At 65.6% G+C, this 57,671-nt stretch carries 48 protein-coding genes and 1 pseudogene (2 of these 49 running past the window's edge); 22 read left to right on the top strand and 27 right to left on the bottom strand.

From position 1 onward, the window contains the following. On the bottom strand, nucleotides 1–2,718 hold the 5' portion of the coding sequence (gene gyrA, locus CCOS865_RS08470; RefSeq protein WP_119139733.1) for a DNA gyrase subunit A. Its footprint begins 48 nt before the window's first position; only the first 2,718 of its 2,766 coding nucleotides appear in the window; its start codon is at nucleotides 2,716–2,718; the stop codon falls past the left edge of the window. Between the two features lie 352 nt (nucleotides 2,719–3,070). Then, nucleotides 3,071–4,144, bottom strand: coding sequence for an S-methyl-5-thioribose-1-phosphate isomerase (mtnA, locus tag CCOS865_RS08465; RefSeq protein WP_119139731.1), 1,074 nt, complete (start codon nucleotides 4,142–4,144; stop codon nucleotides 3,071–3,073). Nucleotides 4,145–4,253: 109 nt separating this feature from the next. Between mtnA and CCOS865_RS08460 the strand changes: the two genes are divergently transcribed. From CCOS865_RS08460 to CCOS865_RS08445, 4 genes are all read left to right on the top strand, one after another. After that, entirely contained in the window at nucleotides 4,254–5,576 is a 1,323-nt protein-coding gene (locus tag CCOS865_RS08460; protein WP_119139729.1) for a TRZ/ATZ family hydrolase, read from the top strand. Between the two features lie 68 nt (nucleotides 5,577–5,644). Beyond that, the gene (gene ubiG, locus CCOS865_RS08455; protein ID WP_119139727.1) at nucleotides 5,645–6,343 is read left to right on the top strand and encodes a bifunctional 2-polyprenyl-6-hydroxyphenol methylase/3-demethylubiquinol 3-O-methyltransferase UbiG; all 699 of its coding nucleotides are present in this window, start codon (nucleotides 5,645–5,647) and stop codon (nucleotides 6,341–6,343) included. Nucleotides 6,344–6,345: 2 nt separating this feature from the next. Then, entirely contained in the window at nucleotides 6,346–7,017 is a 672-nt protein-coding gene (gene mupP, locus CCOS865_RS08450; protein WP_119139725.1) for an N-acetylmuramic acid 6-phosphate phosphatase MupP, read from the top strand. A 37-nt stretch (nucleotides 7,018–7,054) separates the two neighbouring features. Then, nucleotides 7,055–7,795 (top strand): YciK family oxidoreductase, encoded by a 741-nt coding sequence (locus CCOS865_RS08445; protein WP_119139723.1) that lies wholly within the window; start codon nucleotides 7,055–7,057, stop codon nucleotides 7,793–7,795. A gap of 129 nt (nucleotides 7,796–7,924) precedes the next feature. Here the strand turns inward: CCOS865_RS08445 and CCOS865_RS08440 are convergent, their stop codons facing one another. The 7 genes and pseudogenes from CCOS865_RS08440 to CCOS865_RS08410 form a co-directional block, all read right to left on the bottom strand. After that, nucleotides 7,925–8,710: an iron-containing redox enzyme family protein gene (locus CCOS865_RS08440; RefSeq protein ID WP_119139721.1), complete on the bottom strand. Its 786-nt coding sequence runs from the start codon at nucleotides 8,708–8,710 to the stop codon at nucleotides 7,925–7,927. A 38-nt stretch (nucleotides 8,711–8,748) separates the two neighbouring features. Further along, nucleotides 8,749–11,203: pseudogene (locus CCOS865_RS08435) on the bottom strand (EAL domain-containing protein). Nucleotides 11,204–11,426: 223 nt separating this feature from the next. Next, on the bottom strand, nucleotides 11,427–13,259 hold the full coding sequence (locus tag CCOS865_RS08430) for an ABC transporter ATP-binding protein (RefSeq protein WP_119139719.1): 1,833 nt from the start codon (nucleotides 13,257–13,259) through the stop codon (nucleotides 11,427–11,429). Beyond that, the gene (locus CCOS865_RS08425) at nucleotides 13,252–13,884 is read right to left on the bottom strand and encodes a DsbA family protein (protein ID WP_119139717.1); all 633 of its coding nucleotides are present in this window, start codon (nucleotides 13,882–13,884) and stop codon (nucleotides 13,252–13,254) included. The genes CCOS865_RS08430 and CCOS865_RS08425 overlap by 8 nt, the downstream gene beginning before the upstream one ends. Before the next feature lie 3 nt (nucleotides 13,885–13,887). Then, nucleotides 13,888–14,820, bottom strand: coding sequence for an oxygen-dependent tRNA uridine(34) hydroxylase TrhO (gene trhO / locus CCOS865_RS08420; protein ID WP_119139715.1), 933 nt, complete (start codon nucleotides 14,818–14,820; stop codon nucleotides 13,888–13,890). A gap of 109 nt (nucleotides 14,821–14,929) precedes the next feature. Continuing rightward, nucleotides 14,930–15,226: a BolA family protein gene (locus CCOS865_RS08415; protein ID WP_119139713.1), complete on the bottom strand. Its 297-nt coding sequence runs from the start codon at nucleotides 15,224–15,226 to the stop codon at nucleotides 14,930–14,932. Nucleotides 15,227–15,236: 10 nt separating this feature from the next. Continuing rightward, entirely contained in the window at nucleotides 15,237–15,758 is a 522-nt protein-coding gene (locus tag CCOS865_RS08410) for a DUF2059 domain-containing protein (protein WP_119139711.1), read from the bottom strand. Nucleotides 15,759–15,912: 154 nt separating this feature from the next. Here CCOS865_RS08410 and CCOS865_RS08405 point away from each other — a divergent pair, with 154 nt between their 5' ends. Then, nucleotides 15,913–17,307 carry a class II fumarate hydratase gene (locus CCOS865_RS08405; RefSeq protein ID WP_119139709.1) on the top strand — a complete coding sequence of 465 codons (1,395 nt, stop codon included), beginning with the start codon at nucleotides 15,913–15,915 and terminating at the stop codon, nucleotides 17,305–17,307. 127 nt (nucleotides 17,308–17,434) lie between these two features. Here the strand turns inward: CCOS865_RS08405 and CCOS865_RS08400 are convergent, their stop codons facing one another. Both CCOS865_RS08400 and pap read right to left on the bottom strand, forming a co-directional pair. Further along, complete coding sequence (locus CCOS865_RS08400) at nucleotides 17,435–18,397, bottom strand: DMT family transporter (protein WP_119139707.1); 963 nt, start codon at nucleotides 18,395–18,397, stop codon at nucleotides 17,435–17,437. 236 nt (nucleotides 18,398–18,633) lie between these two features. After that, nucleotides 18,634–20,127 (bottom strand): polyphosphate:AMP phosphotransferase, encoded by a 1,494-nt coding sequence (pap, locus tag CCOS865_RS08395; RefSeq protein WP_119139705.1) that lies wholly within the window; start codon nucleotides 20,125–20,127, stop codon nucleotides 18,634–18,636. Between the two features lie 143 nt (nucleotides 20,128–20,270). On the opposite strand from pap, the gene mnmC reads away from it, so the two are divergent. The 5 genes from mnmC (at nucleotide 20,271) to CCOS865_RS08365 (ending at nucleotide 27,644) form a co-directional block, all read left to right on the top strand. After that, nucleotides 20,271–22,247 carry a bifunctional tRNA (5-methylaminomethyl-2-thiouridine)(34)-methyltransferase MnmC2/FAD-dependent 5-carboxymethylaminomethyl-2-thiouridine(34) oxidoreductase MnmC1 gene (gene mnmC, locus CCOS865_RS08390; RefSeq protein WP_119139703.1) on the top strand — a complete coding sequence of 659 codons (1,977 nt, stop codon included), beginning with the start codon at nucleotides 20,271–20,273 and terminating at the stop codon, nucleotides 22,245–22,247. A 243-nt stretch (nucleotides 22,248–22,490) separates the two neighbouring features. After that, nucleotides 22,491–24,278 (top strand): N-acetylglutaminylglutamine amidotransferase, encoded by a 1,788-nt coding sequence (locus tag CCOS865_RS08380; protein WP_119139700.1) that lies wholly within the window; start codon nucleotides 22,491–22,493, stop codon nucleotides 24,276–24,278. Between the two features lie 3 nt (nucleotides 24,279–24,281). After that, entirely contained in the window at nucleotides 24,282–26,027 is a 1,746-nt protein-coding gene (ngg, locus tag CCOS865_RS08375; protein ID WP_119139698.1) for an N-acetylglutaminylglutamine synthetase, read from the top strand. Between the two features lie 137 nt (nucleotides 26,028–26,164). Then, nucleotides 26,165–27,349 (top strand): osmoprotectant NAGGN system M42 family peptidase, encoded by a 1,185-nt coding sequence (locus tag CCOS865_RS08370; RefSeq protein WP_119139696.1) that lies wholly within the window; start codon nucleotides 26,165–26,167, stop codon nucleotides 27,347–27,349. A gap of 67 nt (nucleotides 27,350–27,416) precedes the next feature. After that, on the top strand, nucleotides 27,417–27,644 hold the full coding sequence (locus CCOS865_RS08365; protein ID WP_119139694.1) for a YheU family protein: 228 nt from the start codon (nucleotides 27,417–27,419) through the stop codon (nucleotides 27,642–27,644). Nucleotides 27,645–27,674: 30 nt separating this feature from the next. Here the strand turns inward: CCOS865_RS08365 and csrA are convergent, their stop codons facing one another. The 3 genes from csrA to CCOS865_RS08350 all read right to left on the bottom strand — a co-directional run bounded on the left by csrA (nucleotide 27,675) and on the right by CCOS865_RS08350 (nucleotide 29,386). Beyond that, a complete protein-coding gene (csrA, locus tag CCOS865_RS08360; RefSeq protein WP_119139692.1) occupies nucleotides 27,675–27,860 on the bottom strand; it encodes a carbon storage regulator CsrA in 186 nt (61 codons plus the stop codon). A gap of 126 nt (nucleotides 27,861–27,986) precedes the next feature. Continuing rightward, complete coding sequence (locus CCOS865_RS08355; RefSeq protein WP_119139690.1) at nucleotides 27,987–28,319, bottom strand: YnfA family protein; 333 nt, start codon at nucleotides 28,317–28,319, stop codon at nucleotides 27,987–27,989. 254 nt (nucleotides 28,320–28,573) lie between these two features. After that, complete coding sequence (locus tag CCOS865_RS08350; protein ID WP_119139688.1) at nucleotides 28,574–29,386, bottom strand: SDR family oxidoreductase; 813 nt, start codon at nucleotides 29,384–29,386, stop codon at nucleotides 28,574–28,576. Between the two features lie 182 nt (nucleotides 29,387–29,568). On the opposite strand from CCOS865_RS08350, the gene CCOS865_RS08345 reads away from it, so the two are divergent. Continuing rightward, a complete protein-coding gene (locus CCOS865_RS08345) occupies nucleotides 29,569–29,727 on the top strand; it encodes a DUF3309 family protein (RefSeq protein ID WP_186554816.1) in 159 nt (52 codons plus the stop codon). A 20-nt stretch (nucleotides 29,728–29,747) separates the two neighbouring features. Here the strand turns inward: CCOS865_RS08345 and CCOS865_RS08340 are convergent, their stop codons facing one another. The 9 genes from CCOS865_RS08340 to CCOS865_RS08300 form a co-directional block, all read right to left on the bottom strand. Continuing rightward, the gene (locus tag CCOS865_RS08340) at nucleotides 29,748–32,945 is read right to left on the bottom strand and encodes a transporter substrate-binding domain-containing protein (protein WP_119139686.1); all 3,198 of its coding nucleotides are present in this window, start codon (nucleotides 32,943–32,945) and stop codon (nucleotides 29,748–29,750) included. Nucleotides 32,946–32,954: 9 nt separating this feature from the next. Continuing rightward, the gene (locus tag CCOS865_RS08335; RefSeq protein ID WP_119139684.1) at nucleotides 32,955–33,581 is read right to left on the bottom strand and encodes a response regulator transcription factor; all 627 of its coding nucleotides are present in this window, start codon (nucleotides 33,579–33,581) and stop codon (nucleotides 32,955–32,957) included. Between the two features lie 30 nt (nucleotides 33,582–33,611). After that, nucleotides 33,612–34,670: a hypothetical protein gene (locus CCOS865_RS28295; protein WP_244216072.1), complete on the bottom strand. Its 1,059-nt coding sequence runs from the start codon at nucleotides 34,668–34,670 to the stop codon at nucleotides 33,612–33,614. Between the two features lie 128 nt (nucleotides 34,671–34,798). After that, nucleotides 34,799–35,533 carry a fimbrial biogenesis chaperone gene (locus CCOS865_RS08325; protein WP_119139682.1) on the bottom strand — a complete coding sequence of 245 codons (735 nt, stop codon included), beginning with the start codon at nucleotides 35,531–35,533 and terminating at the stop codon, nucleotides 34,799–34,801. A gap of 141 nt (nucleotides 35,534–35,674) precedes the next feature. Continuing rightward, nucleotides 35,675–38,170, bottom strand: a complete 2,496-nt coding sequence (locus CCOS865_RS08320) for a CS1-pili formation C-terminal domain-containing protein (RefSeq protein WP_119139680.1) — start codon at nucleotides 38,168–38,170, stop codon at nucleotides 35,675–35,677. Nucleotides 38,171–38,263: 93 nt separating this feature from the next. Beyond that, on the bottom strand, nucleotides 38,264–38,743 hold the full coding sequence (locus tag CCOS865_RS08315) for a CS1 type fimbrial major subunit (protein WP_119139678.1): 480 nt from the start codon (nucleotides 38,741–38,743) through the stop codon (nucleotides 38,264–38,266). 195 nt (nucleotides 38,744–38,938) lie between these two features. Then, complete coding sequence (locus CCOS865_RS08310) at nucleotides 38,939–40,603, bottom strand: cation acetate symporter (protein WP_119139676.1); 1,665 nt, start codon at nucleotides 40,601–40,603, stop codon at nucleotides 38,939–38,941. Continuing rightward, a complete protein-coding gene (locus tag CCOS865_RS08305; protein WP_119139674.1) occupies nucleotides 40,600–40,911 on the bottom strand; it encodes a DUF485 domain-containing protein in 312 nt (103 codons plus the stop codon). Before CCOS865_RS08305 ends, CCOS865_RS08310 begins: the two co-directional genes overlap by 4 nt. A 236-nt stretch (nucleotides 40,912–41,147) precedes the next feature. Beyond that, nucleotides 41,148–41,996, bottom strand: coding sequence for a glycine betaine ABC transporter substrate-binding protein (locus CCOS865_RS08300; protein WP_119139672.1), 849 nt, complete (start codon nucleotides 41,994–41,996; stop codon nucleotides 41,148–41,150). A gap of 206 nt (nucleotides 41,997–42,202) precedes the next feature. Here CCOS865_RS08300 and CCOS865_RS08295 point away from each other — a divergent pair, with 206 nt between their 5' ends. Beyond that, entirely contained in the window at nucleotides 42,203–43,762 is a 1,560-nt protein-coding gene (locus CCOS865_RS08295; protein WP_119139670.1) for a glycoside hydrolase family 17 protein, read from the top strand. 124 nt (nucleotides 43,763–43,886) lie between these two features. Here CCOS865_RS08295 and CCOS865_RS08290 read toward each other — a convergent pair whose 3' ends face one another. Beyond that, nucleotides 43,887–44,264 (bottom strand): hypothetical protein, encoded by a 378-nt coding sequence (locus CCOS865_RS08290; RefSeq protein WP_119140955.1) that lies wholly within the window; start codon nucleotides 44,262–44,264, stop codon nucleotides 43,887–43,889. 235 nt (nucleotides 44,265–44,499) lie between these two features. On the opposite strand from CCOS865_RS08290, the gene CCOS865_RS08285 reads away from it, so the two are divergent. After that, on the top strand, nucleotides 44,500–45,798 hold the full coding sequence (locus CCOS865_RS08285) for a serine/threonine protein kinase (RefSeq protein WP_119139668.1): 1,299 nt from the start codon (nucleotides 44,500–44,502) through the stop codon (nucleotides 45,796–45,798). Next, nucleotides 45,791–46,606 (top strand): MlaA family lipoprotein, encoded by an 816-nt coding sequence (locus CCOS865_RS08280; RefSeq protein WP_119139666.1) that lies wholly within the window; start codon nucleotides 45,791–45,793, stop codon nucleotides 46,604–46,606. The genes CCOS865_RS08285 and CCOS865_RS08280 overlap by 8 nt, the downstream gene beginning before the upstream one ends. Nucleotides 46,607–46,714: 108 nt before the next feature. On the opposite strand, the gene CCOS865_RS08275 is transcribed toward CCOS865_RS08280, so the two are convergent. After that, a complete protein-coding gene (locus CCOS865_RS08275; protein ID WP_119139664.1) occupies nucleotides 46,715–47,857 on the bottom strand; it encodes a patatin-like phospholipase family protein in 1,143 nt (380 codons plus the stop codon). Between the two features lie 25 nt (nucleotides 47,858–47,882). Beyond that, nucleotides 47,883–48,818, bottom strand: a complete 936-nt coding sequence (locus CCOS865_RS08270) for a lipid A biosynthesis lauroyl acyltransferase (RefSeq protein WP_119139662.1) — start codon at nucleotides 48,816–48,818, stop codon at nucleotides 47,883–47,885. Nucleotides 48,819–48,930: 112 nt separating this feature from the next. Between CCOS865_RS08270 and minC the strand changes: the two genes are divergently transcribed. The 8 genes from minC (at nucleotide 48,931) to CCOS865_RS08230 (ending at nucleotide 56,956) form a co-directional block, all read left to right on the top strand. Next, nucleotides 48,931–49,683 carry a septum site-determining protein MinC gene (gene minC, locus CCOS865_RS08265; protein WP_119139661.1) on the top strand — a complete coding sequence of 251 codons (753 nt, stop codon included), beginning with the start codon at nucleotides 48,931–48,933 and terminating at the stop codon, nucleotides 49,681–49,683. A gap of 99 nt (nucleotides 49,684–49,782) precedes the next feature. Then, nucleotides 49,783–50,595 carry a septum site-determining protein MinD gene (gene minD, locus CCOS865_RS08260; RefSeq protein WP_119139659.1) on the top strand — a complete coding sequence of 271 codons (813 nt, stop codon included), beginning with the start codon at nucleotides 49,783–49,785 and terminating at the stop codon, nucleotides 50,593–50,595. 3 nt (nucleotides 50,596–50,598) lie between these two features. Continuing rightward, nucleotides 50,599–50,853, top strand: coding sequence for a cell division topological specificity factor MinE (gene minE / locus CCOS865_RS08255; RefSeq protein ID WP_119139657.1), 255 nt, complete (start codon nucleotides 50,599–50,601; stop codon nucleotides 50,851–50,853). 186 nt (nucleotides 50,854–51,039) lie between these two features. Then, nucleotides 51,040–51,675, top strand: coding sequence for an RluA family pseudouridine synthase (locus CCOS865_RS08250; protein WP_119139654.1), 636 nt, complete (start codon nucleotides 51,040–51,042; stop codon nucleotides 51,673–51,675). Nucleotides 51,676–51,808: 133 nt separating this feature from the next. After that, nucleotides 51,809–53,098 carry a M18 family aminopeptidase gene (locus CCOS865_RS08245; RefSeq protein WP_119139652.1) on the top strand — a complete coding sequence of 430 codons (1,290 nt, stop codon included), beginning with the start codon at nucleotides 51,809–51,811 and terminating at the stop codon, nucleotides 53,096–53,098. 187 nt (nucleotides 53,099–53,285) lie between these two features. Further along, nucleotides 53,286–53,453: a hypothetical protein gene (locus CCOS865_RS28165; protein WP_167469033.1), complete on the top strand. Its 168-nt coding sequence runs from the start codon at nucleotides 53,286–53,288 to the stop codon at nucleotides 53,451–53,453. Between the two features lie 44 nt (nucleotides 53,454–53,497). Next, a complete protein-coding gene (locus tag CCOS865_RS08235) occupies nucleotides 53,498–55,651 on the top strand; it encodes a mechanosensitive ion channel family protein (RefSeq protein ID WP_119139650.1) in 2,154 nt (717 codons plus the stop codon). 147 nt (nucleotides 55,652–55,798) lie between these two features. Next, the gene (locus CCOS865_RS08230) at nucleotides 55,799–56,956 is read left to right on the top strand and encodes an ATP-binding protein (protein WP_119139648.1); all 1,158 of its coding nucleotides are present in this window, start codon (nucleotides 55,799–55,801) and stop codon (nucleotides 56,954–56,956) included. 16 nt (nucleotides 56,957–56,972) lie between these two features. Here the strand turns inward: CCOS865_RS08230 and CCOS865_RS08225 are convergent, their stop codons facing one another. Continuing rightward, a protein-coding gene (locus CCOS865_RS08225) for a UTRA domain-containing protein (protein ID WP_119139646.1) crosses the window boundary here: on the bottom strand, nucleotides 56,973–57,671 show its 3' portion. It continues 15 nt past the right edge of the window; 699 of the gene's 714 nt are visible here — the last part of the coding sequence; the start codon falls outside the window, past its right edge — the gene reads right to left on this strand; it ends in the stop codon at nucleotides 56,973–56,975.

Raw genomic sequence — 57,671 nt, 5'->3', positions numbered from 1 at the left:
GTCCAGCGCGTCGAGCTCGACGCCCTCCTCGCCCTCGATCAGTTCATCGAGGTCTTCGGACGGCTCCTGAATCCGCTCCAGGCCTACCAGGGTCTCGTCGCTCGCCAGCTTGATGAGGGTCACGCCCTGCGTGTTACGGCCCAGGCTGGAGACCTCACCGACGCGGGTGCGGACCAAGGTGCCCTGGTCGGAGATGAGCATGATCTCTTCGCCTTCCTGAACCTGGATCGCGCCGACCAACAGGCCGTTACGGCCCTTGGTACCCATGGCGATGACGCCCTGGCCACCACGCCCGCGACGCGGGAACTTGGACAGCGGGGTGCGCTTGCCGAAGCCACGCTCGGAGGCGGTGAGGATCTGCGCGCCGGACTCGGGGATCAGCATGGAGATGATCCGCTGACCTTTGCCCAGTTTCATGCCACGCACGCCACGGGCGGTACGGCCCATTTCACGGACCACGCTCTCGGCGAAGCGGATGACCTTGCCGGCGTCGGAGAACATCATGACTTCCTTGGCGCCGTCGGTGATGGCCGCGGCGATCAGGGTGTCACCCTCTTTGAGCTTCAGGGCGATCAGGCCGCTGGTGCGCGGACGGGCGAACTGAGCCAGCGGGGTCTTCTTGACGGTACCCGAAGCGGTTGCCATGAAGATGTACGCGCCCGTCGGATCGGCAGCCCATTCCGGGGTGTCGCCGTCTTCTTCGTCGATTTCTTCGGGCTCGATCACTTCGCCTTCGAGCACGGTGTCGTCGCCGTCTTCCAGCTCTTCATCGGCACCGGCGCTCTGTTGCAGCGCTTCGAGGTCGATCTGCAGCATCGCGGTGATGCCTTCGCCTTCTTCCAGCGGCAGCAGGTTGACCAGCGGACGGCCACGGGCAGCACGCGAGGCTTCCGGGATGTCGTAGGTCTTCAGCCAGTACACCTTGCCCTTGCTGGAGAACAGCAGCAGGGTGGCGTGGCTGTTGGCGACCAGCAGGTGTTCGATGTAGTCCTCGTCCTTGACACCGGTCGCAGACTTGCCCTTGCCGCCACGGCGCTGGGCCTGGTACGCGGTCAACGGTTGGGTCTTGGCATAGCCGCCGTGGGAGATGGTCACCACGCGCTCTTCTTCCGGGATCATGTCGCCGTAGCTGAGGTCGTGGCGGGCATCGAGGATCTCGGTGCGGCGCACGTCGCCGTATTCGGCGCGGATCGCTTCGAGCTCTTCGCGGATCACTTCCATCAGGCGCTCGGCGCTGCTGAGGATGCGGATCAGCTCGCCGATCTGCTCGAGGATCTCCTGGTACTCGGCCAGCAGCTTCTCGTGCTCCAGGCCGGTCAGGCGGTGCAGGCGCAGGTCGAGAATGGCCTGGGCCTGCTCGGGCGACAGGAAGTACTTGCCGTCGCGCATGCCGTATTGCGGGTCGAGGGTTTCCGGGCGGCACGAGTCGGCACCGGCGCGCTCGACCATGACCTGCACGGCGCTGGATTCCCAGGCCATCGAGACCAGGGCTTCCTTGGCTTCCGACGGCGTCGGCGAGGCCTTGATCAGGGCGATCACCGGGTCGATGTTGGACAGCGCGACCGCCTGGCCTTCAAGGATGTGGCCACGTTCACGGGCCTTGCGCAGCTCGAACACGGTCCGGCGGGTCACCACTTCACGGCGGTGACGGACGAACGCTTCGAGCAGGTCCTTGAGGTTCAGCAGCTTCGGCCGGCCGTCGATCAGGGCGACGATGTTGATGCCGAACACGCTTTGCAGCTGGGTCTGCGAGTAGAGGTTGTTGAGCACCACCTCTGGCACTTCGCCGCGACGCAGCTCGATGACCACGCGCATACCGTCCTTGTCGGACTCGTCGCGCAGCTCGCTGATGCCTTCGAGCTTCTTCTCTTTGACCAGCTCGGCGATCTTCTCGATCAGGCGAGCCTTGTTCAGCTGGTACGGCAGCTCGGTGATGATGATCTGCTGACGACCACCGACCTTGTCGATGTCTTCGATCTCGGAGCGGGCGCGCATATAGATGCGGCCACGGCCGGTACGATAGGCCTCGATGATGCCAGAGCGGCCGTTGATCAGGCCGGCAGTCGGGAAGTCCGGGCCAGGGATGAACTGCATCAGCTCATCGATGGTGATTTCCGCGTTGTCGATCAGTGCCAGGCAGCCGTCGATCACTTCGCCGAGGTTGTGCGGCGGGATGTTGGTCGCCATGCCCACGGCAATACCGCTGGAACCGTTGACCAGCAGGTTGGGAATCCGGGTCGGCATGACCGCCGGGATCAGCTCGGTGCCGTCGTAGTTGGGCACCCAGTCGACGGTTTCCTTGTGCAGGTCGGCCAGCAGCTCGTGTGCCAGCTTGGACATGCGCACTTCGGTGTATCGCATCGCCGCGGCGTTATCGCCGTCGACCGAACCGAAGTTGCCCTGGCCGTCGACCAGCAGGTAGCGCAGCGAGAACGGCTGGGCCATACGCACGATGGTGTCGTAGACCGCGGTGTCGCCGTGCGGGTGGTACTTACCGATAACGTCACCGACCACACGGGCGGACTTCTTGTACGGTTTGTTCCAGTCGTTGCCCAGCTCGCTCATCGCAAACAGAACGCGGCGATGCACGGGCTTCAAGCCGTCACGCGCATCGGGCAGTGCACGCCCGACAATCACGCTCATCGCGTAGTCGAGGTAAGACTGTCTCAGTTCGTCTTCGATATTGACCGGGAGGATTTCTTTGGCCAGTTCGCCCATGAGAAGCCTGATTCCTTTTTCTGGTGAAACCTCGTCCAAGTCCCCAGAGGACGAACGAAGCTCGTCGCCGCAGCGCACAGTGGTGCGACGACTTACGACAAATCAATAGGTTGTGCCTTGGATCTGCGCAATGAAGACCGCACAAACGAGCGGCCTTGGAAACTGCCGGATGGTATCACATAGGCGGTGTAGATGGGAGAGATGGCAGGATGCTGTCGATTGGGCCCGGAACATCAATCCGTGTCGCCCTTTTCGCGGGTAAACCCGCTCCCACAGTGATCACCGCAGCCCGGGATCACACCAAACCCTGTGGGAGCGGGTTCACCCGCGAAAAGGACGACACGGAGCCCGATCAGTGCAGGCGCTTGCGGCACATCAATTGGGCGATCTTGGCGGTATCCGGCCTTTCAACCACACCCTTTTCAGTCACGATCACATCGACCAGGTCGGCCGGGGTCACATCGAACACCGAATTGAACACGTCGACATCCGCCGCCACCCGCGTCCCTGCCACATCCAGCAACTCATCGGCATCGCGCTCTTCCAGCGGAATGTCATCGCCGGTGGCCAGGTTCAGGTCGATGCTGGTGCTCGGCGCCACGACCATGAAGCGCACGCCATGGTGCATCGCCGCCACGGCCAGCTGATAGGTACCGATCTTCGCCGCCACATCACCATTGGCGGCAATGCAGTCAGCCCCCACCACCACCCAGGTAATGCCCTTGACCTTCATCAGGTGCGCCATCGCCGAGTCGGCGCACAGCGTCACCGGGATGCCCTCCTGGGCCAGCTCCCAGGCGGTCAGCCGCGAGCCCTGCAGCCACGGGCGGGTCTCGCCGGCATACACCCGCTCGACCATGCCTTCGAGGTAGGCCGCGCGAATCACCCCCAGCGCGGTGCCGAAACCACCGCTGGCGAGGGCGCCGGCATTGCCGTGGGTCAGCACGGTCTGCTCGTTGCCCTGGTGACGGCGGATCACGTCGATGCCGTACTGGGCCATGGTCAGGTTGGCCTCGCGATCACTCTCGTGGATCGCGAGGGCCTCGGCTTCCATGGCCGCCAGGATGTCTTCGTCAGGGCGCAGGCGCTGCAGCCGGTCACGCATGCGGTTGAGCGCACCGAACAGGTTGGCGGCGGTCGGCCGGGACTCGGCCAGGTCGAGGAAGTCTTCCTCGATGGCTTCTTCCCACTCACCCTCGGCCAGCCGATCGCGCAGGGCCAGGACCAGCCCATAGGCGGCACTGATGCCGATGGCCGGCGCGCCACGCACGACCATCGTGCGGATCGCCTCGACCACCTGGCCCACATCGTCGCACGCCAGCCAACGCTCCTCGGACGGCAGCAGGCGCTGGTCGAGCAGATGCAGGGTGCCGTCACGCCACTGGATGCCGGTCACCTTCTCCGCCGCCAAAAGTCGCTCGCGCATCGCCTCTCCCCGTCGTTCGGTCATCAAAAGCCGGCGATTATAGCGAGCCTCTGCCGTGGGCGCTCGGGTATACTGCGCGTTCCGCCCAAACGTTGCAGGTAAGCGCCGCATGCCCACATCCACTGCCCCCCTCGACCTGCTGCTGGTGCCGGCGTGGCTGGTACCCGTGGAGCCGGCCGGCGTGGTACTGGAAGGCCATGCCCTGGGCCTGCGCGACGGCCTGATCGCCTGGATCGGCCCACGCGAGCGGGCGCCTACAGCGCTTGAAGTGCGCGAACTGCCCGACTGCCTGCTGTGCCCGGGGCTGGTCAACGCCCACGGCCATGCGGCCATGACCCTGTTCCGCGGCCTGGCCGACGATTTGCCGCTGATGACCTGGCTGCAGGAGCACATCTGGCCGGCCGAGGGCCGCTGGGTCGACGAAGGCTTCGTGCGCGACGGCACCGACCTGGCGATCGCCGAGCAGCTCAAAGGCGGCATCACGTGCTTTGCCGACATGTACTTCTACCCCCGCGAGGCCTGCGACCGGGTGCACCGCAGCGGCATCCGCGCGCAAATCGCGGTGCCCCTGCTGGACTTCCCGATCCCCGGCGCGCGCACCCCGGACGAAGGCCTGCACCAGGCCATCGAGCTGTTCGGCGAGCTGCGCCACCACCCGCGCATCAGCATTGCCCTCGGCCCGCACGCGCCGTACACGGTCAATGACGAGAACCTGGAGAAGATCCGGGTGATCGCCGACCAGCTCGACGCGCCGCTGCACATGCACATCCACGAAACCGCCGGCGAAGTCGAACAGGCCGTCGCCGCACACGGCGAGCGGCCGTTGTCGCGCCTGGCCCGGCTGGGCTTGCTGGGGCCGAACCTGCAGGCCGTGCACATGACCCAGATCAGCGACGATGACCTCGCGCTGCTGGTAGAAAGCAACACCAGCGTGGTCCACTGCCCGGAGTCCAACCTCAAGCTGGCCAGCGGCTTCTGCCCGGTCGAGCGCTTGTGGCAGGCCGGCGTCAATGTCGCGGTGGGCACCGACGGTGCGGCCAGCAACAACGACCTCGACCTGCTCGGCGAAACCCGCACCGCGGCCCTGCTGGCCAAGGCGGTAGCCGGTTCGGCGACGGCCCTGGACGCCCACCGGGCGCTGCGCATGGCCACCCTCAACGGCGCCCGCGCGCTCGGCCTGGAGGCGACCATCGGCTCGCTGGAAGTCGGCAAGGCCGCCGACCTGGTGGCCTTCGACCTGTCGGGCCTGGCCCAGCAGCCGGTGCACGACCCGGTTTCACAATTGATCTACGCCACCGGCCGCGACTGCGCGCGGCACCTGTGGGTGGCCGGCCAGCAGCTGCTCGACGAGCGCCGCCTGACCCGCATGGACGAAGCGGCCCTGACGGCCATGGCGCGCGCCTGGGGCGCACGCATCGCAGGCAAAGAATGACCGGCCGGCAGCGCTACCCAGCTGCCGCCCTGTGACACCTTTTATCGAAGATTCAGAGGATTTGTTCAATGAGCAACGTCGACCACGCCGAAATCGCCAAGTTCGAGGCCCTGGCCCACCGCTGGTGGGACCGCGAGAGCGAGTTCAAGCCGCTGCACGACATCAACCCGCTGCGGGTCAACTGGATCGACGAGCGCATCAGCCTCGCCGGCAAGAAGGTCCTCGACGTGGGCTGTGGCGGCGGCATCCTCAGTGAAGCCATGGCCCAGCGTGGCGCCACCGTGACCGGCATCGACATGGGCGAAGCACCGCTGGCCGTGGCCCGCCTGCACCAGCTCGAGTCGGGCGTCGAAGTCGACTACCGGCAGATCACCGCCGAGGCCCTCGCCGAAGAGATGCCCGAGCAGTTCGACGTGGTCACCTGCCTGGAGATGCTCGAGCACGTGCCCGACCCGTCTTCGGTGATCCGCGCCTGCTACCGCATGGTCAAGCCGGGCGGCCAGGTGTTCTTCTCGACCATCAACCGCAACCCCAAGGCCTACCTGCTGGCGATCATCGGCGCCGAGTACATCCTCAAGATGCTGCCGCGTGGTACCCACGACTTCAAGAAGTTCATCCGCCCGTCCGAGCTCGGCGCCTGGAGCCGTGCGGCAGGGCTGGAAGTCAAAGACATCACTGGCCTGACCTACAACCCGCTGACCAAGCACTACAAGCTGAGCAGCGACGTTGACGTCAACTACATGATCCAGACCCTGCGCGAGGAATGAGCATGCGTTTGCGAGCAGTACTCTTCGACATGGACGGCACGCTGCTGGACACCGCGCCGGACTTCATCGCCATCTGCCAGGCCATGCTCGCCGAGCGCGGCCTGCCGGCCATCGACGACAGGTTGGTGCGTGACGTGATTTCCGGCGGCGCCCGGGCGATGGTCGCCGCGACCTTTGCCATGGACCCGGCCGCCGAGGGCTTCGAGGCCCTGCGCCTGGAGTTCCTGGAGCGCTACCAGCGGGATTGCGCGGTGCACAGCAAGCTGTTCGACGGCATGGCCGAGCTGCTCGCCGACATCGAGAAGGGCGGCCTGATCTGGGGCGTGGTGACCAACAAGCCGCTGCGTTTCGCCGAACCGATCATGCAGCGCCTGGGCCTGGCCGAGCGCTCTGCCCTGCTGATCTGCCCGGACCACGTGAAAAACAGCAAGCCTGACCCGGAGCCGCTGATCCTGGCCTGCAAGACCCTGGACCTGGACCCGGCCAGCGTGCTGTTCGTCGGTGACGACCTGCGCGACATCGAGTCGGGCCGCGACGCCGGCACCCGTACCGCCGCGGTGCGCTACGGCTATATTCATCCTGAGGACAACCCCAACAACTGGGGCGCGGACGTGGTGGTGGACCACCCGCTGGAGCTGCGCAAGGTACTCGACAGCGCGCTCTGCGGCTGCTGACCCGCGACCGTCTCAACCTATTCGAAGGACAGACCTCATGTTCGACTACACCGCCCGCCCCGACCTGCTCGCTGGCCGGGTCATCCTGGTCACCGGCGCCGGCCGCGGCATTGGTGCCGCCGCCGCCAAGGCCTATGCCGCACTTGGCGCCACCGTGCTGTTGCTGGGCAAGACCGAGGCCAACCTCAACGAGGTGTATGACGAGATCGAGGCCGCCGGGCACCCGCAGCCGGTGGTGATCCCGTTCAACCTGGAAACCGCCCTGGCTCACCAGTACGACGAGCTGGCGGTGATGATCGAGAACGACTTCGGGCGCCTCGACGGCCTGCTCAACAACGCCTCGATCATTGGCCCGCGCACGCCACTGGAGCAGCTGTCGGGCGACAACTTCATGCGGGTGATGCACATCAACGTGAATGCTACGTTCATGCTCACCAGCACCCTGCTGCCGTTGCTCAAGCTGTCCGAGGATGCGTCGGTGGTGTTCACCTCCAGCAGCGTCGGGCGCAAGGGCCGGGCTTACTGGGGTGCGTATGGGGTGTCGAAGTTTGCCACCGAGGGGCTGATGCAGACCTTGGCCGATGAGCTGGAGAATGTCGCGCCGGTGCGCTCGAACAGCGTCAACCCGGGGGCGACGCGCACGGCCATGCGGGCGTTGGCGTATCCGAGTGAGAATCCGCAGGACAATCCGCTGCCTGAGGAGATCATGCCGGTGTACCTGTACCTGATGGGGCCGGACAGTACCGGGGTGAATGGGCAAGCCTTTAACGCCCAGTAGATCTCTGGTGCCTTGACTGGCCTCTTCGCGGGTAAACCCGCTCCCACAGGATTTATGTGCACCTCGAATTGGTGTGCACCTCGAATCCTGTGGGAGCGGGTTTACCCGCGAAGAGGCCAGTGAAGATCTTCAGCCTGCCGCAAGGCCCAGGCGGGTGCGGCCGGCCTGGCGTTGCTCGAGCTGCATGCAGCGCTCGAGGAACAGGTACATGCAGTCATAACTCTTGCACACCGTCTTGCGCAGCTCGGCGCGCAACAGCGGGGTCGGGCTCTCACCGACCAGGGTGCAGATGATCTCCAGCGCCTCCCACGGGTGCGCATCGTCATACTGGGCATGCATCTTCAGCCACTTCATGGCGCGCTTGCGGTTCGCTTCCGGGAAGCCCTCGGCATAGGCATCCCCCGCACACACCACCGCCGACCACTCCCCCGTCGCCCCTTCGATCGCATAGTTGGTCGCCGCCATCGCCAAGGCCAGCGATTCGGTCGCACACACCCGCCAGCACCAGTCGTTCAAGCCATTGAGCTCGGCCGGCACCTCCTGCGCCTGCAGGTCACCGACCGTCACGCCATGCGCCTGGCACCAGTGCACCCAGTAATCGGCATGGTTGAGCTCGACGCGGATATTGCGCATCAGCCAGCGCCGGGCCATGTCTTCGCCCGGGTGACGGGCGAAGCGGGTCTTGGTCAGGTTATGCGCCATGTACAGGGAAAACTGCTCGACCACCGGCCAGCCACCGATCAGGTACTGGCGAATGGTTGCCGGCCGCAGCTGGCCGTCACGCAGCCGCTGGTAGAACGCGTGCTCGACCACCCGCCGCTTGCTCTCGCGGCAGTCTTCGATCATTTGTTGGGCCCACAGCGGGTAACTGGCGGGATCTATCAATGGCCCGATCCGAATGAATGCATCAATCACTGTCAGCTCCTTGGTTCCCTGTGATTTGCCTGCAACCCTCAGCGAAACGTCCCTGGCGCCCTCTGCAGTAGCGGCCGTGCAGCGATCCGTTGACGCTGCAGGCTGTCGCAGGTGAACACCTGCGGTCGCTCGATCAGATACCCCTGGGCGTAATCCACGCCGATTTCCTGCAGGGCCTGCTCAATCAATGGTGTTTCGACAAACTCGGCAATCGTGCGCTTGCCCATGACATGACCGATGTGATTGATCACTTCAACCATAGCCCGATTGATAGGATCATCCAGCATGTCTTTGACGAAACTTCCGTCGATCTTCAGGTAGTCGACGGGTAAATGTTTCAAATAGGCGAATGACGACATTCCGGCGCAGAAGTCATCCAGCGAGAAGCGACAGCCCAGGCCTTTCAATTCATTGATGAAGCGGATCGCGCTGCCGAGGTTGGCGATGGCGATGGTTTCGGTGATTTCAAAGCAGATCATCCGCGGTGGGATGGCAAATTCCTTGAGCAGCCCCTGCAAATAATCGAGAAATTCATCGTCACCGATGCTCGAACCCGACAGGTTGATCGCACATGGCCAACGGGCCGGGGCGGCCTTCGTCCAGGCACTGGCGAATGACCTGGAACACATTGCGCACCACCCAGCGGTCCAGCGAGGTCATCAGCCCATAGCGCTCGGCGGCCGGAATGAAGCTGTCGGGCAATATGGTGCGGCCGCTCTCGTCGTGCAGGCGCAGCAGGATCTCGATGTGGCCGGGGCTGTCCTGGGCGCTGAGCGGGGCGATTTCCTGGGCGTACAGGCAAAAGCGGTTTTCTTCGAGGGCCACGTGCAGGCGCTGGATCCAGGCCATTTCGCCAAAGCGCATGGACAGCTCGCTGTCGTCGGCGTGGTACACCTGGACCCGGTTGCGACCCTTCTCCTTGGCCATGTAGCAGGCCATGTCGGCCGCCCGCAACGACGTCTCGAGGGTGCTGGGGGCCTGGGCGATGTGCACCAGGCCAATGCTCACGGTGGTGATGAACGGCCGCCCCTTCCAGACAAAATGCAAGGTCTGCACCGCCTGGCGCAGTTGCTCGGCGATGCGTTCGGCCTGGTCCGGCGGGCAGCTTTCGAGCAGCACGCCAAATTCGTCGCCGCCCAGCCGCGCCAGGGTATCGCCTTCGCGCAGGCACGACTGCAACACCGCGCAGATGTGCCGCAGCAGTTCATCCCCCGCGGCATGCCCGCAGGTGTCGTTGACCAGCTTGAACTGGTCGAGGTCGAGAAACATCAGCGAATGCCGCCCGGCCTGGCGCGCCAGGCCGTTGAGCGCCTGCTCCAGGCGGTATTCGAACTCGCGGCGGTTGGCCAGCCCGGTCAGCGCGTCATGGGTCGCCTGCCACGACAGGTTGGCGATGTACTGGCGCTCCTGGGTCATGTCGTGCAGCACCAGGACAATGCCGCTGACCTGCCCGGCGTTGACGATCGGCGAGCCGACCAGGTTGACCGACACCGTGCTGCCGTCCAGGCGCTGGATCAGCCGCGCATGCTCGGCCCCGCCCCTGAGGCTGCCACTGAGCACCTGCTCGACCAGGCTGCGCTCGTCACGCTCGGCATGCTCGTCGATCAGGGTGAACAGCGCCGTCAACGGCAGGCCCTGGGCCGAGCCAGCCTGCCAATGGCTCAACTGTTCGGCGGCGGGGTTCATGAAGACGATGTGGCCCTCGACGTCGGCGGTGATCACCGCATCGCCAATCGCCTCGAGGGTGACCTGGGCGCGGTTCTTTTCCGCCTGCAACGCGGTGGCGAAGGCCTGGCGCTGGGCGAGCAACTTGCTCGAACGGCGCCAGGCAATGGTGATCAGGAACAGCGCGGTGAGCAGGTTGGTGATCAGCAGAACCTTGAGCACCATCCGCGAGCCTTCGCCCAAGGCGTCGCTGAACGCCTTGGCGGCGGGCGTGACGCCTTCGTTGATGGTCACGATGCGGGCCTTCCAGTCGCTGACCTGGCGTGCGCTGGGTGGGCCGACGGCGAACGTGGCGCGCATCTCGTCGGCGAGCAGGTCGAGCTGACGCAGGAAGTCATCGCCGATATCCCAGAAGGCGATGGCGGTCTCCATGTAGCTGATGTGCCGGAAGTTACGGTAGAACCAGATGATCCGCGTGACATCTTCGGGGTGGTTGCCGCCCTTTAGGATGCCCGCGCGCGCAGCGTCGAGGTCCGGCGTGGGCTGGTCGAGGGCGACGCGCAGCTCATGGTCGCCCTGGGGCACGGTGATCGCCTGGCGGTAGCGCTGAAAGGTGCGTTCGTCGGGGTTTTCGGCGTACAGGCTGAGGTAATAGATGGCGTCTTTCTGCGCCTTGGACCAGAGGCTCTCGCCCGCCACGTAGGCGCGCACCGCCGAGAGCGTGTAAAGGCTCAGACTGCCCAGCAGGACCTGGAGAACCACAACGGCGACGAAGGGCCAGATAATGCCCAGAAGCCTTGGCGCTTCGAGAATACGAGTTCCCTTCATGGAGTCCCTGTCACGTCGGCAGATAAGGCACAAATCGACCCAGACAAGCACAGCGTAGGCCATTTGCCATAGGTGTGAGGGGGATTTTGATGACAAGCCAAAACGTCGGTTTTGTGCTCGCCAGTAGCGACGCCATCGCGGGCAAGCCCGCTCCTACAGTAACCGCGCTAAACCCTGTAGGAGCGGGCTTGCCCGCGATGGGGCCGCACTGATCAGGCGAATCTCAGGTCTGCTGCAGATGCCCATACAGCTTGGCATACAACCCACCCTCGGCAATCAGCTGCTGGTGGTCGCCGTCTTCAGCCACATGCCCGCCATCGAACACCAGCACCCGGTCCGCCTGCTTCACCGCCGACAGCCGGTGAGCGATGATCAGCGTGGTGCGGCCACTGAGAAAACGCGCGAGCGCCTGGTGCAGGTTGTACTCGGTCGCGGCATCCAGGGCCGAGGTGGCTTCATCGAGGATCACCACCTTGGGCTCGGCGAGGATCATCCGGGCAATCGCCAGGCGCTGCCGCTGGCCGCCGGACAAGCGCACGCCAGAGCGGCCGACGACGCTGTCCAGGCCCTGCGGCAAGGCCGCGATGGTGGCCTCGAGCTGGGCGATGCGCAGCGCCTGCCAGCAGGCCTCGTCGGTGCAGTCACGGCCCATGGTCAGGTTGGCGCGCACGCTGTCGTTGAACAGCGCCGGATGCTGCAACACCACCGCCACGTTCTCGCGCAGGGTCTCCAGGCCAATCTCCTGCAGGCTCGCGCCGCCGAAACGAATGGTCCCGGCCTGGGCGCTATAAAGGCCCAGCAGCAGTTGCACCAGGGTGCTCTTGCCGCCGCCACTGGCGCCGACGATCGCCACTTTTTCACCGGGCGCGATGGTCAGGTCCAAGTGCTCCAGCACCGGCTCGTCGGCGTAGGCGAAGCGCAGGTCGCGGACCTCGATGCCGACCGTTGCGCGCCCGCTGAACGGGTCGCTGGCCGCCGCATACTGCGGCTCGTCGTCACGCGCCAGCAGCTCGTTGAGCCGGCTCAGCGCGCCACCGGCGGCGTAATAGGCGTATTGCAGGTTCAACAGCTGCTCGACCGGGCCGATCATGAACCACAGGTAGCTGAACACCGCCAGCATCTGGCCGATCGACAGGTCGGAGAACAGTACGGTCAACATGGCCGCGGCGCGGAAGATATCGATACCGAACTGGAACAGCAGCCCGCTGGCCCGGCCGCTGGCATCGCTCTTCCACTGCGAGGCCACGGCAAAGTCACGCACCTCGCGGGCGCGCAGGCCCAGCCGGCCGAGGAAGTAGCCCTGGCGGTTGCCGGCGCGCACCTCCTGGATGGCGTCGAGGGTCTCGGTCAGCGCCTGGGTAAAGCGTGCGGTGCTGTCGTTCTCGAGTTTTTTCAGGTGTTTGACGCGCTTGCCCAACTGCACGGTGAAGTAGATCACCAGCGGGTTGAACAACAGGATCAGCAAGGCCAGCTGCCAGTGCATCCACATCAGGATCGCCGCAGTGCCGGTCAAGGTCAGCACGGCCACCAGGAAGCGGCTGAGGGTTTCCCCGACAAACTTGTCGAGGGTGTCCAGGTCGGTGACCAGGTGGGTGGTCACCGTGCCGCTGCCCAGGCTTTCGTATTCCTTCAGCGAGATGCGCTTGAGCCGCTCGATCAGGCGGATCCGCAGGCGGTAGACGATGTCTTTGGCCAGCCCCGCAAACAGCCTGGCCTGGACCACGTTGAAGGCCAGCGCGGCCATGCGCAGGCACAGCGTGGCGCCGAGCATCAGGCCGATGTAGCCGGTGGCCTGCTGCCAATCGGTCGGCAGCAGGTTGTTCATCCATTTGAGGGCAGCGTCACCGTTGCCCAGCAGCACTTCGTCGACCAGCAGCGGCAGCAGCAACGGGATCGGCACGCTGCACAGGGCGGCCAGCACGGCGATCAGGTTGGCGGTCCACAGGGCTTTGCGGTGGTGCAGGGCCAGCCGGCGGATCTCCGCCCAGCTCAGTCGATCGGCCACAGCCTGAGGCTTCCCTGGCACCGGGTCGGGCGACCCGGGCAGGTCAAGCACAGGCGGCCTGCTGCAGCCAGCGACCAAGCAGCGGTTGCAGGCGGTCGAGCGGCTGGTAACCGTTGGTCAGCAGCGCCAGCTGGCCATTGCGTTCGGCCAGCAGGGTCGGGAAGCCGGCAATGCCCAGGTCCTGCACCCAGCTGAAGTCGGCCGTGGTGGCGGTGCGGGTTTCACTGCGGATCAAGGCTTCGGAGAACGCCGCGCGGTCAAAGCCTGCCTGTTCGGCAAGGTCGACCAGTTGCGGTGCGCGGGTCACGTCCAGGCCTTGTTCATAGAAGCCTCGCTGGATCAGGCCGAGCAGGCGCCAGCTGCGCCCGGCGTCCAGCTCGCGGGCCGCGACCAGCGCCCGGCAGGCCGGCTCGGTGTCATAGACGAAACCGTCCGGCAGCGCGCCGTCGAACGCGAACGGCTGGCCGGTCGCCTCGGCGACCGCCTGCCAGTGCTCGAGGATGTAACGACGGGTCGAGGCATCCAGCGCGCTGCTGGCCGAGCGCAACCCGCCCGGCACCAGGCGGGTCGGCACGCCGGCCGCGGCCGCCTGGGCGATCAACGCCTCGGCCACTGGCGCGAAACCCCAGCACCAGGAGCACATCGGGTCCATCACATAGAGCAGGCGTGCAGTCATGCATCAGGCCTCGGCTTTGTAGTTGAAGCCGATCGGGTGAGGCTGGTTACGCGCCTTGGCCAGCTCGATCTGCTTCTGCCGGTCGATGGCGCTGCGTCGGGTCTTCTCGCTCAGGCTGTCCCAGCAATGCGGGCAGCTGACACCGGGCGAGTAGTGTTCGGACGCACGGTCCTCCACGTTGATCGGGTGGCGGCAGGCATGGCACTGGTCGTATTCACCTTCGGTCAGGTCATGGCGCACCGTGACCCGGTTGTCGAAGACGAAGCAGTCACCGTCCCACAGGCTTTCTTCCTGGGCGACTTCCTCGAAGTATTTGAGGACCCCGCCTTTAAGATGATAGACCTCCTCGAAGCCTTCACCGAGCATGTAGCTGGAGGCTTTTTCGCAACGGATGCCACCGGTGCAGAACATCGCCACCTTCTTGTGCTTGCTCGGGTCGAAGTTGGCCTTGATGTACTCGGGGAACTCGCGGAACGACTCGGTCTTCGGGTCGAGGGCGCCCTTGAAGGTGCCAATCGCCACTTCGTAGTCGTTGCGGGTGTCGATCAGCAGCACTTCAGGGTCGCTGATCAGGGCGTTCCAGTCTTTCGGGTCGACGTAGGTGCCGACCTTGTGGTTAGGGTCCACGCCCGCCACGCCGAGGGTGACGATCTCTTTTTTCAGCTTGACCTTGGTGCGGTAGAACGGCTGATCGTCGCAGTACGACTCTTTATGGTCGATGTCCACCAGGCGAGCGTCGCTGCGCAGCCAGGCGAGCAGGCCATCGATGCCTTCACGGGTGCCAGAGACGGTGCCGTTGATGCCTTCGAGGGCGATCAACAAGGTGCCTTTGACGCCGTTGTCGAGCATCGCCTTGAGCAGCGGCTCGCGCAATTCGACGTAGTCTTCCAGGGTGACGAACTTGTACAGCGCCGCCACGACGATAGCTTGGGACATGAATGCTTTTCTCCAGGTGGTCACCCTCGTAAGGGGCGGACCGGAATGACAAATAAAAACGCGCCGACAAGCGGCGCGTTGGGCAGTTTACCAGAATGCCAGCGAGGATTCAGTGCCCGCCACCGGCACACACCGGCGAGGCCGGCGCGGCGCCGACCTGGGCCCACTCCTCGGGGGTGTAGGTGTGGATCGCCAGGGCATGAATCTCGCCCATCAGCTCAGCCATCGTGGCGTACACCTTCTGGTGCCGCTTGACGCTGTTGAGGCCAGCGAACTGCTCGCTGACCAGCACCGCCTTGTAGTGGCTTTCCTGGCCACGGCTGTGCATGTGGCTCTCGTTCAACACCTCGAGGTGTTGCGAGCCCAGGGGCGCCAGCTGCTGTTCGATGCGTTGCTGCATGTTCATCGGGTGCTACTCACTTCTTCGCTGGAGCGGCTTTGCCAGCGTTGGGGTCGAGTTCCTTGGTCATGTCGTCGAGCAGCTTGTTGACCACCGGCACGGCAGGCTCGAGGCTCTGCTGGGTCAGCTGGGCCGACTGCTGGGTGACCTTGGGCATCTGCTGGAGGACTTTCTTGCCCAGCGGCGACTCGTAGAACTTGACCAGGTCCTTCAGCTCGGCTTCGGTGAAGGTCGCGGTGTACAGGTCGACCATCTTCGGCTTGATCTTCTTCCAGCCGATGGCGTTGTCCAGGGCGGCGTTGGCCTTGGCCTGGTAGCTGTCGAGCACGGCTTTCTTGGCGGCCGGGGCCTTGGTCTGCTCGAAGCGCTGGGCAAACATCTGCTGGACTTGCATGTACACCGGGGTGCCCAGCTTGTCGGCGTTGGCCAGGGTCAGGAATCGCTCGGCGGCTTGGTTGTGGGCAGGAGTGGCAGCGAGTACCTGGCCGCTGGCACAGGCCAGGGCTACGGCGGCACAGAGGACACGGAGACGGGTCATTGCAAATCCTTCAGAAAAGGGAGGCGGATACCTCGGGGTAGAGCATTCTGCGCCGCGATGGGCGCTGTACTCAAGTGGCACGACGAGCGATGGAACCGCTCTTTCGAATCAAGGCCTAAACTGCGGATTCAGACGACAAAGGAGTGAACCCAGCATGAGCCGTATCGAGACAGACAGCCTGGGACAGGTCGAAGTTCCTGAGGACGCCTACTGGGGCGCGCAGACCCAGCGCTCGCTGATCAACTTTGCCATCGGCAAAGAGCGCATGCCGCTGGCCGTGCTGCACGCCCTGGCGCTGATCAAGAAAGCCGCCGCGCGCGTCAACGACCGCAATGGCGACCTGCCGGCGGACATCGCCCGGCTGATCGAACAAGCCGCCGACGAGGTGCTCGACGGCCAGCTCGACGACCAGTTCCCGCTCGTCGTCTGGCAGACCGGCAGCGGCACCCAGAGCAACATGAACGTCAACGAAGTGATCGCCGGGCGCGCCAACGAGCTGGCCGGCCAGGGCCGGGGCGGCAAGGCGCCGGTGCACCCCAACGATCACGTCAACCGCTCGCAGAGCTCCAACGACTGCTTCCCCACCGCGATGAATATCGCCGCGGCTCAGGCGGTGCACGACACACTGCTGCCGGCGATCGCCGAGCTGTCGTCGGGGCTGGCCGAACTGTCGGCGCGCCACAGCCACCTGGTCAAGACCGGCCGTACGCACATGATGGACGCCACGCCGATCACCTTTGGCCAGGAGGTCTCGGCCTTTGTCGCCCAGCTCGACTACGCCCAGCGGGCGATCCGCGCGACCTTGCCGGCGGTGTACGAGCTGGCCCAGGGCGGCACGGCGGTGGGCACCGGGCTGAATGCCCCGCACGGCTTTGCCGAGGCGGTGGCGGCGGAGCTGGCGGCGTTGTCCGGGCTGCCGTTCGTCACCGCGCCGAACAAGTTCGCCGCCCTCGCCGGCCACGAGCCGCTGACCAGCCTGGCCGGCGCCCTGAAGACCCTGGCCGTGGCTCTGATGAAGATCGCCAACGACTTGCGCCTGCTCGGCTCCGGGCCGCGCGCGGGGCTGGCCGAGGTGCGCTTGCCGGCCAACGAGCCGGGCAGCTCGATCATGCCCGGCAAGGTCAACCCGACCCAGTGCGAGGCGTTGTCGATGCTCGCCTGCCAGGTGCTGGGCAATGACGTGACGATCGGGTTTGCGGCGAGCCAGGGGCATTTGCAGCTGAACGTGTTCAAGCCGGTGATCATTCATAACCTGCTGCAGTCGATCGAGCTGCTGGCCGACGGCTGCCGCAACTTCCAGGCGCACTGCGTTGCGGGCATCGAACCGGACGCCGAGCAGATGGCCGCGCACCTGGAGCGGGGGTTGATGCTGGTGACGGCGCTCAACCCGCATATCGGCTATGACAAGGCGGCGGAAATCGCCAAGAAGGCCTATAGCGAAGGCAAGACCTTGCGCGAGGCGGCGCTGGAGTTGCAGTACCTGACCAATGAGCAGTTCGATGAGTGGGTCAAGCCCGAGAACATGCTCGCGCCAGGTGCCAAGGGTTGATGTATAGGTAGTCAGCACCGGCCTCTTCGCGGGTAAACCCGCTCCCACAGGGAGGGTGCTGACCTGACGTCTCGCGCGGTCCCTGTGGGAGCGGGTTTACCCGCGAAGGGCCGCAGAGCGGCCCCATTCACTGGGCCTGAGCCAAGCGCGCCCTGCGGGCCCGCCACCCGGCCACCAACGAAGGTCCCAACGCCACCAGCGCCGACCCCAGCACCACCACCACAGCCCCCACATACCCCAGCGCATTGATCTCTTCAGCCTGCACATACTCAGGCCACACCCACGCCGCCAGCGCCACCGCAACAAACGTCACCAACGGCGTCAACGCCAAGGTCGCACTCACCCGCGACGCCTCCCAATGCGCCAGCGCCTCGGCAAACGCCCCGTACGCCACCAGCGTATTCAGGCAGCACGCCAGCAGCAGCCAGCCTTGCAGCGGGCTCAACTGCAGCGCTTCGAGCGGGTGCACCCAGGGCGTGAGCAGCGCCGCGCAGCCCAGGTAAATCACCATCATCACCTGCTGTGAGTTCCACACCGTGAGCAGTTGCTTCTGGCTCAGGGCATAGAACACCCAGATGCTGGTCGCCAGGAGAATGGTCAGCACCCCCGTGGTATAGACGCTCAGCGAGGTCAGCAGCTCTTCAAGCCGCTGATTGAAGAACAGCCCAAAGCCCATCAGCAGGATCAACAAGCCCATGCCCTGCCCCAGGCTAAAGCGCTCCTTGAAAACGAACACGCTGGCCACCAGCAACAGCACCGGGCCGACCTGCACCACCAGCTGCGCGGTGCCGGGGCTGAGCAGGTTGAGGCCGATCAGGTACAGCACGTAGTTGCCGAGCAGCCCGCAGATGGCCACCGCGACCAGCCCCAGGCGCTTGCGGCCCAGGCCGCGGAACACCGGCAGGCGGCGATGGGCCGAGAGCCAGGCGAACAGCAGGCCGCCGGACACCAGCAGGCGGTACCAGGTGACCGTGACCGGGTCCATCACCTGCAGCACCTGCTTGAGTTTGATTGGCAGAATGCCCCAGAGCAGCGCGGTCAACAGTGCCAACAGCAGGCCATGGACCCAGCGTCCGGAAGTGATATGCATAGCGTCCTCGATCAGAGCCCTTGGTGGGGGTAGTTGAAGTCTAAGGGCTTGGAGGGTGGGGCTGGGGGAAAGTGGCGGGAAAATAATTCATCTGATCATTCCCCTGGGGCATGGCAAGGGGATTTTCTGTGGCCTTGCGGGCCTCTTCGCGGGTAAACCCGCTCCCACAGGTCCGAGGTGTCCGCAGAACCCTGTGGGAGCGGGTTTACCCGCGAAGAGGCCATGACGATCACCGCCTACTTCTTGTCTTTGGCAAACGCCGCCTCCAGCGCGTCATTGATGGTGCGCAACACCTTCACCCGCGCCCAGCGCTTGTCGTTGGCCTCGACCAGCGTCCACGGCGCGATCTCGGTGCTGGTGCGGTCGACCATATCCCCCACCGCCTCGGTGTAGACATCCCACTTTTCGCGGTTGCGCCAGTCTTCCTCGGTGATCTTGTAGCGCTTGAAGGGGATCTGCTCGCGCTCTTCGAAACGCTCCAGCTGGGTCTGCTGGTCGATCGCCAGCCAGAACTTGACCACCACCACCCCGGCATTGCTGAGCTGCTCTTCGAAGTCGTTGATCTCGCTGTAGGCGCGCATCCAGTCGACCGGGCTGCAAAAGCCCTCGACCCGCTCGACCAGCACCCGCCCATACCACGAGCGGTCGAAGATGGTGAACTTGCTGCGCGCCGGGATATGCCGCCAGAAGCGCCACAGGTACGGCTGCGCACGCTCCTCTTCGGTCGGCGCGGCAATCGGCACGATGCGGTACTGGCGCGGGTCGAGCGCGGCGGCCACGCGACGGATGGCGCCGCCCTTGCCCGCCGCATCGTTGCCTTCGAACACCGCGACCAGGGCGTGTCGGCGCATGTGCTTGTGGCGCAACAGGCCGGCCAGGCGGGCCTGTTCGGTGACCAGTTGCTCCTGGTAGTCCTTCTTGTCCAGGCGCTGGGTCATGTCCAGCGCGCCGATCAGGTTGAGGTCGTCGATGCTGCGCCCCAGCGGCGCGACGTTGCTGCGCTGCTTGCTCTTGGGGTCGACCGCCAGGGCCGCCTGCAGGCTCTCGAGCAGGATGCGCCCGACCGCCAGGCTGCGGTAATGCGGGTCGAAGCCTTCGATCACATGCCAGGGGGCGAAGTCGCGGCTGGTGCGGCGCAGCACGCGCTCGCCAAAGCGCACGAAGCGGTCATAGGTTTCTGACTGCTGCCAGTCCAGCGGGCTGATCCGCCAGCTGTGCAGCGGGTCGTCGCGCAACGCCTTGAGGCGCGCCTTCATCTGCTTCTTGGACAGGTGGAACCAGAACTTGATGACCAGCGCGCCTTCGTCACAGAGCATCTGCTCGAGGCGCTCGGCGCCGGCGATGGCCTGGTCGAGCACGGCGTCCTTGAACTGGCCGTGTACCCGACCCTGGATCATCTGGCTGTACCAGTTGCCGAAAAACACGCCCATTCGCCCTTTCGGTGGCAGCGCCCGCCAGTAGCGCCAGGCCGGGGGCCGGGCGAGCTCCTCGTCGGTCTGCTGGTCAAAGGTCAGCACGTCGATCAGGCGCGGGTCCATCCACTCGTTGAGCAGTTTGACCGTCTCGCCCTTGCCGGCGCCCTCGACGCCGTTGATCAGCACGATCACCGGGAAGCGCGACTGCTGCTTGAGCTCGTACTGGGCCTCGAGCAACGCCTCGCGCAGGGCGGGCAGTTCGGCCTCATAGGTGTCCTTGTCGATGCTGTGGCCGATTTCGGCGGATTCGAACATGGCGTGTCTGGCTCCTTCAATGGATTATTGAGACTAGAACAGCTGCAAGCTTCAAGCTGCAAGAAAAAGCAGACCGTGCCACCATCTGCTTTTTCATACAGCTTGCAGCTTGTGACTTGCAGCTATACCGGCCGAAATCAAACATGCCTGAATCTACCCTGCCCCAGCACGCCCAAATCGACTGGGACGACCAAGGCCGCCCGCACTCGCGGCAATACGACGACGTCTACTTCTCGACCAACGAAGGCAGCCACGAAACCCAGTACGTGTTCATCGAAGGCAATCGCCTGCGCCAGCGCTTCGCCGAGCTGCCAGCGCACAGCTGCCTGGTGATCGGCGAAACCGGCTTTGGCACCGGGATGAACTTCTTCTGCGCCTGGCAGCTGTTTGCCGAGCAGGCCCCGAGCGACGCCCGGCTGCACTTTGTCAGCGTCGAAAAATACCCGCTGACCCGCGCCGACCTGGCCCGCGCCGTACAACTGTGGCCGGAGCTGGCGCCTTACTGGCAGCCGCTGCTGGCGCAGTATGTGGCGGTGCACCCGGGCTTCCAGCAGTTCAGCTTCGACGGCGGCCGGGTGACCCTGACCCTGCTGATCGGCGATGTGCTGGAACAGTTGCCGCTGCTCGATGCGCGGATCGACGCGTGGTTCCTCGACGGTTTCGCCCCGGCGAAAAACCCCGACATGTGGACCCCGGAACTGTTCGCGCAACTGGCCCGGCTGTCGCATCCCGGCACGACGATCGGCACCTTCACCACCACCGGCTGGGTGCGCCGCGGGCTGATCGAAGCCGGCTTCAGCATGAAAAAAGTCCCAGGCCTGGGCAAGAAGTGGGAAGTCATGCACGGCCAGTACACCGGCCAGCCCAGCGCCGCGCCGGTTGCCCCCTGGTACGCCCGCCCCGCCCCGCTGCCAGGGCCGCGCGAGGCCCTGGTGATCGGCGCTGGCCTCGCCGGCAGCGCCACCGCCGCCAGCCTCGCCGCACGCGGCTGGCAGGTCAGCGTGCTGGAGCGCCATGACGCTGCCGCCCAGGAAGCCTCGGGCAACCTGCAGGGCGTGCTCTACCTCAAGCTGTCGGCCCACGGCACGGCCCTGTCGCAGATGATCCTGGCCGGTTTCGGTTACACCCGCCGCTGGCTCGAGCAGCTGCAGCGCGGCCACGACTGGGATGCCTGCGGCGTGCTGCAACTGGCCTTCGACGCCAAGGAAGGCGAGCGCCAGGCCAAGCTGGCTGCGGCGTTCGACAGCAGCCTGCTGGTGTCACTGAGCTGCGCCGAGGCGCAGCAGGTGGCCGGGGTGCCGCTGGCCAGTGGCGGGCTGTTCTATCCCGAAGGCGGCTGGGTGCATCCGCCGGCGATGTGCCAGGCGCAACTGAACCACCCGCGGATCAGCCTGCTGACGCACCGGGAAGTAGTCGAGCTGCGCAAGGTCGACGGCCTGTGGCAGGCCTGGGATGGCCAGCGTCTGTTGGCAAGTGCACCGCTGGTGGTGCTGGCGGGCGCGGCGGAGGTGCGCCGGTTTGCGCCATGCGCGGGGTTGCCGCTGAAGCGGATTCGCGGGCAGATCACTCACCTGCCAGCGACCGCAGACAGCCGCGTGTTGGCCACGGTGGTCTGCGCCGAGGGATATGTGGTGCCGGTACGCGGGGATGAACACACGGTGGGGGCCAGTTTTGATTTCCACAGTGAGGACCTGACGCCGACCGTGGCCGAGCATCAGGGCAATTTGGCGATGCTGGATGAGATCTCCACTGACATGGCGCAGCGGTTGGGCGTGGCGGGCATGGACCCTGAGGCGTTGCAGGGCCGAGCGGCGTTTCGCTGTACCAGCCCGGACTATTTGCCGATTGTCGGGCCGGTGGCGGACAGCGAGGCGTTTGCCGAGGCGTACGCGATGTTGCGCAAGGACGCCCGGCAGGTGCCGGCGGTGGAGTGCCCTTGGCTGGACGGGCTGTATGTGAACAGTGGGCATGGGTCGCGGGGGTTGATTACCGCGCCGTTGAGTGGCGAGCTGATTGCCGCCTGGGTGGGGGGCGAGCCGTTGCCAGTGCCTCGGGCAGTGGCTGAGGCGTGTCACCCCAATCGGTTTGGCTTGCGCAGCTTGATTCGCGGGAAGGCATAGATCGTGGGGCCGCTTCGCAGCCCTTTCGCGACACAAGGCCGCTCCCACAGGGACCGCGCCAGTCTCAAGGCCATCGCGCACCCTGTGGGAGCGGCCTTGTGTCGCGAAAGGGGCGCGCAGCGGCCCCAATGCAGGCAACGCATATAACAGATTGATCTAAAACTCTCACAAACCGCACAGGTCAGTTCCTAAGTGCCTCACTTCAGGGGCACCCCTCCCCAACGGCAAAACCGGTAAGGACTTATGTGCGGATTAGCAGGAGAGTTACGCTTCACCCCGATCAACCAGGCCCCTCGCCCGGCGGACCTCGCCGCGGTAGAGCGCATCACCCATCATCTGGCGCCACGCGGCCCGGATGCCTGGGGCTTCCATAGCCAGGGCCCGATCGCCCTCGGCCATCGCCGCCTGAAGATCATGGACCTGTCCGACGGCTCGGCCCAGCCGATGCTCGACAACACCCTCGGCCTGTCGCTGGCGTTCAACGGCGCCATCTACAACTTCCCCGAACTGCGCCAGGAGCTGCAAGACCTCGGCTACACGTTCTGGTCCGACGGTGACACCGAGGTGCTGCTCAAGGGCTACCACGCCTGGGGCGCAGCGCTGCTGCCCAAGCTCAACGGGATGTTCGCCCTGGCCATCTGGGAGCGCGACAACCAGCGCCTGTTCCTCGCCCGCGACCGCCTCGGCGTCAAGCCGCTGTACCTGTCGCGCAACGGCGAACGCCTGCGCTTCGCGTCGACCCTGCCCGCGCTGCTCAAAGGCGGTGACATCGACCCGGTGATCGACCCCGTCGCGCTCAACCACTACCTCAACTTCCACGCCGTGGTGCCCGCGCCGCGCACCCTGCTGGCCAACGTGCAAAAGCTCGAACCCGGCACCTGGATGCGCATCGACCAGCACGGCGAAGTCGAGCGCCAGACCTGGTGGCAGCTGCAGTACGGGCCCAACGCCGACGAACAGCAGCTTGACCTCGAAGACTGGACCACCCGCGTGCTCGACGCCACCCGCGACGCCGTGGCGATCCGCCAACGGGCGGCCGTGGATGTCGGTGTGCTGCTGTCCGGCGGGGTCGACTCGAGCCTGCTGGTCGGCCTGCTGCGCGAAACCGGGGTCGACGACCTGTCGACCTTCTCGATCGGCTTCGAGGATGCCGGCGGCGAACGCGGCGACGAGTTCCAGTACTCCGACCTGATCGCCCGCCACTACGGCACGCGCCACCATCAGTTGCGCATCGCCGAGCACGAGATCATCGACCAGCTGCCCGCGGCATTCCGCGCCATGAGCGAGCCGATGGTCAGCCACGACTGCATCGCCTTCTATCTGTTGTCGCGCGAAGTGGCCAAGCACTGCAAGGGCGTGCAGAGCGGCCAGGGCGCCGACGAACTGTTCGCCGGCTACCACTGGTACCCGCAGGTGGACGGCGCCGCCGACCCGTATGCGGCCTACCGCGAGGCGTTCTTCGACCGCAGCCACGCCGAGTACCGCGATACCGTGCAGGCCCCTTGGCTGCTCGAGCACGACGCCGCTGGCGATTTTGTCCGAGAGCACTTCGCCCGCCCCGGCGCGCCGGATGCGGTGGACAAGGCGCTGCGCCTGGACAGCACGGTGATGCTGGTCGACGACCCGGTCAAACGCGTCGACAACATGACCATGGCCTGGGGCCTGGAGGCGCGCACGCCGTTCCTCGACTACCGCCTGGCCGAGCTGTCGGCGCGGATCCCAGCGCGCTTCAAGCTGCCCGACGGCGGCAAACAGGTGCTCAAGTCGGCGGCGCGGCGGGTCATCCCGCATGAAGTCATCGACCGCAAGAAGGGCTACTTCCCGGTGCCCGGCCTCAAGCACCTCGAAGGCGCCACGCTGGGCTGGGTGCGCGAGCTGCTGACCGACCCGAGCCAGGACCGCGGCCTGTTCAACCCGGCCATGATCGACACGCTGCTGAGCAACCCGCACGGCCAGCTGACTCCGCTGCGCGGCTCCAAGCTGTGGCAGTTGGCAGCGCTCAACCTGTGGCTCAGCGAACAAGGAATCTGATCGATGAAAGCCCACGAAATCGCCTACGGCCAGCGCTTGCTGCGCGGCCAGGCGCCCTCCTACGAGCGCCTGCAGGCGCGCCTGGCCGGTGATGGCAGCGAGCCGCACGACCAGCCGCGCGCGGTGCACTGTGGCTGGGGTAGGCTGCTGATCGGGCACACCTACCCGCAGCCGAGCGACTTGGCTGCGGCGCTGCTTGAAGAAAGCCCGGGCGAACGCGACATCGCCTTGTACGTGGCGGCGCCGCAGCAAGTGCTGGCCCAGGCGCCGCAGCAACTGTTCCTCGACCCATCCGACACCCTGCGCCTGTGGTTTACCGACTACCGCCCGGCGCAGCGGGTGTTTCGCGGGTTTCGCATCCGCCGGGCGCAGAGCGAGGCGGACTGGCAGGCGATCAACAACCTCTACCAGACCCGCGGCATGCTGCCGGTCAACGCCGAGCTGCTCACCCCGCGTCACCAGGGCGGGCCGGTGTACTGGCTCGCCGAGGACGAAGACAGCGGCGCGGTGATCGGCAGCGTCATGGGCCTCAACCACAGCAAGGCCTTCGACGACCCGGAGCACGGTTGCAGTCTCTGGTGCCTGGCGGTCGACCCGCAGTGCAGCCGGCCCGGGGTCGGTGAAGTGCTGGTGCGCCACCTGATCGAGCACTTCATGAGCCGCGAGCTGGCCTACCTCGACCTCTCGGTGATGCACGACAACCGCCAGGCCAAGCGCCTGTACCAGAAGCTCGGCTTTCGCAACCTGCCGACCTTTGCGGTCAAGCGCAAGAACGGCATCAACCAGCCGCTGTTTCTCGGCCCCGGCCCGGCGGCGGCGCTCAACCCGTATGCGCGGATCATCGTCGACGAGGCGCACCGGCGTGGTATCGAGGTGCAGGTCGATGACGCCAAGGCCGGGCTGTTCACCCTCAGCCTGGGCGGGCGCCGGGTGCGTTGCCGGGAGTCGTTGAGCGACCTGACCAGCGCCGTGAGCATGACCCTCTGCCAAGACAAGTGCCTGACCCAGCGCGCCCTGGACCAGGCCGGCCTGCTTGTGCCGGTGCAGCAACTGGCGGGCAATGCCGACGACAACCTGGCGTTTCTCGAAGAGCATGGCGCGCTGGTGGTGAAGCCGGTCGACGGCGAACAGGGCCAGGGCGTTGCGGTCAACCTGACGACCCTGGACGAGGTGACCCAAGCGGTCGAGCAGGCCCGCCGTTTCGACAGCCGGGTGTTGCTCGAGAGCTTCCACCCCGGCCATGACCTGCGCATTGTGGTGATCGGCCATGAAGTGGTGGCGGCGGCGATTCGTCACCCGGCGCAGGTGATCGGCGACGGCACGCACAGCGTCAAGGCGCTGATCGAGGCGCAGAGCCGGCGCCGCCAGGCGGCCACCGACGGCGAGAGCCGGATCCCGCTGGATGAAGAAACCGAGCGCACCGTGCGCGCGGCCGGCCTGACCTACAGCGATGTGCTGCCGGCCGGGCAGCGCCTGGCGGTGCGCCGTGCGGCCAACCTGCACACCGGTGGCACCCTGGAGGATGTCACCGAACGCCTGCACCCGGTGCTGGCCGAGGCCGCCGTACGGGCCGCGCGAGCGCTGGATATCCCGGTGGTGGGGCTCGACCTGATGGTCGCTGATGCCAGCCAGCCGGAGTACGTGATCATCGAGGCCAACGAGCGCGTTGGCCTGGCCAACCATGAACCGCAACCCACCGCTGAACGCTTTGTCGACCTGCTGTTCCCGCACAGCCGGCCGTTGGCGTAATCAATGCTTTGACTGTGCTGGCCTCTTCGCGGGTAAACCCGCTCCCACAGGGTTTTGTGAGCACCTCGGACCCTGTGGGAGCGGGTTTACCCGCGAAGAGGCCAGCAAGGTCAACACCCACCCGCCGAGGAGTGCACATGTCTACCCACCACCCCGAACCGGATCTCGACTACCTGAAACGCGTCCTCCTGGAGATGCTCGCCATCCCCAGCCCCACCGGCTTCACCGACACCATCGTGCGCTACGTCGCCGAGCGCCTGGATGAACTCGGCATCCCCTTCGAACTGACCCGCCGCGGCACCATCCGCGCCACCCTCAAGGGCCGCCAAAGCTCCCCCGACCGCGCCGTCTCGGCACACCTCGACACCATCGGCGCCAGCGTGCGCCAGCTGCAGGACAACGGCCGCCTGGCCCTGGCGCCGGTCGGCTGCTGGTCCAGCCGCTTTGCCGAAGGCAGCCGGGTCAGCGTCTTCACCGACACCGGCGTGCTGCGCGGCAGCGTGCTGCCGTTGATGGCCAGCGGCCACGCGTTCAATACCGCCATCGACCAGATGCCGGTCAGCTGGGACCACGTCGAAGTGCGCGTCGACGCCTACTGCACCACCCGCGCCGACTGCGAGGCGCTGGGCATCTCGATCGGCGATTTCGTCGCGTTCGACCCGCTGCCCGAGTTCACCGAAAGCGGCCACATCAGCGCCCGCCACCTGGACGACAAAGCCGGTGTCGCGGCCCTGCTGGCGGCGCTCAAGGCGGTGGTCGAAAGCGGCCAGCAACCGCTGATCGACTGCCACCCACTGTTCACCATCACCGAAGAGACCGGCTCCGGTGCCGCCGGCGCGCTGCCGTGGGACGTCAGCGAGTTCGTCGGCATCGACATCGCCCCGGTGGCACCCGGCCAGGCCTCCAGCGAACACGCGGTGAGCGTGGCCATGCAGGACTCGTCCGGCCCTTACGACTACCACCTGTCGCGCCACCTGCTAAAGCTGGCCGGCGAACAGGAGTTGCCGGTGCGCCGCGACCTGTTCCGCTACTACTTCAGCGACGCCCACTCAGCGGTCACTGCCGGCCACGATATCCGTACCGCGCTGGTAGCCTTTGGCTGCGACGCGACCCACGGCTACGAGCGTACCCACATCGACAGCCTGGCGACCCTGAGCCGCCTGCTGGCGGGTTACCTGCTCAGCCCGCCGGTGTTCGCCAGCGACTCCAACCCGGCCAATACCTCGCTGGAGCGCTTCAGCCACCAGCTCGAGCACGACGCGCAAATGGAGAGCGATACACGGGTGCCGGCGGTCGACAGCCTGGTCGGCAACAAAGGGTGAAGGCTGCGCGCTGGCGTTGGGATTCGCGTAGCATGGCCGCACTGATGACTACCGACCGACTCTGCGCATGCTGATCCCTTACGACCAACTCGAAGCCGACACCCTGACCCGCCTGATCGAGGACTTCGTCACCCGCGAAGGCACCGACAACGGCGACGACACCCCGCTGGAGACCCGTGTGCTGCGGGTCCGCCAGGCGTTGGCCAAGGGCCAGGCGTTCATCCTGTTCGACCTCGAGAGCCAGCAGTGCCAGCTGCTGGCCAAGCATGATGTGCCGCGCGAGTTGCTCGACTGACGCGCTGGGGGCTGCCGTGCAGCCCCCTTTTCATTCGTCCGGCTCTTGCGCTTGGCGCGCCTTGATCCGCGCGTAGACCTCGGTGCGGTGCACCGGCACCTCACGCGGGGCGCTGACGCCAAAGCGCACGACCCCGTTGATCACGGCCAGCACATGGATCTGAATGTCATCGCCGATGGTGATGACCTCGCCGACGTCGCGTGAAATTACCAGCATGCTCCGATCCTCCAAGACTAGGGAAAATGGAGCGTGCACGGGGTACATTCACCTACACAATCGTTCGGCTACGAAATAGACGCGTCCTACATCTCTAGGTAAAAAACCCTACAAGATTGGCCAGTTTCAGCCCTGCTGGAAACGCGGGCCGAACACGATGATGGTTGCCCCGACGACGCACAGCGCCGCGCCGAGCCAGTCGCTGCCCAGCGGCCGGACCCGCTCCACCAGCGCCAGCCAGAGCAGCGAAGAGACGATGTAGATGCCGCCATAGGCCGCATAGGCGCGGCCGGCGTAGGCCGCCTCGACGCGGGTGAGGATCAGGCCGAAGACGGTCAGGCTGAGCAGCGCCGGGAGGATCCACCAGGCGCTCTTGCCCAGCCGCAGCCAGAGGTAGAAGGCGTAGCAGCCGCCGATCTCGAACAGGGCTGCGAGGAAGAACCAGAAGTAGTTGATCACGCCAGGATTCATCCCAGGAAAGAAGGCGCCCAGAATACCTGATTGATCAGCACTGATTCGCCTGCCTAGCCCGATGCCAGTCAGTTAGGAAGCTGGGGCCGCTTCGCAGCCCTTTCGCGACACAAGGCCGCTCCCACAGGTACAGCGGCGCTTCTGAAATATGTGGGGGTCCTGTGGGAGCGGCCTTGTGTCGCGAAAGGGCCGCAAAGCGGCCCCACAACAGGCAACCCAGTCTTAGCTGACCGGCATTGTGCCTAGCCCCCAGGCCGCCCTTTGGCGCGCATCTTCGCCGCCATGCCCGCCATCTCGTCATACAGCTTCTCCGGCGCCCGGCACTTGAGCTGCCACGCCTCGCGCCCCGCCTCGTGCGGCAGGATCATGAACTCCCCGGCGGCAATCCGCGCATGCACATACTCGGCGATGTCAGCCGCACTGATCGGCGAGCCTTCGAGCAACCGGCCCACCTGGGCCTTCATCGCCGGGTCCGGCCCGCGGAACGAGTCCAGCAGGTTGGTCTGGAAGAACGACGGGCACACCACATGCACCGCCACGCCCACCTGGCGCAACTCCACCAGCAGGCTCTCCGACAGCGCCAGCACGCCGGCCTTGGCGACGTTGTAGTTGCTCATGCCCGGCCCCTGCATCAGCGCGGCCATGGAGGCGATGTTGACGATCCGCCCCTGGCTGCGCTCGAGCAGCGGCAAGAACGCCTTGCAGCCCTTGACCACGCCCATCAGGTTGACCGCGATCTGCCAGTCCCAGTCCTCCAGCGACAGCTCGGCAAAGAACCCACCCGCCGCGACCCCGGCGTTGTTGACGATGATGTCGATGCCGCCGAACTTCTCCTCGCACGCCTGGGCCAGGGCCGTGAGCTGGCTGTAGTCGCGCACGTCGCAGCGCTGGACGAAGCCATCACCGCCGGCGCCACGCACCAGCTCGAGGGTTTCGCGCAGGCCGGCTTCGTTGACATCGGCCAGGGCCAGGCGCCAGCCCTCGCGCGCCCAACGCAGGGCGAGCTCGCGGCCGAGGCCGGAACCGGCGCCAGTGATCATCATTCGATTGTGCATGGTTGTGGGGCCTTGTGCGGTGGGCAATGACGCGAGTCTAGCCAAGGCCTGCAGCGAGTTCTGCTGCTATCAGGGTGCTGAATGGGCCGGCATCGACATTGATTGAATCTTTGCCTAACGGCCGCGGTCGGAATTGTAAGCGGCCCGTACTGGCCTCTTCCCCTTAGAACAACGCAAGGATTCTGCCCATGACCACGATCCTCATCATCATCCTGATCCTGCTGTTGATTGGTGGCTTACCGGTGTTCCCACACTCGCGCAGCTGGGGCTATGGCCCGTCCGGCATCATCGGCGTGGTGCTGGTGATCCTCCTGGTGCTGTTGCTACTTGGCATGATATGACCCTCGCCCCCTGAGCTCGCTCAGGGGGCGCCCGCTTGTGCGACGCCTTGCGCCACCTGTTGATCCAGGCTGTGCTCAAGGCGTCGCATTGCGTCTGCCATGGCGCACACGTCCTCGCGTAATTGCTCGGGCAGCGGCGGCTCACGGGCACAGCTGCGCTCGACGCGCTCGCACCAGCCGGCCAGCTCTTCGGCGCGGGCGATCCGCGCGCCGCCCTTGACCCGGTGCGCCAGCTCCGCCAGCGCCGGCACATCCTCGACCAGTTGCTCCAGGCGTTGCAGGTCGCTGCGGTTACTGCTGCGCAGGCTGCCGAGCAACGCCAGCAGCCCCGCCCGGTCGTCGCCGACCAGGCGTTGCAGGTACTCCACGTCCATCACCGGCGCGCTGCTGGCCAGCGCCTGGACCAGGCTGTCCAGGCGCAATGGTTTGAACAGGCAAGCGTCCATGCCAGACGCCCGGCAACGCCGCCGTTCGATCGCCTGGGCATTGGCCGTGAGCCCGATCAGCCGGCACGCCGGGCGCTGACTGCGCCGCTCGTGCTCGCGAATGGCGCGGGCCAGGGCATGGCCATTGAGCCGGGGCATGTTGCAGTCGCTGATGACCACCGCGAACGGCTCCGTGAGCCACAGCCGCAGGGCCTGCGCGCCGTCTTCGGCAACCCGCACCTGATGGCCGAGGTAATCGAGCTGCTGGGCCAGCAACAGCCGGCTGGCCGGGTAGTCGTCGACCACCAGCACCCTCAATGGCGCCTGGCTGGCCTGCGCCTGGGGCGCCGGCGCAGCTGCGGCCGGTGCCGGTGTTGGCGACAACAGTGCCAGGCTCAAGCGAATGCTCACCTCGGTGCCCTGGCCGAGCACGCTGCGCACGCTCAAGCGCCCGCCCATCATTTCACACAGGCTGCGGCTGATGCCCAGGCCCAGCCCCGCGCTGCAACGCGGCGACTGCTGCTGATTGCTGGCCTGGCGAAACGGCTGGCCGAGCGCGGCCAGGTCCGCTTCGGCAATGCCGATACCGCTGTCCTTGACCTGCACCTCGACCGCCAGCTGGCCTTCACCGGGCACCGCGCGCAGGCTCACCTCGACCCCGCCCTGGCGGGTGAACTTGATCGCGTTGCTCAGCAGGTTGGCCAGCACCTGCTTGAAGCGCAGGGGGTCGAGCAGCACCTCGACGTCCACCGCACCGTGCGTCTGCAAACGCAACTGCAGGCCCTTGCCGCGTGCCTGCTGCTCGAACAGCTGGACCACCCGCGCCACTTGGTCGCGCAGGCCAACCCGCTGCGGCGCCAGGTGCAACTGGCCGGCCTCGATGCGGGTGATGTCGAGGATGTCGCCGATCAGCTCGAGCAAGCCGCGCGCCGCCTCCGCCGCCACCTCCACCGCCAAGGGGTCGAAGACACCCTGCCCGGCCTTGTGCTGGGCCAGTTCGAGCATGCCCAGCATGGCGTGCAGCGGCGTGCGGATTTCATGGCTCATGGTGGTCAGGAACTGCGTCTTGGCCTGGTTGGCGGTGTCTGCCACCACGGTCGCCTGGCGTAACCGGACCTGCAGGCGCCGCAGGTAGCGGATCCACATCAGGGCCAGCGACAGCAGCACCACGGCCACGGCAAAGCCCAGCAGGACCTTGTTGCGATAGCGCGGCCACGCGCCCTCGGCGACGATCAGCGGGTTACGCCAGCGGCGCATCAGCAGGTCGCTTTCGTGCGGCGCCAGGCTCAGCAGGGCCTTGTTGAGGATGCTCTGCAGTTCCGCTTCGCCGCGGGCACTGGCCAACGCGAAGTGCGCGGGCGCAAGCGGCAGGCTGGCACTGATGCGCAAGCGCCCCGGGTACCAACGGGCGATCAACGGCCGGGCGTCGTCGAGGGTCAGCACGGCGGCGCGCACCTGGCCGCGCGCGACCGCGTGCAGGGCCGCCACCGGGCCCGCCACCGCCTGCAGGCGAACCTGCGGGTAGCCCACCGGCAAGGTCGCTTGCACGGCGCTGCCCCAGACCACCGCCAGCCGCTCGCCGGCCAACTGCTCGAGGCTGGCCGGCGCCTGCGGTTCATCGCGGGTGACCAGCACCCGCGGAGCACTCAGGTAGGCCCGGCTGAACACCAGGCTGCGCTCCAGCGCCGGGCTGCGCGGCACCCCGGCGATCAGCCGGGCCTGACCGTTGCCGAGCTGGCCGAGCATGCGCTCGAGGCTGCCGCCCGCCTCGACCTGGAAGTGCAAGCCGGTGCGGCGGCTGATCACCTGCAGCACATCCAGGCTCAAACCGCGCAACTGCGCCTTGCCGTCGCGGTAGCTCAACGGTACCCGTTGCTCATCCACCAGCACCGTGATGCTCGGGTTGTGCTGCAACCAGCGCTGTTCGGCATCGCTCAACTGCACCTGTCGAGGCTCCGCGGCCTGGGCCGCCAGCGGGCTCCAGCGCTCGCGGATCTGCGCGTGCTGGCGCTCGTCGATGGCCGCCAGGGCAGCATCCACCAGGCGCGCCAGCGGTGAGTCGTGGTGGCGCAGGGCAAAACCGATGGCGTCTTCCGGCCAGCGTGCGGGGCCGAGCTCGACGGTCCCGGCGGGCGGGTTGCGGCCGCGCACATAACGCCCGCTCAGGGCATCACCCAGGTACAGCTCGGCCTGGCCCAGCGCCAGCGCCGCGAAGGCGCTGAGCGTAGACGGGTGCAGCTGGACCTGGGCCATCGGGTAGCGCGCGCTGACCTCCTGCAGGGGCCGGTAACCGTCCACCATCACCAGGGTGAAGGGCTCGCTGGCGGCCTTCAGCGGCTGGCCATCGTGGTCGGCGGCCATCAACAACGGCTGGTCCTGGCCGTACGCCCGCGACAGCTGCAGGCCGGCCGCGCGGGCCTGCTGGCGGCTGACCGAGGCCAACAGGTCGATCGCCCCCGCGCGCAGGGCCTCGGCGGCCTGCTCGAACGACGCGAACACCTGCACGCTCATGGCCAGGCGCAGATGCTCGGCCACCAGCCCGGCATAGTCGGCACTGATGCCCTCGTAGGCCTGGCCGGTGCCGAGGATGTCGTACGGCGGGTTGTCGCGCGCGAGCACGCCCAGGCGCAACTGGCGATGGGCCCAGAGCCAGCGCAGGTCAGCGGTGGGCGGCTCGGCGTGCGGCCCAGCGAGGCTGGCCCGTGCGTGCAACGCGGGCGCGCTGGCCGCCGCCGCAGACAGCGGCAGGCACAGCACCAGGCAAAGCAGCAGCAGGACGCGCGCGTGGAGCACGGGCCGCCGTCAAATGAGCTGGTTGCGGCGGGCGAAATCCGCCAGGTCGATCAATGAATTGACCCGGAGTTTTTCCAGCAGGCGGCTTTTGTAGGTGCTGATGGTCTTGTTGCTCAGCAGCATGTGCTCGCCAATCACTTTATTGCTCAGGCCCCGGGCCAGGTGCTGCAAGACCATCAGTTCGCGGTCGGTGAGGCTGGCGATGCATTGCGCTTCGCTGCTGCGCAGGTCCTGGTGGTTGACCGAGCTGAGCGCCACCTCAGGGAAGTAGGTGTAGCCCGAGAGCACCGCGCGCACGGCCTTGCTCAGCTCGCCAAGGTCGTCGGTCTTCGACACATAGCCCGCGGCGCCGGCCTGCAGGCAGCGCAGCGAGTAGGCCTCGGCCAGCAGCGAGGTCAGCACGACGATCTTGCCCGGGTGCTGCAGGGCCTTGAGCCGGGCGATCACCTCAAGGCCGTCGAGGCCGGGCATGGCGATGTCGAGGATGATCAGGTCGGGGGCCTGCTCACGCGCCAGGCGCAGCGCATCGATGCCGTTGTCGGCCTGGCCGACTACGTCCAGGTGGTCTTGGCGCAGCAACATGCAGACCGTGGCGCGGATGAACGGGTGGTCGTCGACGACCAGGGCGGTGGACATAGGCTTCCTCGCTGAGCGGGGCTGGCCAGGCTAGAGTTCGGCATCGAACACCACGGTGACCTGGCCGCTGTAGGTACTGCCGGAGTAGCCGAGCATGCCCGGGACGTCGGCGCGGCCCACTTCGAAATGCAACTGGCCAGGGCGGCTGAAGGTCGGCACGCTCGACTCGAACTCCAATGCTTGAGCAGATCCGCTGGGCAGGGGCAGGCGCTCGACACGCTGCCCTCCATGCATGAGCCCTCCCGGTAGCGTAAGCGCGACCTGCACAGGCACCTGGTCGCCCTCCTCATTGCGAATCCCACAACGGCTGTCGACATCGTACTGGCACATTTTGTAAACCTTGAACGGGCCCGTCGACGACAGCCGAAACGGCAGGTCACGGTACAGACGTTGAGGAGAGCTGCCCCCCGCCAGCCACGCGGGCCAGCCATCCCGCGGCTCCAGCACAGCACGATCGGAGCCCGGCGGAAAGTCAAAGTAAAAGGCGTGCTGCACATCGAGTTCAAAGTGCAGGGTAAGGGTATTGCCATTGAGTTCTCTCACCCCATCGCCAAAATCGAAATCGCCTCCTGGGCCGATCGAATAGGTGACGCTGCCGCGATAGACACCAGGCTTCATGCGATGGGGGGACGGGTTGATCAGGTTGTAGGTGACACCCATGTCTACCGCCGTCACCGCATAGTAATAGTCAGGTATGCCTCTGTTGTTCTTTGAATAGCAGCCTGTAGGGGCCTGAGGGGTGTTGAATGCCCATAGAAAGCCGACCCAAGGTGGGTTGGCAAAACCCCTTAGCCGCGTGCAACCACCCGACAAGACTGAGTTGTAGAGGGGACTTTCATAGTAGGGGGGGCCGAATGTGCGCTGGCTGACACCGGTGAATTCGAAGGTCAGCGTATGAGATTCACCCGTCTGGTCTCGGAATACGTCGACCTGACGGCGACCCGGGAACCGGAGGTAGTACTGATCACGTGGGCTGGCTTCGGTAACGTCCTTGACATAGGTCATTGGCAGGTCGACCACCTCGCGCCCCCGGCAGTAATCCGGCCAGCGCACGCAGAAGGCCGCAGGCGGGGTGGTGTTTTCGAACACCGGGGAACGCCCCTCCGTGTATCGAGCGGATATCGTTGCATCAAGCGCTGAAGCGCCCGAGGCACCCAACCCTAGGGCTATCGCCAGGCACCAGCCCAGCCCACGCTGGCGGAGGCTCACCTCGAGGCTCATCCTTCCACCACCATGGCTTTGTGCTCGGCGCCTTCGTGCAGCTCGAACTGATGGACCTTGCCCACCTGCCCCTCGAACGCCCGGCTACGCCCTGGCAACAGGTGGTGCTTGGTGGCCGGCTCGCAGTTCTGCCCCGGCGTAAGGCACTGGCGGAAGTGGTCGAGCACCACCGTCGTGTTGCCTTGGTTGGCCACTGTCAGTTGGCCGCCCTGGCGCTGCACCGGTGTCTGGAAGCGGGCCTCGGCGGGCCGCACGAACAGCAGCGTGCCATACCCGGCCAGCAGGTTGACCCCAGCCTTGAGGCTGTCGCGGTACTGCTCGGCCTCCGCTTCGTTGACCGCAAAGCCGTCCCCGGTTTCGGGCAGCACGGGCACGAAGCGCAGACGGAAGTAGCGCTCTTCAGCGCGTGCGCCGCGGTACAGCAGGCGCACCGCCTGCATGCCCTGGGCCGGCACGATCAGCCGCGCCGGGCTGGCGACCAGGCCGCGCTGCTCGAGCGGCAGGCCGTCGGTGTCGACTTCGCGGGCCACGCCGTTGGCGTCATAAACCAGTTCGGCCACGCTGATCTTGACGAACGCGGTGGTGTCGCCGCCGTTGCGCACGCGCTTGAGCAGCGTGCTCTTGCCACTGTCGAGGTAGTCGTACAGGGTGCCGACGTTGAGCTGCGGGGCGGCGTATGAGGCCATCGGGGCAATGCACAACGCCAACAGGATCAGCCGTGGGATGGTCATGTTTCAGTCTCCTTACGGGGATGACGAGAGTAGTGATGCCAGGGGGCTCATGGCTATGCCCTGGGTTGCAGGATCGGTCCTAGAACGCCTTAGGAAATTTCCTAAATGGTGTTCGAGCGCCCGTTATGCCGGCCGCAGGGCTCAACCACGACCCTGGCCGGGCGCTTGGGGCACCTCGGCCAGGCTTGCCGGGCTGCAGGTCTGATCGCCCGCCAGGACCACATCGCCCTCACGCTCCAGCGCCAGCAGATCGAGCCTGAGCAGGCAGGCCGCGGCACCGTGCTGATGAACCTCGAGGCTCGGCGTGGCCTCGCTCATTTCCACCGCGAAGAAGCCATCGGCCTCGCTGACCGTGCGGCTGGCGTGGTTGATCACCTGGGCACCGCGCAATGGCTTGCCCTGGCCATCGAGCAAGCGCCCGATCACGGTGACCGTGCGCATTACCCGCAGTTGCCGATAGGCGATGCCGCCGCGGTTGAGGTGGTAGTCCAGGCTCGACGGCTGAATCACCGCAGCGGTCGCGTCACTGCCGGCGAAGTCGAACTGCACATGCCCTGCCTTGTAGGCCGCCACCGGTATCACGTTGCGCCCAGGCCGCAGGCTGGCCGTGCTGCCGTTGGGATCGTCGGCGCGCAATTGCAGGTCTTCCAGGTCGGTCTCGACGTCGACTATCAAGCCCGCCTGGTGGGTCAGGAACTGGCCACTCAAGGCGGCCTTGCCATCCCCCACCGCCAGCAGGCTCTGGAGGTTCAGGCCACCATTGAACTCGCCGTTGTAGGACGAACGCTGAACATAGGCATCGCCATGCATGACGCGGTTTTCGAACTGGGTGTCGCCGCCCAGACCGACGCCATAACGGTCGGCGCTGGCACTCATGCCGACGCTGCGCAATGGCCCCAGGTCGACGTCTTGTTGGTAGGCCAGCGAGGTGTTCAGGTCGCGCCCGCCATCGCGGGAGGTGCGCGTGCCAAGGCTGGCAGAGAGCCGCCGCCCGCCATCCCCCAGGCTCATGCTCAGGCTCAGGTTGACCCCACGACTGCGCACGTCGGCAGTGCCCACGGTGCCCGGCCGGTCGAACAGCGACAGGCGCCAGTTGGCGTCCGAACCGAGCACTCGGCCGAAATACGACCAGCCCAGGTCAATGCCCAGCCCGTCGCTGGCACCGCGACTGTGCGACACGCGCAGGCTGGCGGTGTTGCGCGGATCGAGGCGCTGATTCAACGACAGCGACGACTGCGTCTGCCGTTGCACGAACGCAGTGCCACGTACCTCGCGCGGGCGAGACAACCACGAGCGGCTGTGGCTGGCCACCAGCGAACCGCTGGAATAGCTGTGGATCGCCTGCAGGTCGTAGCCACTGCCGTAGCCTTGGGCCTGGAACACATTGGCATAGAGCTTGAAGCGGTCGAGCACGTCCCAGTCCAGCGAGGTGCCGTACTGCAGCCGCTCATCGATGCGCTGGGTCGAAAGGCCGACCACCGCCCGCGGGTGCAGCAGGTAGTTGGCCAGGACCCCGGCACTCAGGCTGTCGTCATGGTCGCGTGCCCAGTTGCTCAGCAGGCTGCTTTGCCGCCCCAGGTACAGGTTGTAGCGCCAGGGCGCGTCGGTACTGCGCCAGTTGCTGGGCTTGTAGATGAACTCCTGGCTGCGCGAGGTGACTTGGCCGTCCTCGACCACGCGCACTTCGATTTCATAGATGCCGCCGGGCAGCACACGGGTGTCGAGGGTCTGCAAGCCAGGCTGCACCGGCTGGCTGTTGATCAGCACGCCGTTGCGGTAGATCTCGGCCACGGCGGGGCGATCAGGGGTGACGTAGATGGGCGTGGCGCTCGGCGCGCCATTGTCGATGGCCAGGCTGTCGCTACTGCCGATCATCAGGCCGAGGGTGGTATCGGGGCTGGCGCCCATCAGCCGCGGCTGGCGGGTCAGGCCCTGGGCGCTGGGGGTGAAATAGCCCAGACGGTAGAAGTTGTCTTCGATCAGGCGCTCGGCGTAGAGCTGGTCGACCCGGTAACGGGTGGACTCCTGGCTGTCGCTGCCGCGGTCGAGTTGGCCGTCGGCCAGGGCGGTCCATTTACCGATGCTGCTTTGACCTTGCATCGCGTAGCGGCCACTGGTGCCACGGCCATCCCCCACAAGGTTGAGCTGGTTGCGCAGCAACAGGCCATGGCTGCCCTGCTCGGGCAGGTGGTGGAAGCGCGCGTCTTGGTCAACAGCTTCAGCGTCGCGGGTCAGCAGCGACAGCTGCGAATTGACCAGGCTGTAGTGCAGCGCGCGCAGGCCCGACGGGCAGTCGGACTGGCAATCACCCAGGGCGCGGCCCTCGGCCAGGCGTTCGCGCCAGAGACGGCGCACGCGCTCGGGCTCGCGGCTCTCCTGGGTGTCGGTGAATTCAAGCAGTTGCACCCGCTGGTCGCGGCTGAGCACGACCATCGCATCGCCCAGGTAACGGCCATCGAGGTCGACCCGCACGGCCAGCGGCACGTCGAAGAAGTGCGCCTCGAACTCCCGCGGCAGCCCATCGACGCGGCCCAGGGTGGTGGGTGCCTCGGCGGACCAGGACGGCGCGGCAGCCAGGCAGGCAACCAGGGGCAAGCCACGGCGCAGCAAAGCTGTGATGCAATGAGTGATCGGCATGAGCGTCGCTTGAGGGCAATGCCCACCCTCCCCTCGACAAGCGCCGAAGGTAAGGCGGGCAACAACGGATGGGTTAACGGCTGAGCGTCAGGCTCAAGGCGCGGCGGTTTCGAACATCATGCTGACCAGGCCCTGGTAGCTCCCTGGCTCGTAACCGGTGACCGGAGCAGCCTGGGCGGCCACTTCGAAGCCGATGATCGCGCCGGTGCTGGCCTGGGCCGCGCTGACCACTTCGGCCGGGGTGGTTTGCAGCACGGTGTCGCCGACCTTGACGTCCAGCTCGATGTTGTGGGTACCGCTGGCGATGACGGCTGGCGACACCAGGTAGGCGCTGATCGGGCCGACGGTGCTCTTGACCTGCAGTTGCTTGATGACCGGATCGAGGGTGCCTTGGAACGAGTTCCAGGTCAGCTCCTGCGGGTCGTTCATCCAGTTACCGCCAACGGGCTCGACGTAAAAGGCCGCGGTCGGGATCTGGGCGGTGATCAGCACCTGCTTCTCGATGGGGTCGATGGCAAACGCCGACGTCGCGCAGAACAGGGCCAGGGGAAGGGCAAGTAACGTACGTTTCACGAATCAGATCTCCTTGAACGGTTGATGCCTGCCGGGTGGGTCCCGGCGAGCAAGGAGATTATTCAGGGTCGTGCCGTTGCATTGACCAAGACCGTTCCGAGCGAGCCTCGGAAATTTCCCAGCGTGTGCAAAACGCCATCAGCCAGACACGACAACGCCCCGACAGGCGGGGCGTTGTAGGTTAACGGTCAGGCGTTAGTGGGAAACCGCCCCGCTGGCACCCAGGCCAGTCTGCGAACGGACGAACTGCGGGAAGAACAGCGCACGCTCGTTTTCCGCGGCAGTGGACTTGTCGGTGACCGAGAAGAACCAGATACCGACAAAGGCGATCAGCATGGAGAACAGCGCCGGGTACTCGTACGGGTAGATGGCTTTTTCATGGCCGAGGATCTGCACCCATATGGTCGGGCCAAGGATCATCAGGCCGACCGCACTGACCAGGCCCAGCCAGCCGCCGATCATGGCGCCGCGGGTGGTCAGCTTCTTCCAGTACATCGAGAGCAGCAGCACCGGGAAGTTGCAGCTGGCGGCAATCGAGAAGGCCAGGCCGACCATGAAGGCGATGTTCTGCTTCTCGAACAGGATGCCCAGGCCGATGGCCAGGACGCCGAGGAAGATGGTGGTGATCTTCGATACGCGGATCTCGTCCTTGTCGTTGGCCTTGCCCTTGCGCCAGACGCTGGCGTACAGGTCATGCGAGACCGCCGAAGCACCGGCCAGGGTCAGCCCGGCCACCACCGCGAGGATGGTGGCGAAGGCCACCGCCGAGATGAAGCCGAGGAAGATGCTGCCACCCACGGCATCGGCCAGGTGCACCGCCGCCATGTTGTTGCCGCCCAGCAGGGCGCCGGCGGCGTCCTTGAAGTCCGGGTTGGTGCTGACCAGCAGGATCGCGCCAAAGCCGATGATGAAGGTCAGGATGTAGAAGTAACCGATGAAGCCGGTGGCATACAGCACGCTCTTGCGCGCTTCCTTGGCGTCGCTGACGGTGAAGAAGCGCATCAGGATATGTGGCAGGCCAGCGGTACCGAACATCAAGGCCAGGCCCAGCGAGAACGCCGAGATCGGATCCTTGACCAGGCCGCCCGGGCTCATGATCGCTTCACCCTTGGCGTGCACCTTGATCGCCTCGGAGAACAGCGTGTTGAAGTCGAAGTTGACGTGTTTCATCACCATCAGCGCCATGAAGCTGGCACCGGACAGCAGCAGCACCGCCTTGATGATCTGTACCCAGGTGGTCGCGAGCATGCCGCCGAACAGCACGTACAGGCACATCAGGATACCGACCAGGATCACCGCGACGTGGTAGTCGAGGCCGAACAGCAGCTCGATCAGCTTGCCGGCGCCGACCATCTGCGCGATCAGGTAGAAGGCCACCACCACCAGCGAGCCGGAGGCCGACAGGGTGCGGATCTGCTTTTGCCCGAGGCGGTACGAGGCGACGTCGGCGAAGGTGTACTTGCCCAGGTTGCGCAGGCGCTCGGCGATCAGGAACAGGATGATCGGCCAGCCGACCAAGAAGCCGATCGAGTAGATCAGGCCGTCGTAGCCGGAGGTGAACACCAGCGCGGAAATCCCCAGGAAGGACGCCGCCGACATGTAGTCACCGGCGATCGCCAGGCCGTTCTGGAAGCCGGTGATCTTGCCGCCGGCGGCATAGTAGTCGGCGGCGGACTTGTTGCGTTTCGAGGCCCAGTAGGTGATCCCCAGGGTCAGGCCGACGAAGGCCAGGAACATGATGATGGCAGAGACGTTGAGCGGCTGTTTCTGCACCTCGCCGGTCAGCGCGTCGGCTGCCCACACGGCGGGTGCGAAAACGCCGCAGGCCAGGACGGCCAGGGCTTTGGCTTGACGGATCATTGCTTGGCCTCCTCGAGGATTGCCTTGTTCAGCTCATCGAACTCGCCGTTGGCGCGACGCACGTAGATCGCGGTCAGGATAAAGGCCGAGAGGATCAGGCCGACGCCCAGGGGGATGCCCCAGGTGATCGACGATTCAGGGCTGATCTTGGCGCCGAGTATCTGCGGGCCATAGGCGATGAGGAGGATGAAGGAGCAGTAGAGGCCGAGCATGATCGCCGAGAGAATCCAGGCGAAGCGTTCGCGTTTCGTGACCAGTTCCTTGAAGCGGGGACTGTTCTGTATCGAGAGGTAAATGCTGTCGTTCATTGTTTTTGTCCTAGCAGCACAGATGTAGGGATAACCCACCTGTACTTTATGCTGCCGTTGGACGCCAACCAGACGACCTTAGTCGTATAGGTAACGGTGTATTACCAATTTGGTAACAACCGGGAGAGCGCGTTGGCCTTATCGCGGGCAAGCCCGCTCCTACAGGAACCGTACCTGTAGGAGCGGGCTTGCCCGCGAAGGGCTGCAACGCAGCCCCAATTCACAAGCTCAAATACTTACTTGCCCGTCCACTCAGCCACACGCTCGGGGTGCTTGGCCACCCACTCCTTGGCTGCCGCTTCGGGCTTGGCACCGTCCTGGATCGCCAGCATCACTTCGCCGATCTCATCCTTGGACTGCCACTGGAACTTCTTCAGGAACGCCGCCACTTCCGGCGCCTTCTTGTCCAGCTGCTGGCTGCCGATGCTGTTGACGGTCTCCGCCGCGCCATACACGCCCTTCGGATCTTCGAGGAACTTCAGTTTCCACTTGGCGAACATCCAGTGCGGTACCCAACCGGTCACCGCGATCGACTGCTGCTTGGGATAGGCACGCCCCAGCTCGGCGGTCATGCCGGCACCGGAACTGGCCTGCAGCTTGTAACCGGTGAGGTCGTAGTCCTTGATCGCCTGGTCGGTCTTGATCATCACGCCGGAGCCGGCGTCGATGCCGACGATCTTCTGCTTGAAGGTTTCGTCGGTCTTGAGGTCTTCGATGCTGTTGGCCTTGACGTACTCGGGGACGATCAGGCCGATCTTGGCGTCTTTGAAGTTGGCGCCGTAGTCGACCACCTTGTCCTTGTTCTTCGCCCAGTATTCGCCGTGGGTGACCGGCAACCAGGCCGAGAGCATGGCGTCGAGCTTGCCGGTGGCGACGCCCTGCCACATGATCCCGGCGGCTACCGCCTGCAGCTTGACGTCATAGCCCAGCTTTTCTTTGATCACCACGGCCGCGACGTTGGTGGTCGCGACACTGTCGGCCCACCCGTCGACATACCCAATGCTCACTTCTTTGGCCATTGCTTGTGCTGCGCTCATGGCCAACACCAGGGCGGATCCCACGCCCAGGAAACGTCGCATGTTCATCAAAGCATCCCCTCGTCAGGTCTTGGAGATTGCATCATCAACCTGCTACCCGGTGCGACCTGCTCCACACGCGACCTCCACCCCAACCAGATGCGACAGCACTTGGCCATTAGCGTCATCGGCACGCCATGGCCTGCGCGATCCTTGCATGCCAAAGCGTTGACGCCGGGCATTTGCGGCTATCATCTAGCCCTTTGTGCCTGACGATGGACCGCCCGATGCCCCGTTCCGCCCGCCTCATGCTGCCGCTCTACCTGCTTGCCTGCCTGCTCGCCCTCGGCGGCCTCGGCGCGCTCTGGTACGGGCTCGGCAAGCCGGTGCTGCTGCCCGATGCGGCCAGCCCGACGCACAAACTGCAGTGCGCCTCGTACACCCCGTTCGACAAGGACCAGTCGCCGTTCGACCAGCCGTTTCGCCTGCGCCCGGCGCGTATGGACGCCGACCTGGCGCTGCTGGCCGAGCGATTCCAGTGCATTCGTACCTATTCGATGACCGGCCTGGAGGCGATCCCGGCGCTGGCGCGCAAGCATGGGCTGAAGCTGATGATCGGCGCGTGGGTCAACGCCAACGTGGCCGACACCGACAAGGAGGTCGCGCTGCTGATCGCCTCGGCCAAGGCCAACCCGGACGTGGTCACGGCGGTGATCGTCGGCAACGAGGCGCTGCTGCGCAAGGAAGTCACCGGCGAGCGCATGGCCGAGCTGATCGAGCGGGTCAAACGCCAGGTGCAGGTACCGGTGACCTATGCCGATGTCTGGGAGTTCTGGTTGCAGCACCCGCAGGTGGCGACGGCGGTGGATTTTTTGACCATTCACCTGCTGCCCTACTGGGAAGACGACCCGCGCGGCATCGACGAGGCGCTGGCGCATGTCGCCGAGGTGCGCCAGGTGTTCGGCACGCAGTTCGCGCCCAAGGACATCGTCATCGGTGAAACCGGCTGGCCCAGCGAGGGCCGCCAGCGCGAGACGGCGGTGCCGAGCCGGGTCAACGAAGCACTATTCATTCGGGGCTTCGTGGCCATGGCCGAGCGCAACGGCTGGCGCTACAACCTGATCGAGGCCTTCGACCAGCCGTGGAAGCGCGCCAGCGAGGGCGCTGTCGGTGGCTATTGGGGGCTGTATGACGCCGATCGGCAGGACAAGGGCGTGCTGGAAGGGCCGGTGAGCAACCTGGCGCTGTGGCCGCAATGGTTGGTGGCCAGTGCCGTGTTGATGTTTGCCGCACTGCTCTTGGCTGGGAGACCGCGCAATGTGCAGGCCGCGCTGTTGCTGCCGCTGCTGGCGGCGATTGGCGCGGGCAGCCTGGGGCTGTGGGGCGAGTTGATGCGGACCAATGCGCGGTTTGCCGCGGAGTGGCTGTGGGCGGTGCTGCTGGCGGGGTTGAATGTGCTGGTGCTGGCCCATGGGGTGCTGGCCCTGGCGCGGCGTGAGGGCTGGCGCGAGCGGCTGTTCGCCTGGCTGGAAGCGCGGGCCGGGTGGTGGTTGCTGGCGGCCGGGTTTGCGGCGGCCGTGAGCATGCTGGCGATGGTGGTGGATCCGCGGTATCGGAGTTTCCCGAGTGCGGCGTTGTTGCTGCCGGCGTTGGTTTATCTGCTGCGGCCAGTGGCGGCGCGGCGGGCTGAGGTGGCTCTGCTGGCGTTTATCGTTGGGGCCGGGGTGTTGCCGCAGCTGTATCAGGAAGGCCTGCAGAACCAGCAGGCCTGGGTCTGGGCCGTGGTGAGCGTGTTGATGGTCGGCGCCTTGTGGCGCAGCCTGCGCAAGACCTGACACCGTGCTGGCCTTTTCGCGGGTAAACCCGCTCCCACAGGATTCTGAGCTGCCCCTAGGAATGGGGTCACCGCGGTCCTTGTGGGAGCGGGTTCACCCGCGAAGGGCTGCGCAGCAGCCCCTCTCAGGCAACCTTGGCCGGGGCTGGCTGACGCACCAGTCGCAGCCCCGCCAGGACCACGGCAAACACGGCGATGCTCGCGGTGTACAGCACCAGCGCCGGGATCCCCAGCACCAGCGCCACACCCGCCAGGTACCACCCCGCCTTGCGCGGCACCACCTGCGCCAGCAACGCCAGCCCCAGCGCGCCCCAGGCGATCACCTGAAAATGAATGCCCAACCCCAGCAGCGCACGCACCTGGCACTGCCAGTACTCGCCCGGCACGCCGCACAGGCCCACCCACTGGGCATCTTCCATCAGGCCATAGCGCACGCCATAACTGGCCCCCAGCCACAACGGCAGGCACACCAACAGCACAATCACAGGCAAAAAACGCTTCAAGGGGGCCGGCTCCGGGCAGCTCTGATCAAGGCCCAGCATAACGATCCGCAACATCCGTGCAAGGCAAGTTGCCATGGCGCAAGCTATGTTGCAGGTAATGACCCTTGTCGCGCCTGTCATCGGCGCGGCAATATCTTGCCCGACAAAGGGCACGGCGCCTGGCAACTTTGCCGTGCACGGCGTGGTCCTAGCCTGCATCACGCTGTGCCTTGCTGATTTTTCCCTGGGGGATTCAATGCTTCGATCAATGCGCCTCGCTGCCCTTCTGGGTGGCCTGCTACTGGCTGCGGCCGCTTCGGCGCGGGATATCGACGCCGCGACCTACGGCTTCCCCTTGACCAACCCGTTCGAGGCGACCATCGCCACCACGCCGCCCGAGCAGCGCCCGACCCTGCCCAGCGACGAAGACATCAACCAGGCCGACTACAGCCTGAACCTGCGCCCGGACCGCGCCTTCACCCTGCCGGACAACTTCTGGCCGGTGAAAAAGCTCAAGTACCGCCTGGCCCGCCAGGACCGCGAAGCGCCGCTGATGTTCATCATTGCCGGCACCGGCGCGCCCTACTCCAGCACCATCAACGAATACCTGAAGAAGCTCTACTACCAGGAAGGCTTCCACGTCGTGCAGCTGTCGTCGCCGACCAGCTGGGACTTCATGAGCGCCGCCTCGCGCTTCGCCACCCCTGGCATCAGCAAGGACGACGCCGAAGACCTGTACCGGGTCATGCAGGCGGTGCGCGCGCAGCACCCGCGCCTGCCGGTCAGCGACTTCTACCTCACCGGCTACAGCCTCGGCGCACTGGACGCGGCGTTTGTCAGCCACCTGGATGAAACCCGCCGCAGCTTCAACTTCAAGCGCGTGCTGCTGCTCAACCCGCCCGTCAACCTGTACACCTCGGTGAGCAACCTCGACAAGCTGGTGCAGACCCAGGTCAAGGGCATCGACCGCAGCACCACGTTCTACGAGCTGATGCTGGAAAAACTCACCCGCTACTTCCAGGAAAAAGGCTACGTCGACCTCAACGATGCCCTGCTGTATGACTTCCAGAAGTCGCGCCAGCATTTGTCCAACGAACAGATGGCCATGCTCATCGGCACCTCGTTCCGCTTCTCTGCCGCCGACATCGCCTTTACCTCCGACCTGGTCAACCGCCGCGGCCTGATTACCCCGCCCAAGCAGCCGATCACCGAAGGCAGCAGCCTCACGCCGTGGTTCAAGCGTGCCCTGCAGTGCGACTTCGAGTGCTACCTGACCGAGCAGGTGATCCCCATGTGGCGGGTGCGCACCGACGGTGGCAGCATCCTCCAGCTGGTCGACCAGGCCAGCCTGTACGCGCTCGAGGACTACTTGCACAAAAGCACCAAGATCGAGGTGATGCACAACGCCGACGACCTGATCCTCGGCCCTGGCGATATCGGTTTCCTGCGCAAGGTGTTCGGCGACCGTCTGACCCTGTACCCGCACGGCGGCCATTGCGGCAACCTCAATTACCGCGTCAACAGCGACGCCATGCTGGAGTTCTTCCGTGGTTAAACGACTGTTGCTCGCCACTGCACTACTGGCCGCGGGCCTGGCCCAGGCCGAGGAAATCGCCCCGCGTACCAGCGTGATCGAAGCCGACCCGGTGCTCGCGCCGAGCGCCGGCGACGATGGGTTCATCGATCCGCTGCGCTCGCTGAAATTCAACCCCGGGCTGAACCAGCGCGAGTTCGAGCGCTCGACCCTGACCGCGCTGAACGTCTACGACCCCCTGGAGTCGGTCAACCGGCGCATCTATCACTTCAACTACCGCTTCGACCAATGGGTGCTGCTGCCGACGGTGCAGGGCTACCAGTACGTCACGCCGCGCTTCGTGCGCACCGGGGTGAGCAACTTCTTCAGCAACCTGGGGGACGTGCCCAACCTGTTCAACAGCGTGCTGCAGCTCAAGGGCAAGCGCTCGGCGGAGATCACCGCGCGTTTGATGTTCAACACGATCATCGGCGTGGGTGGGCTGTGGGACCCGGCGACCAAGATGGGCCTGCCGCACCAGAGCGAGGACTTTGGCCAGACGTTGGGCTTCTACGGGGTGCCGGACGGGCCGTACATCGTGCTGCCGATCCTTGGGCCGTCGAACCTGCGCGACACCACCGGGGTGGTGGTGGATTACGCGGGTGAGCAGGCGGTCAACTTCCTCAATGTGGCCGAGGCCAGTACCGACCATCCGGAGATCTTCTTCCTGCGGGCGGTGGACAAGCGTTACACCACGGCCTTCCGGTATGGGCAGCTGAACTCGCCGTTCGAGTACGAGAAAGTGCGCTACGTGTACACCCAGGCGCGCAAGCTGCAGATCGCCGAGTAAGGTGTTGCGGTACCGGCCTCATCGCGGGCAAGCCCGCTCCTACAGGGACCGGGCCGCTCTAACCCTGTAGGAGCGGGCTTGCCCGCGATGAGGCCGGCATCGACTGGCTCATAACCCCAGGAACTGACACAGCTCGCGGCGCTTGGCCAGGGCGTCCTTCCTGCCCAGCTCGATCAGCTCACTGCAGTAGCTGGCCTCGAACAGCAGATAACTCAACACCCCTGCCCCACTGGTCCGGGTCGCCCCCGGCCCACGCAGAAACACCCGCAACGCCGCCGGCAGATCACGCCGATGACGCGCCGCGATCTCGTCCAGCGGCTGGCTCGGCGCCACCACCAGCACCTCGATCGGCGCCAGCCCCAGCCGCCGCGCATCCAGGTGCGCAGGCAACAAGTGGCTGAGGTGATTGAGCCGCTGGATCAACTCGATGTCGTCTTCCAGGCTGTCGATGAACGTGCTGTTCAGCATATGCCCACCGATCTGCGCCAGGCTCGGCTGCTGGCCGCTGAACACCCGCTGGGTCGGCAGCGGCGGCGCTGGCCGCTGCGGGTTGCCACTGACCCCGACCACCAGCACCCGGCTGGCACCGAGGTGCAAGGCCGGGCTGATCGGCGCCGACTGACGCACCGCGCCATCACCAAAGTACTCCTCGCCGAGCTTGACCGGGGCGAACAGCAGCGGGATCGCCGAGCTGGCCAGCAGGTGCTCGACGGTCAACGCGGTGGGCATGCCGATGCGCCGATGACGCAGCCACGGCTCAATGGTGTCGCGGCCCTGGTAGAAGGTCACCGCCTGCCCCGACTCGTAACCAAAGGCGGTGATCGCAACGGCGCGCAGTTGCTCGCTGGCCAGCGCGTGGTTGATGCCGTCGAGGTTCAGGTGCGCTTGCAGCAGGCCGCGCAGCGGGCTGCTGTCGAGCAGTGCCACCGGCGCTTGGCCGCCCAGGCCGAGCAGGCTGTGGCCGACGAACCGGCTGGCCTGGCGGATTACCCCGGGCCAGTCGCTGCGCAGCACCAGGTGGCTGCGAAAGTTCTGCCAGAAGGCGGTCAGGCGCTGCACCGACTCACCGAAGTGAGTGGCGCCGCTGGCCAGGGTGACCGCGTTGATGGCCCCGGCAGAAGTGCCGACGATGACCGGGAAGGGATTGGCCGCGCCGGCGGGAAGCAGCTCGGCGATGCCGGCCAGCACACCTACCTGGTAGGCGGCGCGGGCGCCGCCTCCGGAGAGGATCAGGCCGGTGGTTGGGGTCATGCGGTCCTCCCTGGAACGGTGGTTGTCAGCGCTTCTTCTTGTCGTACAGCCGCGGTGCACCTTCAGGCCGCGACTTGAAGCGCCGGTGCGCCCACAGGTACTGCTCGGGGCACTCGCGCAACACACCTTCAACCCACTGGTTGATGCGCAGGCAATCGGCCTCTTCGCTCTCCCCCGGGAAGTCTTCCAGCGGCGGATGGATCACCAGCCGGTAACCACTGCCATCCTCCAGCCGCCGCTGGGTGAACGGGATCACCCGGGCCTTGCCCAGGCGGGCGAACTTGGTGGTCGCGGTGACCGTCGCCGCGGGGATGCCGAACAGCGGCACGAACAGGCTCTGCTTGGCGCCGTAGTCCTGGTCCGGTGCGTACCAGATCGCGCGCCCGGCACGCAGCAGCTTGAGCATGCCGCGCACGTCTTCACGTTCGATCGCCAGCGAATCCGGGTTGTGCCGCTCGCGGCCACTGCGCTGGATGAAGTCGAACAACGGGTTGCCGTGCTCACGGTACATGCCGTCGATGGTCTGCACCTGGCCGAGCAGCGCGGCGCCGATCTCAAGCGTGGTGAAGTGCACGGCCATGAGGATCGCGCCCTGCCCTTCACGGTGCGCGGCCTGCAGGTGCTCGATGCCTTCGATGTGCGCCAGGCGCGCCAACCTGGCCTGGGGCCACCACCAGCTCATGGCCATTTCGAAAAAGGCGATGCCGGTGGAGGCGAAGTTTTCCTTGAGCAAACGCTGCCGTTCGTCGACAGACAGCTCGGGGAAGCACAGCTCAAGGTTGCGCGCAGCGATGCGCCGACGCTCACCCGCCAGGCGGTACATCACTGCGCCGAGCCCACGGCCCAGGCGCAGCAGCGCGCGGTATGGCAGCTGCACGGTCAGCCACAGCAGCCCTAGGCCCAGCCACAGGCCCCAGAATCGCGGGTGGAGGAAAAGGGGACGAAAACGCGGGCGGTCCATTGAAGCTTCCGGAAAGACAAAGGCCGAGCATTCTACAACGGATCGCCGCTGGTTGCGGGCAACCGACGTTTCTCGTTATAAGTCAGGGCACTTTTCAAGCAACAAGCCGTCTATGCAGACCATGAGCCTAAACCCGATACCCGAAAGCGCCTCCGTGTTCCAGCTCAAGGGCAGTATGCTTGCCATCACTGTGCTGGAACTGGCGCGCAACGACCTCGAGTCCCTCGACCGGCAACTGGCTGCGAAAGTGGCCCAGGCACCGAACTTCTTCAGCAATACGCCGCTGGTGCTGGCGCTGGACAAGCTGCCCGCCGACGAAGGGGCGATCGACCTGCCCGGGCTGATGCGCGTCTGCCGCCATCATGGCCTGCGGACCCTGGCGATCCGCGCCAGCCGCATCGAGGACATCGCCGCGGCGATCGCCATCGACCTGCCGGTGTTGCCGCCTTCAGGCGCGCGCGAGCGGCCGCTGGAGCCGGAACCCGAGGCGAAAAAGGCCGAGCCGGTGGCTGCCGCAGCCGCCGAACCCGAGATCCGCCCGACGCGAATCATCACTACGCCGGTGCGCGGCGGCCAACAGATCTATGCTCAAGGCGGGGACCTGGTGGTGACCACCTCGGTCAGCCCAGGGGCGGAACTTCTCGCCGATGGCAACATCCATGTGTACGGCGCCATGCGTGGCCGGGCCCTGGCCGGGATCAAGGGCAACACCAAGGCACGCATCTTCTGCCAGCAGATGACCGCAGAGCTGGTCTCCATCGCCGGTCAGTACCGCGTCTGCGAAGACCTTCGACGTGACCCATTGTGGGGGGCCGGCGTGCAGGTCAGCCTGTCTGGCGATGTGTTGAACATCACCCGTCTTTAACGGATACTTGCCGGCATTTTTAGAGCAACTTCTTCATCGTTGCCGTTATGTGCTTTTTCAGGGACAGCTGTCCCGACTCAATTTTAGGGGTGAAACACCTTGGCCAAGATTCTCGTGGTTACTTCCGGCAAAGGGGGTGTGGGCAAGACCACCACCAGCGCCGCCATCGGTACCGGCCTAGCTCTGCGTGGCCACAAGACTGTCATCGTCGACTTCGACGTCGGCCTGCGTAACCTCGACCTGATCATGGGCTGCGAACGCCGCGTGGTGTACGACTTCGTCAACGTGGTCAACGGCGAAGCCAACCTGCAGCAGGCCCTGATCAAGGACAAGCGCCTCGAGAACCTGTTCGTGCTGGCCGCCAGCCAGACCCGCGACAAGGACGCGCTGACCCTCGAAGGCGTCGAGAAAGTCCTGATGGAGTTGAAGGAAACCTTCGACTACGTGGTCTGCGACTCGCCAGCGGGCATCGAGAAAGGCGCCCACCTGGCCATGTACTTCGCTGACGAAGCGATCGTCGTGACCAACCCTGAGGTCTCCTCGGTACGTGACTCCGACCGCATGCTCGGCCTGCTGTCGAGCAAGTCGCGCCGCGCCGAACGTGGCGAAGAGCCGATCAAGGAACACCTGCTGATCACCCGCTACAACCCAGAGCGCGTGGTCAACGGCGAAATGCTCAGCATTGCCGACGTCGAAGAAATCCTGGCGATCAAGCTCAAGGGCGTGATCCCGGAATCGCAGGCAGTGCTCAAGGCCTCCAACCAGGGCGTGCCGGTCATCCTCGATGACCAGAGCGATGCGGGCCAAGCGTACAGCGACACCGTTGAACGCCTGCTGGGCAAAGAAAAAGAACTTCGGTTCGTCGATGTACAGAAGAAGGGATTCTTCGAGCGCCTTTTCGGGAGCAAATAAACCATGAACCTTTTTGACTTCTTTCGTGGCAGACAGAAACAGACCAGTGCGTCGGTAGCGAAAGAGCGTCTACAGATCATCGTGGCGCACGAGCGCGGCCAGCGCACCACGCCGGATTACCTGCCCGCCTTGCAGAAGGAGCTGGTCGAGGTGATCCGCAAGTACGTCAATATCGGCAACGATGACGTGGTAGTTGCGCTGGAGAACCAAGGCAGCTGCTCGATCCTCGAGTTGAACATCACCCTGCCCGAGCGTTGATACACGCTCCCGGGCGATAGCCACGGCGGCGGTTGGTTTGCAGGCCCCTTTTGTAGGAGCGGGCTTGCCCGCGATGGCGTCAGCAGCGACAACACGGTTGTTCGCGCCGGCGTCATCGCGGGCAAGCCCGCGCCTACAGGGGGCCTGCAACCCTCCGCCGCCGTTGGCATTTGCAGAGAACCCGCAATGCCGCTGTCCAATGTGCACATCCTCCATGAAGACGCCGCGATCCTGGTGATCAACAAGCCGACCCTGCTGCTTTCGGTGCCAGGCCGGGCCGACGACAACAAGGACTGCCTGATCACCCGCCTGCAGGAAAACGGCTACCCGGACGCGCTGATCGTGCATCGGCTGGACTGGGAAACCTCGGGGATCATCCTGCTCGCCCGCGATGCCGCCAGCCACCGCGAGCTGTCGCGTCAGTTTCACGACCGCGAGACCGAAAAAGCCTACACCGCGCTGTGCTGGGGCCAGCCGGCGCTGGACAGCGGCAGCATCGACCTGCCGCTGCGCTACGACCCGCCGACCAAGCCGCGGCACGTGGTCGACCACGAGCAAGGCAAGCATGCGCTGACCTTCTGGCGCATCGTCGAGCGCTGTGGGGATTATTGCCGGGTCGAGCTGACGCCGATCACCGGGCGCTCGCACCAGTTGCGCGTGCACATGCTGTCGATCGGGCACCCGCTGCTGGGCGACCGCTTGTATGCCAACCCTGAGGCATTGGCGGCGCATGAGCGGCTGTGCCTGCATGCGAGCATGCTGAGCTTTACCCATCCGGTTTCGGGTGAGCGGTTGAAGTTCGAGTGCCCGGCACCGTTCTGAGACCGCAGCGGCCTTTTCGCGGGTAAACCCGCTCCTACAGGGTCCGTGTAGGCGCGGGCTTGCCCGCGAAGAGGCCGACACAAATTGTCGCTCATCTGCGTTAAACTCGCGCCACTGCTGTCTGGAGTGACTTATGCGCGACGCTTTGAACCAGGGCCTGATCGAATTCCTCAAGGCCTCCCCGACACCCTTCCACGCCACCGCCAGCCTGGCCCAGCGCCTCGAGGCCGCCGGCTTCCAGCGCCTGGACGAGCGTGACAGCTGGGCCACCGTGCCGGGTGGGCGCTATTACGTGACCCGCAACGACTCCTCCATCATCGCCATCAAGCTCGGCAAGCTGTCGCCGCTGCTGAGCGGCATCCGCATGGTCGGTGCCCACACCGACAGCCCGTGCCTGCGGGTCAAGCCGCAGCCCGAGCTGCAGCGCCACGGCTTCCTCCAGCTGGGCGTGGAAGTGTACGGCGGCGCGCTGCTGGCACCGTGGTTCGACCGCGACCTGTCGCTGGCCGGGCGCGTCACCTTCCGCCGCGACGGCAAGGTCGAGAGCCAACTGGTCGACTTCAAGCTGCCGATCGCGGTCATCCCCAACCTGGCCATCCACCTCAACCGCACCGCCAACGAAGGCTGGCCGATCAACCCGCAGCTCGAGCTGCCGCCGATCATCGCCCAGGTCGCCGGTGACGAGCGGGTCGACTTCCGTGCCCTGCTCACCGAGCAGCTGGCCCGCGAGCACGAGCTCAACGCCGACGTGGTGCTGGACTACGAGCTGAGCTTCTACGACACCCAGGACGCTGCCCTGATCGGCCTGCACGGCGACTTCATCGCCGGTGCGCGGCTGGACAACCTGCTGTCGTGCTACGCCGGCCTGCAGGCGATGCTGGCCTCGGACAGCGACGAAACCTGCGTGCTGGTGTGCACCGACCACGAAGAAGTCGGCTCCAGCTCGGCCTGTGGCGCCGACGGGCCGATGCTCGAGCAGACCCTGCAGCGCCTGCTGCCTGACGGTGACGAGTACGTGCGCACGGTTCAGCGTTCGCTGATGGTGTCGGCCGACAACGCCCACGGCGTGCACCCCAACTACGCCGACAAGCACGACGGCAACCACGGGCCCAAGCTCAATGCCGGGCCGGTGATCAAGGTCAACAACAACCAGCGCTACGCCACCAACAGCGAGACGGCCGGGTTCTTCCGCCACCTGTGCATGGCCGAAGAAGTGCCGGTGCAGAGCTTTGTGGTGCGCAGCGACATGGGGTGTGGCTCGACCATTGGCCCGATCACCGCCAGCCACCTGGGCGTGCGCACGGTCGACATCGGCCTGCCGACCTTTGCCATGCACTCGATCCGCGAGCTGTGCGGCAGCCAGGACCTGGCGCACCTGGTGAAGGTGCTGACCGCGTTCTACCGGACCCGCGAATTGCCTTGAAGTAGACGCGGCCTGTGCTGGCCTCTTCGCGGGTAAACCCGCTCCCACAGGATTCAATGCTGACCTGTGGGAGCGGGTTTACCCGCGAAGAGGCCGGCACAGGCCGCCAACCTGCCGCGGATCAATCCTCTGCCCTGCCCCACGCGCTATGCTTACTACATGGCCCCAAAGCAGAAGGATTCTGACCATGTCCCCCTTCCTCTCGCTGTTCTTGCCGGTGTTCCTGCTGCTGATGCTGCTGACCATCGGCTTCAGCCTGCGCGAGCGCAACGCCGGTGTGTTGATGATGTGGCTCGGTACCCTGGGCATCTTCGGCATCATGTGCTGGAAGATCCTTGAGAAACTGCCCACATAAACCTCTACACTCGGGCGATCGTTTGCCCTGAGGTAGATTTCCCGGTGCCTGCCCTCCTGCGTTGCCTGACCCTGCTGCTGTTGCTGTTCATCACCCCGGCGCATGCCGCCGGCCTGCCTGGGCTGCTGGGGGCCAGCGCGCCCGCGCAGCCGGAAGCCAGCGAGCCGCTGGGCAAGTCGCTCGACGAGGTGATCAAGAACCTCGAGAACGACCAGCAACGGGCCAAGCTGCTGGCCGACCTGAAAAAACTCCGCGACGCCAGCAAGCAGACCCAGACCAGCCCGGAACAGGGCGTACTCGGCCTGATCGGCGGCGCCCTGCACGACTTCGAGAAGCAGTTCAGCGGCGACGCCAGCCCGTTCCGCCGCTGGTCGCAGGAGATCGACCAAGCGCAGACCGAGCTCAGCGACCTGATGGTGCCGGTGCACCAGTGGCCGGCGATCCTGTTCGGCTTTGCCGCGATCATCGCGGTGTGGAGCCTGCTCGCCTACGCCTTCAACTGGATCGGCCACCGGGTGCGCCTGCGCTTCGGCCTGACCGAGGAGCTGCCGCAGCACCCGCGCACCTGGGACCTGGTGCGCTTTGCCCTGCGCAAGCTCGGCCCGTGGCTGGTGGCGCTGGTGTTCACCGTGTACCTGAGCTTTGCCCTGCCCTCGTCGTTGGGCAAGTCGATGGCGATGGTGCTGGCCTATGCGCTGGTAGTCGGCACCTGCTTCTCGGCGATCTGCGTGATCGCCTTCTCGCTGCTCGACGGCCCGCACCGCCACCGCGCGCTGCACATCCTCCGTCACCAGGCCTTCCGCCCGCTGTGGCTGATCGGCAGCTTTGCCGCGTTTGGCGAGGCGATGAACGACCCACGCCTGAGCGTGGCGCTGGGCAGCCACCTGGCGCACGCCCTGGCGACCCTGGCCAACGTGCTGGCGGCGCTGTGCACCGGCGTGTTCGTGCTGCGCTTCCGCCGGCCGATCGCCCACCTGATCCGCAACCAGCCGCTGTCGCGGCGCCTGACCCGGCGCACCTTGAGCGACACCATCGAGATCCTCGGCAGCTTCTGGTTCATCCCGGCGATGATCCTCGTGGCGATCTCGCTGTTCGCCACCTTTGTCTCCGCCGGCGACACCAGCACCGCGTTGCGCCAGTCGCTGATGTGCACCGTGCTGGTGGTGGTGTGCATGGTCCTCAATGGCCTGGTGCGGCGCCACGCCGCCAACCCCAAGCGTGCCAACCGGCGCCAGGCGGTGTATGCCGAGCGCTTGAAGAACTTCGGCTATGCGCTGCTGCACCTGTTCATCTGGCTGCTGTTCATCGAGCTGGGCCTGCGCGTGTGGGGCCTGTCGATGATCAGCTTCGCCGAGGGCGACGGCCATGAAGTCAGCCTGCGCCTGCTCGGCCTGGCCGGCACGCTGATCGCCGCGTGGCTGGTGTGGATCCTTGCCGACACCGCCGTGCACCACGCCCTGGTGCGCTCGCGCCGGGGCCTGGCCAACGCCCGGGCGCAGACCATGATGCCGTTGATCCGCAACGTCATGTTCGTGGCCATCTTCATCATTGCGGTGATCGTCGCCCTGGCCAACATGGGCATGAACGTCACGCCGCTGCTGGCCGGTGCCGGTGTCATCGGCCTGGCCATCGGTTTTGGCGCACAGTCGCTGGTCGCCGACCTGATCACCGGGCTGTTCATCATCATCGAAGACTCGCTGGCGATCGACGACTACGTCGATGTCGGCGGCCACCTGGGCACGGTCGAAGGCCTGACCATCCGCACCGTGCGCCTGCGCGACATCGACGGCATCGTGCACACCATCCCGTTCAGCGAGATCAAGAGCATCAAGAACTACTCGCGCGAGTTCGGCTACGCGATCTTCCGCGTGGCGATCCCGCACGGGATGAACATCGACCAGGCCATCAGCCTGATCCGCGAGGTCGGCCAGAAGCTGCGCAACGACCCGCTGATGCGCCGCAACATCTGGTCGCCGCTGGAGTTGCAGGGGGTGGAGAGCTTCGAGTCCGGCCAGGCGATCCTGCGCGCACGCTTCAAGACCGCGCCGATCAAGCAGTGGGAAGTGTCGCGGGCGTTCAACCTGGCACTCAAGCGGCAACTGGACGAGGCCGGTGTCGACCTGGCCATGCCGCGGCTGTCGGTGCAGGTGGTGACGGCGGGCGGTGGCGGGCTTACCGATACGGGGAGCGCCAGCTGAGGTCGCTGGAGGTGAGCTGATCACTAGGGATCTATAATCACTCTATAATCGCTCTATAATTACCTATAAAAGACCTCATGGGTCGGCGTGACGCTGAAAATAATGGGTCTATAATCGCTCTATAGTTTCCTATAGAGCATCCCGACCATGGCTGAAATCCTGTACCACCGGCCTGCCCTGGCAGCTCGCCTGTCCAAGCTGATCACCCAGGTAGCCGTGGGCAGTGCCGCCAGCTCGGGGGTCTTCCTGGCAGCGCCTCGACGCACCGGCAAGTCGACCTTTGCACGAGAAGACCTGCGCCCAGCGCTGGAGGCGGCGGGCGCGATCGTCCTGTACGCCGATCTGTGGCAGGACCTGACCAAGGACCCCGGCCTGGTCATCGTGGAAGCGGTCAGGGAGGTCGTGGGACACAACGAAGGCTTCGTCACTCGCCTGGCGAAAAATGCCGGTATGCAGCATGTGACTGTTGCTGGCCTGAGTTTCAGCCTGGACAAGATCGGCCTCGGCACGGACATCGACTTGACCAAGGCGCTGGTGGCGCTCTCGGATGAGTCGAAGAAAATCATCGTCCTGATGATCGACGAAGCTCAACACGCGATCACTACCGACGCCGGCGTAGCGGCCCTGTTCGCACTGAAGGCGGCCAGAGACGAACTCAACAGCTCCAGGCACCATGGCCTGCGCATCGTCTGCACCGGATCGAACCGGGACAAGCTGGCCATGCTCCGCAACAGCAAGGACCAGGCGTTTTTTGGCGCATCCATGGTGCCCTTTCCAACCCTGGATCAAGACTTCATCGACTGGTTCTGCGCGAATGTCGATCTGCCGTATCCGCTCGATCCTGTAAACGTGTTCGAGCTGTTCCAGGCGTGTGGCTACCGGCCTGAGCTGCTAGGGGCTGCCGCCGATGAGATTCGCTTCGACTTCACCCTGGCCCCTGCAGACGTGCCAGAACGCTTCGCGATCCTGGTCCGGGCACAAGCCGATGAGCTCAATGCAAACCTGCAGAAAGTACTTCATAGCCTGACACCTATTCAGTCCGCCGTTATCCGTGTGATGAGCGCAAAGGGCGACAGTTATGCGCCTTTCGAAGCCCCCACCCTGGAGCTGTATGCGAGAGCGATGGCGCAGGTCGGGATCGCTGAAAACGCCATCAAGGTCGAGGTGCCCGGTGTTCAACAGGCACTGATCGCGCTGCAGGAGAAGAAGCTGGTCTGGAAAGCCTCGCGTGGCGTCTATGCGGTCGATGAGCAAGTGATCGTGGACCTGCTGCGGGACGCCGGCCTGCTCGAAAACCTGGCATAAGCTGGCCGCCTGTACGCTACCCCACCTCGGCCCTGATGCGGATCGCATCGTGGCGCCAATACTCCAGGTCACAGTCGATCAGATGCCCATGCTGGTCGCTATTGACCCGGCTGATGTGCAGCCCCGGGCTGCCCGCCGACACCTTCAAGGCCGTCGCCGCCGCTACCGGTAGCGCGGTCGGCAGGATCTCGAAACACACCTGGCCGTATTCGATGCGGTACTCGCGGGCGTAGATCTCGGTCAGCGACTGGCCAAGGTCGTGCTGGAGAATGTTCGGGAAGTAGCGCGGGTTGAGGTAATGCTCGGCATACAGCACCGCCCGCCCGTCGATCCGCCGCAGCCGGCAGATCTGTACCACGCTGGACAACGCCGGCAGGCGTAGCCGCGCGCAGATCAGCGCCGAGGCCGGCTGCAGGCGCGCCGACAGCAGCTCGGTGCTCGGCAGCCGGCCCTGCGCGCGGACCATCGCATGAAAGTGGCTGCGCTGGATCAGGTCGTAGGTCAGCCGCTGCGGCGCGACGAACCAGCCACGCCGCTCCTCGCGGTAGATCAGCCCCTGCGCCTCGAGCTGCACCAACGCCTCGCGCAAGGTGATGCGGGTAGTGGCGAACACCTCGCTGAGCTTGCGTTCGGCCGGCAGCTTGCCACCCGGCGCCAACAGGCCGTGTTCGATCTGCTCCTGCAAGGCATGACAGATGGCTGTTACCGCACGCGG

The organism is Pseudomonas reidholzensis (assembly GCF_900536025.1).
GTDB classification, from domain to species: Bacteria; Pseudomonadota; Gammaproteobacteria; order Pseudomonadales; family Pseudomonadaceae; genus Aquipseudomonas; species Aquipseudomonas reidholzensis.
The sequence above is the reverse complement of the archived record's forward strand: the minus strand, read 5'-3'. Positions and strand labels throughout refer to the sequence as shown.

Bases quoted from the DNA above. Each gene is read 5' to 3' on its own strand.
- mtnA (WP_119139731.1), bottom strand. From the start codon at position 4,144: ATGCGCGAGCGACTTTTGGCGGCGGAGAAGGTGACCGGCATCCAGTGG.
- CCOS865_RS08460 (WP_119139729.1), top strand. From the start codon at position 4,254: ATGCCCACATCCACTGCCCCCCTCGACCTGCTGCTGGTGCCGGCGTGG.
- ubiG (WP_119139727.1), top strand. From the start codon at position 5,645: ATGAGCAACGTCGACCACGCCGAAATCGCCAAGTTCGAGGCCCTGGCC.
- mupP (WP_119139725.1), top strand. From the start codon at position 6,346: ATGCGTTTGCGAGCAGTACTCTTCGACATGGACGGCACGCTGCTGGAC.
- CCOS865_RS08445 (WP_119139723.1), top strand. From the start codon at position 7,055: ATGTTCGACTACACCGCCCGCCCCGACCTGCTCGCTGGCCGGGTCATC.
- CCOS865_RS08425 (WP_119139717.1), bottom strand. From the start codon at position 13,884: ATGACTGCACGCCTGCTCTATGTGATGGACCCGATGTGCTCCTGGTGC.
- trhO (WP_119139715.1), bottom strand. From the start codon at position 14,820: ATGTCCCAAGCTATCGTCGTGGCGGCGCTGTACAAGTTCGTCACCCTG.
- CCOS865_RS08415 (WP_119139713.1), bottom strand. From the start codon at position 15,226: ATGAACATGCAGCAACGCATCGAACAGCAGCTGGCGCCCCTGGGCTCG.
- CCOS865_RS08410 (WP_119139711.1), bottom strand. From the start codon at position 15,758: ATGACCCGTCTCCGTGTCCTCTGTGCCGCCGTAGCCCTGGCCTGTGCC.
- CCOS865_RS08405 (WP_119139709.1), top strand. From the start codon at position 15,913: ATGAGCCGTATCGAGACAGACAGCCTGGGACAGGTCGAAGTTCCTGAG.
- CCOS865_RS08400 (WP_119139707.1), bottom strand. From the start codon at position 18,397: ATGCATATCACTTCCGGACGCTGGGTCCATGGCCTGCTGTTGGCACTG.
- pap (WP_119139705.1), bottom strand. From the start codon at position 20,127: ATGTTCGAATCCGCCGAAATCGGCCACAGCATCGACAAGGACACCTAT.
- mnmC (WP_119139703.1), top strand. From the start codon at position 20,271: ATGCCTGAATCTACCCTGCCCCAGCACGCCCAAATCGACTGGGACGAC.
- CCOS865_RS08380 (WP_119139700.1), top strand. From the start codon at position 22,491: ATGTGCGGATTAGCAGGAGAGTTACGCTTCACCCCGATCAACCAGGCC.
- ngg (WP_119139698.1), top strand. From the start codon at position 24,282: ATGAAAGCCCACGAAATCGCCTACGGCCAGCGCTTGCTGCGCGGCCAG.
- CCOS865_RS08370 (WP_119139696.1), top strand. From the start codon at position 26,165: ATGTCTACCCACCACCCCGAACCGGATCTCGACTACCTGAAACGCGTC.
- CCOS865_RS08365 (WP_119139694.1), top strand. From the start codon at position 27,417: ATGCTGATCCCTTACGACCAACTCGAAGCCGACACCCTGACCCGCCTG.
- csrA (WP_119139692.1), bottom strand. From the start codon at position 27,860: ATGCTGGTAATTTCACGCGACGTCGGCGAGGTCATCACCATCGGCGAT.
- CCOS865_RS08350 (WP_119139688.1), bottom strand. From the start codon at position 29,386: ATGCACAATCGAATGATGATCACTGGCGCCGGTTCCGGCCTCGGCCGC.
- CCOS865_RS08335 (WP_119139684.1), bottom strand. From the start codon at position 33,581: ATGTCCACCGCCCTGGTCGTCGACGACCACCCGTTCATCCGCGCCACG.
- CCOS865_RS08325 (WP_119139682.1), bottom strand. From the start codon at position 35,533: ATGACCATCCCACGGCTGATCCTGTTGGCGTTGTGCATTGCCCCGATG.
- CCOS865_RS08320 (WP_119139680.1), bottom strand. From the start codon at position 38,170: ATGCCGATCACTCATTGCATCACAGCTTTGCTGCGCCGTGGCTTGCCC.
- CCOS865_RS08310 (WP_119139676.1), bottom strand. From the start codon at position 40,603: ATGATCCGTCAAGCCAAAGCCCTGGCCGTCCTGGCCTGCGGCGTTTTC.
- CCOS865_RS08305 (WP_119139674.1), bottom strand. From the start codon at position 40,911: ATGAACGACAGCATTTACCTCTCGATACAGAACAGTCCCCGCTTCAAG.
- CCOS865_RS08300 (WP_119139672.1), bottom strand. From the start codon at position 41,996: ATGAACATGCGACGTTTCCTGGGCGTGGGATCCGCCCTGGTGTTGGCC.
- CCOS865_RS08295 (WP_119139670.1), top strand. From the start codon at position 42,203: ATGGACCGCCCGATGCCCCGTTCCGCCCGCCTCATGCTGCCGCTCTAC.
- CCOS865_RS08285 (WP_119139668.1), top strand. From the start codon at position 44,500: ATGCTTCGATCAATGCGCCTCGCTGCCCTTCTGGGTGGCCTGCTACTG.
- CCOS865_RS08275 (WP_119139664.1), bottom strand. From the start codon at position 47,857: ATGACCCCAACCACCGGCCTGATCCTCTCCGGAGGCGGCGCCCGCGCC.
- CCOS865_RS08270 (WP_119139662.1), bottom strand. From the start codon at position 48,818: ATGGACCGCCCGCGTTTTCGTCCCCTTTTCCTCCACCCGCGATTCTGG.
- minC (WP_119139661.1), top strand. From the start codon at position 48,931: ATGCAGACCATGAGCCTAAACCCGATACCCGAAAGCGCCTCCGTGTTC.
- minE (WP_119139657.1), top strand. From the start codon at position 50,599: ATGAACCTTTTTGACTTCTTTCGTGGCAGACAGAAACAGACCAGTGCG.
- CCOS865_RS08250 (WP_119139654.1), top strand. From the start codon at position 51,040: ATGCCGCTGTCCAATGTGCACATCCTCCATGAAGACGCCGCGATCCTG.
- CCOS865_RS08245 (WP_119139652.1), top strand. From the start codon at position 51,809: ATGCGCGACGCTTTGAACCAGGGCCTGATCGAATTCCTCAAGGCCTCC.
- CCOS865_RS28165 (WP_167469033.1), top strand. From the start codon at position 53,286: ATGTCCCCCTTCCTCTCGCTGTTCTTGCCGGTGTTCCTGCTGCTGATG.
- CCOS865_RS08230 (WP_119139648.1), top strand. From the start codon at position 55,799: ATGGCTGAAATCCTGTACCACCGGCCTGCCCTGGCAGCTCGCCTGTCC.